This window comes from Brucella lupini (assembly GCF_002252535.1).
GTDB lineage: Bacteria > Pseudomonadota > Alphaproteobacteria > Rhizobiales > Rhizobiaceae > Brucella > Brucella anthropi.
Genome location: NZ_NNRN01000038.1, coordinates 170,338 through 228,008 on the forward strand (window position 1 = coordinate 170,338; position 57,671 = coordinate 228,008).

Sequence of the window (57,671 nt, forward strand, 5' to 3'; positions counted from 1 at the left end):
GCGATCTTGTGCTTTTCAACGATTTCGAAAACGAGCTTCGGCGCATTGCCGAGGACATCAAGCAGGCGATCTCCATATTTCTGACCGAGCACGCCGGGCAAATCATCCGGCATGACCCACATGCCCGCATTGACCAGACCCACATTGCGGCCCGAACCGCCATAGCCGATCTCGATACCTTCGAGAACGATGGCTCGCGTGCCTTTTTCGGCCAGATGCAGAGCGGTCGAAAGACCGGTGAAACCGCCACCCACAATCACGACATCCGCAGTCAGATCACCTTGCAGCGCGTTCGTCTTGGGAGCGGCAGGGGCGGTCTTTTCCCAAAGACCATGGGAGCGCGGATCGTTCAGCATAGAAAGCAACCATTTTAAATAGTGGAATACGGGCACCTTGCCCGACTGTTTCTATTTCACGCCGCGAAAGCCGGTTGGACAGCGTTATTTGCGCAACAATTCATTCCGGTTTGGAATGAACCAACGGCGAATAATCCGTATTCCCTACCTGCCCGGCGATCCACTGACAAAACACCTGCGTCAGCGGATTTTCCAGCTTTCCTTCCGGCACGACGAGATAATATTCATTCTCGGTTCGCATCGGCTTCTCGAAAAGCATGACCAGCTCACCGCTGAGCAATTCCTGTTCAATCAGATAAAGCGGCAGGAGCGCGAAACCCAGACCGGCCAACGCCGCGCCAATGACCATCGAGAACTGATCGAAGCGATGCCCCCGATAGGCCGACCGCCCCTCGACACCGCAGCTTTCAAACCATTGCGCCCACATTTTGGGCCGCGTCGCAAGATGCAGCAAGGGCTCATTCTCAAGCTCTTCCGGGGCGGACGGATGACGCGCTTTCAACAGGGCCGGGCTGGCAACCGGCACGATGACCTCGCTGCACAGGAAAGTGCAGGTGGCATGTGCCCAGACCGGCTGTCCATAATGGATGGCCAGATCGAACGGCTGTTCCTCGAAGTCGAAGACACCGGAGCGCGATGCAACATTGATGGCAATACCGGGATGCTTTTCGATGAAATCGGAAATGCGCGGCATCAGCCAGCGCGTGCCGAATGTCGGCAATGTAGCCACACTGAAAGAAGACGTTGATTGCGCCGAAGCCATGGCGCGCAACATCGTGTCCTCCGTCTGGTTCAGAAGACGCCGCACTTCCGGCAGAAATTTCCTGCCTGCATCGGAAAGCAGAATGCGCTGGCGGATGCGTTCAAACAACAGAACACCGAGCTGGCTTTCAAGATCCTTGATCTGACGGCTGACAGCGCTCTGGGTGAGATTGAGCTCATGCGCAGCCTGCGTGAAACTGCCGTGACGGGCGGCACACTCGAATGCCTGCAGCGTGGCGATGTCCGGGATCAGTCTTCTGCTCAGCTTCATTCCATTCTCGCATTAACATAGTTGCTTTCGTCGCAAGCATAACCGCAAAACGGTCTATATGATACATTTTCATCATAATCCATGCATGTTCCTCCCAAACAAGACATGCACCACCCGAAGATGCCCCACTCGACGGAAATTTTCGCCATGAAAGACCAGAAATTCGTTTCACCGGACGCCATTCGCTCGGCTTTTTCGGCAGCAATGTCCGCCATGTACAAGCAGGAAGTACCTGCTTATGGCACATTGATGGAACTCGTTGCCGATGTGAACGCCAAGGTGCTTGCTGATGACAGTCACCTGCATGAACGTCTGACGGAAACAGATTCGCTTGAACGCATCTCTGAAGAACGTCACGGCGCGATCCGCCTCGGCACTGCTGCTGAACTTTCCATGATGCGCCGTGTTTTCGCGGTCATGGGCATGTTCCCGGTCGGCTATTACGACCTCAGCGCCGCAGGCGTTCCGGTTCATTCGACCGCCTTCCGCCCGGTTGACGATGCGGCACTGAAGCACAACCCGTTCCGTGTCTTCACCTCGCTTCTGCGCCTCGACCTCATCGCCGATGAAAAGCTGCGCGCTGAATCGGAAGAAGTCTTGTTGAAGCGCAACATCTTCACTGCCGGAGCCATCGCTTTTGTCGAAAAGGCTGAAGCCGAAGGCGGCCTCAACGACGACGACGCGAAAGCCTTTGTTGCTGAAGTACTGGAAACCTTCCGCTGGCACGATCATGCCAATGTCAGCGCCAAGCTTTACCATCGCCTGCATGACGCGCATCGCCTGATCGCCGATGTCGTGTCGTTCAAGGGCCCACATATCAACCATCTGACGCCGCGCACGCTCGACATCGACGCCGTGCAGGTTCAGATGCCGGATCGCGGTATTAACCCGAAAGCCGTCGTCGAAGGCCCGCCAACCCGCAAGTGCCCGATCCTTCTGCGCCAGACCTCGTTCAAGGCGCTGGAAGAAGAAGTGTCCTTCGTCAATGCAGACGGCACCTGGACGCCGGGCTCGCACACTGCCCGTTTCGGTGAAATCGAACAGCGCGGCGTAGCGCTTACGCCGAAGGGTCGCGCGCTTTACGACAAGCTGCTCAACGACACCCGCGCCGTTGCCCGCCCTGCCCCAGACGGCTCGAATGCAGCTGAATATGTGAAGGCGCTGAGCGACACTTTTGCGGCTTTCCCGGACACATGGGCTGGCGTACGCGAAGAAGGCCTCGGCTACTTCGCCTATTCGGTCAAGGACGCTGCAAAGCTTGAAGCTTACAAGCCGGGCACCGATATTGAGGTTCTGATTGAAGCTGGCGCGGTTCAGTTCGACCCGATCATCTATGAAGACTTCCTGCCGGTGAGTGCTGCCGGTATATTCCAGTCCAATCTGGGCGACGACGAAACACAGGAATTTGTTGAAAGCCCGAACCAGAAGCGTTTCGAGGATGATCTGGGTGCGAAAGTGCTTAATGAGTTCGAGCACTATGCCCGCATCGAACGCGAATCCTTCGAAGCCGTTCAGGCAGGCCTAAAGGGCCTCGAAGCGGCAGAATAAACGCATAGCCCCGAAAAGTTGCAGACTTTTTGGACAGGACTATGCGCAAACAACTCATACAGAGAGGAAAGCCATGAACACCGCTGTTAGAAAAATCGACGTGAAGAAGGAAGCCGCCGATCTGCTTTCCAAACTCGGCGTCGATGCATCCGCTTATACCGGCGGCGACCTTGCCGGTTTCAGCCCTGTTTCGGGCGAACAGATTGCTGCGGTCAAGACCCACAGCAAGGAAGATGCTGTCAAGATCATCGACAAGGCCGATGAAGCCTTCCGCGCCTGGCGCAACGTTCCGGCACCGAAGCGCGGCGAACTGATCCGCCTTCTCGGTGAAGAACTGCGCGCTTCCAAGGAAGACCTCGGCCGTCTCGTTTCGCTCGAAGCTGGCAAGATTCCTTCGGAAGGTCTCGGCGAAGTACAGGAAATGATCGACATCTGCGATTTCGCAGTCGGTCTGTCGCGCCAGCTCTACGGCCTCACCATTGCAACCGAACGCGCTGGCCATCGCATGATGGAAACTTGGCATCCGCTCGGTGTTGTCGGCGTTATCTCTGCCTTCAACTTCCCAGTTGCTGTCTGGTCGTGGAATGCTGCCCTTGCAATCGTTTGCGGCAACTCGGTTGTCTGGAAGCCGTCTGAAAAGACCCTTCTGACCGCTCTTGCCTGCGATGCAATCTTCAAGCGCGCGCTGAAGCGTTTCGGCGATGCACCGGAAGGCCTCTCGCTGCTTCTGCTCGGCGACCGTGAAATCGGTGAAGTCCTCGTCGACAGCCCGAAGGTTCCAGTCGTTTCAGCAACCGGTTCGACCCGCATGGGCCGCGAAGTCGGTCCGCGTCTGGCCAAGCGTTTTGCTCGCGCAATTCTCGAACTCGGCGGCAACAATGCCGGTATCGTCTGCCCGTCGGCCGATCTCGACATGGCTCTGCGTGCGATTGCTTTCGGCGCAATGGGCACTGCCGGTCAGCGTTGCACCACGTTGCGTCGTCTCTTCGTACATGAAAGCGTTTACGACGCTCTCATTCCGCGTCTGCAGAAGGCTTATGCCAGCGTCACCGTTGGTTCGCCGCTCGAAACCAGCGCTCTGGTCGGTCCGCTGATCGACAAGGTTGCTTTCGACAACATGCAGAAGGCCCTCAAGGAAGCTGCTGCTCACGGCGGCAAGGTACAGGGCGGCGAACGCGTCGATGCTGGCCATGAAAACGCTTACTATGTGCGTCCGGCCATCGTCGAAATGCCGAAGCAGCAAGGTCCGGTTCTTGAAGAAACCTTCGCACCGATCCTTTACGTCATGAAGTATTCCGATTTCGACGACGTACTGGCAAGCCACAACGAAGTTGGCGCAGGTCTGTCCTCGTCGATCTTCACGCTCAACCTGCAGGAAGCAGAACGTTTCCTCTCGGCTGAGGGTTCGGATTGTGGCATTGCGAACGTCAATATCGGTACTTCGGGTGCTGAAATCGGCGGCGCATTCGGCGGCGAAAAGGAAACCGGTGGCGGTCGTGAGTCAGGTTCGGATGCGTGGAAAGGCTATATGCGCCGCGCAACCAACACCATCAACTACTCGAAGGCTCTGCCGCTCGCACAGGGCGTTTCCTTCGACATCGACTAATCGGTTTATTGTAGATCAAAAGAAAACCCCGCTCAAGCGGGGTTTTTTTATTGACGCAACATCAGCGATTTGCAGGCCGTCAGAACCGCAATATCACCCCATGCGTTCGGAGGCGAAAGAACCGGGGCTAGCCGGAAATACGACCGTGCGATTGCCGTTGAGGAACGAGCGGTGATGAATATGCGCGTGAACAGCGCGTGCCAGAACCTGCGCTTCGACATCACGTCCGATAGACACATAATCCGCCGCACTCTGTGCGTGCGTGATACGGGCGACATCCTGTTCGATGATCGGACCTTCATCAAGATCAGCGGTGACATAATGCGCCGTGGCTCCGATCAGTTTCACACCGCGCTCATAGGCCTGCTTGTAAGGGTTCGCGCCCTTGAAGGATGGCAGGAAGGAGTGGTGGATGTTGATGATCTTGCCCGACATCTTCTGGCAAAGCTGATCGGACAGAACCTGCATATAGCGCGCAAGAACCACCAGCTCGGTGCCTGTATCATCGACAATATCCAGAAGGCGCTGTTCAGCTTCCGGCTTGTTGGCCTTGGTCACGGCGATATGGTGGAACGGGATGTCGTGATTGACGACAACCTTCTGATAATCGAAATGGTTCGACACGACACCAACAATATCGATTGGCAGAGCGCCGATCTTCCAGCGATAGAGCAGATCGTTCAGGCAATGGCCGAAACGGGAAACCATCAGCAAGGTTTTTGTCCGTTGGGCGTTGTCGTGGAATTCAAATTCCATCTCGAACGGAGCTGCCACGGGCGCAAAGCCTTCACGCAGCACATCAAGCGCTACGCCTTCTTCGGAGATGAAGCTGACGCGCATGAAAAAACGACCGGTATCCAGATCATCGAACTGGGCGCTATCGATGATGTTGCAACCCTTGCCCGCAAGATAACCCGAGATTGCGGCAACAATGCCACGAGTGGACTTGCAGGTGACGGTCAGGACAAAATTATGCATCGGACTTCCTCAATTTTCGAAGGCGCAAGCCAAAGCGCGCGCCTTGAAACTAGTTCACGATGCGGCCTCCGCCATGCCAGAATGCGTAATGCACTGACCGGATTGCGCTATCAAGCGACTTTGGAAGAAAGATCGCTCTAATTTGATCAAAGATGCGGATTGCGGTCACGATACCGGGCGACAAGTTCCCGGTTCACCTCACCGGAGCCCGGCATGTTGGCGCTCAGATAAATGGGTGCGTCGCCCTTGCCCACCAGCTTCGCCGCCACATCGGCAAAAATGGCATTGAGGATCGTGACACCAAGCGCCGTCGAAACCGGACCGACCTTCAAAGAACTGCCTTCCACTTCCAGCACCGCATCGCCCGCTGGCGCATCATTATCCAGCACGACATCGGCCAGAGAAAGCAGTTGCGTGCGGCCCTTGGCGATGACGTTGGAATAGGTGACGGAAGTGACCGCGATAACGGCAGCCCCCTTCTCCCGTGCATAGCGCGCAGCCTCAATGGGAGCGGCATTCACACCGGAGTTCGACACGACGATCAGCACGTCACCTTCGCGAATGCCGTAGCGCTCGAGGATCGGCAGCACAGCTCCTTCGATCCGCTCGAAATGCGAGCTGGCAGCCGCTCCGTCCTGCAGCATGATTGCCCCGCAAAGGATCGGCACAGTGATTGCCAATCCGCCCGCGCGATAGTGCAGTTCTTCCGCCATCATGTGCGAATGGCCAGTACCGAACACATAGACGCGGCTGTCTGCCAGTGCGGCAGCAGTAATCAGCTCGGCGGCTTTGGCCATCGGCTCGGCAAGGCGATTACGCAGGCCGGTGAGCCGCGCAATGAGGTCATCAAAATAACGATCTGTAATTTCCGTCATCGACCTTACCCCGAAATCTGTTTTCCGCCAGAAAGCCATGTGGCTTTCGCAAACAGCCCATCGTCAAGATGGACGGCGTCCATCCGCATGCCGGGACGGAACGTTCCGCGATCGTTGAGATGCAGATAGCGCGCCGGATAATGGCTCGCCATGCGCAGTGCCTCGGCCAGCGTCAGCTCCAGTTCGGCCACGCCGAAACGCACCGCCGACGCCATATCGAGATCGGAACCAGCAATGGTGCCATCTGCCAGAACAAGCTTGGAGCAGATGCCGCCTGGCACACGGCGGACGGCACGCCCGTTGATCTCGAAGCTTTCGGAATCCGAACCGACCAGAGCCATGGCATCCGTCACGAAGAACAGGTGGGCATCTCCCCGTTTCGCCCGAAGAGCAAGCCGCAGCGCCATCGGATCGACATGATGGCCATCGGCAACGATACCGCACCAGATGTCGGGATGATCAAGTGCCGCACCAGCCAGCCCCGGTGCACGATGGCCAATCTGGCTCATGGCGTTGAAAAGATGGGTCACGCTTCGCGCACCGGCATCGAAACGCTTGAACGCCTCATCTGCCGTCGTGTCGCTATGGCCGATACTGACGACCACACCGCCGTCGCTCAAACGACGCACCTGATCAGGCGTGACCTGTTCGGCAGCAAGCGTGACCAGCAAGATGCCGATCTGCTTTGCCGTATGGATATAGAGCGCGATATCGGCATCGTTGACGGGGCGCATCAGTTCCGCCAGATGGGCGCCTTTGCGAGCCGGTGCCAGATGCGGTCCTTCCAGATGCAGACCGGCAACGCCCTTGTCGGCCTTGACTGCCTCAATCGCCGCTTCAATGGCCCGGTCGCGCACCGGCGTCGTGTCGGTGATCAGCGTCGGTAGAAGGCTCGTCGTTCCATATTTGCGATGCCCCTTGGCAATCGTGAACATGGTCTCGGGTGTCGGCTGGTCATTGAGCATACGCCCGCCGCCGCCATTGACCTGCGCATCGATGAATCCGGGTGCCAGAACGCCACCGTTCAGGCGCTCGACATCATAGGCTTCGCCTAGTGACGCTTCCGGCACGATGGCTTCGGTCTTGCCATCGCTGAACACCAGTGCGCTTTGGTCGTGAAAGCGCTCGCCGTCGAAAATGCGCGCGCCTGCTATTGCCGATTTTCTTGTCATACCGTCACCGTAACCTTGTTGAGATTGCGCGGCTTGTCTGGGTCAAAACCCTTGCGGCGCGTGACCGCTTCAATGACGCGGTAATAATTGATGAGGGAAACCAGCGGATCGAGATGCGCATTGCCTGTGCTAGCCGATGGCAGTCGGAAGCCCGGTGTTTCCGCATCGGATAGCGACACGATGCTCGCTCCAAACGAATGCAGCCGCTTCAGGGCCTGCATGTTGGTGTCGAACGCTTCATCGCGCGGCAGGAAGGAAATAATCGGGAAACCTTCTTCCACCAGACGCATCGGACCGTGCATCAGCTCTGCCAGAGAGAAGGCCTCCGCATGGATATTGGCGGTTTCCTTTGCCTTCAGCGCAGCCTCAAGCGCGATTGCAAAGGCCGTGCCGCGACCGCCGGTATAAAGCGAGCGGGCATTGAAAAGGAGATTTTCAACCGCTTCGCGACCGTCAGGCCGTGTTGCAGCAAGCGCCTCCGGCAGGCGCTGCAGTCCGGCCTGCAGGCTTGCGTCACCGCTGGCCGACGCGACCACACCCGACAATGCCGCGACTGCGGCAATGAACGACTTGGTGGCAGCAACACTCTTTTCTTCACCAGCATTGAGCGCGAGTACCACGTCGGCGGCATTACCCAGCGGGCTATCGACAACGTTCACGACGGCAATTGTGGTGGCACCACCTTTTTTGGCAGCGTCCTGCGCTGCAACAATGTCCGGGCTCGCGCCGGATTGCGACACGGTAAAGTGCAATCCGTTCTTGAGCTTCAGCTTGGAACCGTAGACCGACGCCACCGAAGGCCCGATGGAAGCCACCGGAATACCCATGGTGATTTCCATCAGATATTTGAAGAATGTCGCCGCATGATCGGACGAACCACGCGCGGCGGTGGTGATGACGGCAGGTTCGTTCTTCTGGAAAATGCGCGCGATTTCCGCAAAGGTGCCTGCCTCCTTCTCAAGCAGACCGGCGACGACGGCAGGCGACTGTTCGGTTTCCTGCAGCATCAGGGAGGAAGGGCTGTTCATGGTCATTCTCCAATTTTCAGTTCGGCGACGAAGTCATAGGCATCGGCGCGATAGTGCGAACGGGTATATTCGACGATCCGGTCGTCCTCGAGATGCGAGACACGCTCGATCAAAAGTGCTGGCGCACCCCTGTGCACACCAAGCAGGCGTGCCGTGCCGGGGTCGAGTGTAACCGCCGTCAGGCGCTGCAAGGCGCGCACCGGCTTGTGGCCACGCCTTGCCAATGCGCCATAAAGCGAGGTTTCTTCGACGCGATCCTGATCCAGATAATGGCGCGGGACCACAGCCCGCTCGAAGGCCATCGGCACACCATCGGCAAGGCGCAGACGATCCAGCCGCACCACCGTCGTATCAACGCCGATTCCCAGCCGGAAAGCCTCGTCGGGCGACGGCCTGTCAACCTTGTTGGTGACAACGCGTGCGCCCGGCTCCTTGCCACGCGACAGCATATCCTCGGAAAACGAAGTCAGGCGCCAGAGATGCTGGCTGATGCGGGCCGGGCGTTCGGCAACGAAGGTGCCGCTGCCGCGCCGCGCCTCGACCGCGCCCTGAGTCAGCAGTTCCTTATAAGCATTGCGAACAGTGATGCGGCCGACGCCAAGCTGCTCCGCCAGATCGCGCTCCGGCGGCAGTCCGACAGCGGGCGCAAGTTGCCCCTCCTCGATCAGTTCACCGAGAATACGCGCAAGGTTCCGGTAAAGCGGCCCCGTAAGCTGCGGATCGTGCAAACCGCGCTCCTCAATAGCCGTGATCAATGTGGTTCTATTCATACTTCATATAATAGAACCTATATAGAACCAATGGCAAGTGACAATCTCATGAAAAAAGCCCGGTCATGACCGGGCTTTTTGTTTAATGCGATTGCGGAGCGGGATGCGCCTCGGCCGGTGGCTCATCTACGCCATGCTCGGGCTCCTTGATCCGGAACCAGGCGACATAAAGTGCCGGCAGGAAGAGAAGCGTGATTGCCGTGCCCGCTATGATGCCGCCCATCATGGCATAGGCCATTGGTCCCCAAAACACTTCACGCGCAATCGGGATCAGTGCCAGACTTGCTGCCGCCGCCGTCAGCGCGATGGGTCGCATTCGGTGCTGACTGGCCTGCGTCACCGCATCCCACGGGTGCATGCCCTCGGTGATATGCTCTTCGACCTGCACGATCAGAATGACCGAGTTTCGGATAAGAATACCGACCAGTGCCAGCACACCAAGGATGGCCACGAAGCCGAGCGGTTTGCCGCTCGGTAACAAGGCAGCCACCACACCGATCAGTCCAAGCGGCGCCACGGCGACAACAAGGAACAAGCGCTGGAAGCTTTGAAGCTGGATCATCAGGATTGTCGCCATGACGAACAGCATCAGAGGCACCACGGCAGCAATCGGCCCCTGGCTCTTACCGCTCTCCTCCACCGTGCCAGCAATCTGGATCTGATAACCGGACGGCAACTTGTCGGCGAAAGTCTTGATGGCAGGTGCCAGATCCTTGACGATCGTATCCGGCATCGTCTTGTCGATAATGCCTGCAGCAACCGTGATCGTAGGAATACGCGAACGGCGATAGACAACCGGCTGTTCCAGCTCATATCGGAAATTGGCAATCGCGGCCAATGGCACCGACGTCCCGTTACCGGTTGCGATCTGAAGACTTTGCAGCGTATCGATCGAATCGCGTTCGTGTTTCTGTGCCCGCACAATAACGTCGATCAGATAGATCGAATCCCGCACCTGAGTGATGGTGATACCGCCGACAACGCCGTTCAGGGTCGTTGCAATATCCTTCGAGGAAATGCCGAGCTTTCTCGCCTTGTCCTGCATGACGTCGACGCGGATAACCCGACCCGGCTCGTTCCAGTTGTAGCTCACCACTCCAAGCCGCTTGTCGGAACTGAGGATGCCGGCAAAGTCCTGTGCGACACCGCGCAGTTTTTGGACATCCGGACCCGAGATGCGATATTGCACCGGACGGCCAACTGGCGGTCCAAGCTCCAGATACTTCACATAGACATCCGTCCCGACATAATCCTTGCGCAGAACCTCGTTGAATTTCTGCTTGAGCCTGTCACGCGCTTCGAGGTCCTTCGCGACAACGACCATCTGCCCGAAATAGGGATTTGCTGGCTGCACGTCGAAGGAGAGAATGAAACGGATAGCACCTTCCCCGACATACGTGCTCCAGTGATCCACATCGGGATTGTCCTTGAGCATCGTGGCTTCAAACTTCTCCATCTGGGCCTTGGTGTCGGTGATGGAACTGTTCTGAGGCAAGGTCCAGTCGAGCACCAGTTCCGGACGGTCGGATTCCGGGAAGAACTGCCGTTCGATAAAGCCCATGCCGAAAACCGAAACGAGGAAAAGTGCAATGGTCGTAATGATCGTGATCCACTTGTGCCGCATGGACGCAAGCAGGACCTGCGAAAATATCTGGAAAAGACGGCTGTGCTTTTCCTCATGCGCCTTCATTTTCTTCGGCAGGAAAGTGACACCCAGCAAAGGCGCAAACAGAACTGCCACGATCCAGGAAACAAGCAGCGAAACCGCAATCACTACGAACAATGTGAACGTGTACTCACCCGCCTGACTGTTGTTCAGTCCGATGGGGATGAACCCGGCAATCGTAACCAGCGTGCCTGTCAGCATCGGGAAAGCCGTATGCGAATAGACATAGGTCGCAGCCTTGTTGATGGGATCGCCGTGCTCAAGCCGGGCCACCATCATTTCCACCGCAATCATCGCGTCATCGACCAGGAGGCCTAGCGCGATGATGAGCGCACCGAGCGACACGCGTTGCAGGGAAATATCCATCAAAGACATCGCCAGGAAGGTGATTGCCAACACCAGCGGGATCGAAAGCGAAACGACAAAACCCGCTCGCACCCCAAGACTGACGAAGCTCACCGCCAGAACGATGATAACCGCTTCAAACAGAGCTTCGGTAAAGCCCGAAACAGCGTCCTTGACGACTTCCGGCTGATCGGCAACCTTGAAGACCTTGACACCGACCGGGAGTTCCGCCGTCACCTGGCTCATCATTTTGTCGAGTGCCGCGCCAAATTCGAGCAGGTTGCCGTTCGGCTTCATGCCAATGCCGAGGCCGATCGCATCGTGCCCGTTCACCCGGAAAATGGATGCGGGCGGGTCGACATAGCCGCGCGTAATCGTCGCGACGTCGGAAAGACGGAAGAAGCGATCATTAACGCGCAGGTTTACCGCACGCAGATCCGCTTCCGAATTGAACTGTCCGCTGACGCGCACGCTGATGCGCTCCGGCCCGGCTTCCACTACACCGGACGGCGTAATGGCATTCTGGTCCTGCAAGGCCTGCAGGATTGCCTGCTGATCCAGTCCAAGCGCTGCAATCTGGCGCGTCGAGAACTCCAGATAGATCGCTTCGTCCTGCGCGCCGATCAGCTCGACCTTGCCCGCATTGGGCAATGTCAGAATTTTCGTCCGCGTGCTTTCGGCATAGTCCCGCAACTGTCGCATGGAAAGACCATCCGACGTGAATGCATAGACGTTTCCGTAAACGTCACCGAACTGGTCATTAAAATACGGTCCGAGAACGCCCTGAGGCAGCGTATTCTGAATATCGTTCAGAAAATGACGCACTTCGGTCCATGACTTTTTGACCTGCTCGGCCCGCGTCGTGTCTTTCAGAAAGACGAACACGACCGACTTGCCCGCCGTGGTTATGCTGCGCGTATAATCGAGCGTATCCAGTTCTTCGAGCTTCTTTTCCAGCCGGTCCGTGACCTGATTGAGCGTTTCGTCGACGGAGGCGCCGGGCCAGTTGGCCTGTACAACCATCGTCTTGACGGTGAAGTCCGGATCCTCCTCACGACCAAGGTCAAGATAGGAAATCAGGCCCGCCACCAGAAAGACGAGCATGAAATACCAGACCAGAGACCGATGATTCAGAGCCCAGTCAGACAGATTAAATCCCTTCTTCACAGGCCCGTTCCTTTCTCGTCCAGGCGGACTTTCTGTCCTTCTTTCAACTCATGCACACCGGCAATCGCAACATAGCTTCCGACATCCACGCCACCGGCAACGAAACTGTTGCCGCGCCGTTCAGTCACCTGCACGTCATGAAGAGAGACCGTCTGTTTATGCGGATCGATAACCCAGATGCTTGTCTTGCCGTTTTCGTCGAGCAAAGCCTGTATCGGCATCGTCACAAGATTCTGTTCAGGCCCGGCTTTGGCTGCCCGGATCGTCGCGCCAAGGCGAAAGCCTTCCGGAGGGTTGTCGAGAGCAATACGCACACGGCGTGTGCGTGTCTGCGCATCAGCCTGCGGCGCCACCTCGCGTACTGTTCCCTGCCCTGTCACTTTCGGATCGGCCTGGAGCTGTACATTGAATGGCGTGCCCTGCTCAAAATATTGCGTCATGCTGTCAGGAATATCGAGCACCGCTTCGCGAATATCGGGACGCGCAACCGTCATAACCGTCTGGCCAGCGGCAACCACCTGCCCGACTTCGGCATTCGTTGCAGAAATGACGCCATCATAATCCGGACGCAGCACAGCGTAACTGCGCTGATCCTGCGCCTTTTTCAGCCCTGCCCTGGCTTTTTCCAACCCGGCCTCTGCGCTGTCACGCGCCTGTCTGGCGGCATCATAATCGGCTTGCGAAACGTTGTTGCCCTTAAGCAGGATGCTCTGGCGTTCTTCGCTCGCCGCAGCGTTGGCATATTGTGCTTCGGCGCTCGCCAGATCAGCCCTCGCAGACTGAACGGCAAGATCGAGGTTGGATGGATCAACCATCGCAACCATCTCGTCCTTTTTCACAATATCCCCCACCTGAACAGGCCGATTGATAATTCGCCCGAGCACACGGAATGCAAGATCAGTGGAATAGCGTGGCTCAATCGTGCCTGCAAAACCCGTCTGCGTTACGGGCTTGGGCTCGACCACCATATAAAGAACCGGACGGACAGGGTCCGTCTCAGCCGTGTTCTCTTCACCTTTTCCGCAAGCGGCAAGCGCAAGCGTGGCAGCGATAACAGCAATACTGCTCATGGTGCGGATTCTAGGAAACTGGATTGTCGCCTTCATTGCGCAACTTGTCCTTCCTGTTCCTGCACGACTTCGGTCGGTTCGCCGGAACGCAGCATTTGTGCGCCTTTTGTGACGATCAGCTCGCCTTCCTGCAGTCCGCCTTCCACGAGTAGCCGCCCCTTTTCGTATGAGAGCACCTTGATCGGAACCAGCGTTGCCACCTTGGAATCCTTCGAGAGCCTCCAGACGGCTGTACGCCCGGCATCCGAAGTCATTGCGCTCCATGGCAAAACGACCACCTTCACCGTGTCCATATGAACCGTGCCGGTCACTGTGGCCCCGAGTGCCATCTGAGGCGGGGTTTGCGCTATGCCGACCTTTAACCGTACGGTTCCAGTCTGCGCATCGACCACCGGCGAAATCTCACGAACCTTGCCTTCGGCACTTATCGACGCATCGGACAGCAGCGCAATCGTTACGTCCATTCCGATTTTGGCATGATTGACCAGTGTTTCCTGCACATCGAATACCGCGTCGCGTGGACCATCCTCGGCAATCGAGAACGCTGTCTGCGCAGCCTGCACGACCTGCCCGGCCTCGACATTGCGCGCCGTAATCACGCCTGAAACGGGTGCCTGCAATTCAGTGTAGGAGAGCTGATCGCGTGCATCGTTGAGCTGGCTTTCAGCGCTGGCAAGAGCGCTTTGCGTCGTTTGCAGGTTCTGGTTTGCCTGATCGTAGGTGCTGCGAGTGGTGAACCCTTGTGCCAGCAATGCCTTCTGTCGCGCAAAATTGGCCTGGGCCTGCACCAGCTGCGCCTGCGCGGCATCTTTCGACGCCTGTGCAACGCGCAGATTGGCCTGTTGCTCAACATTATCGATGCTGGCGAGAGGCTGCCCCTTTTCCACGTGCTGGCCGATCTCGACCAGACGCTGCACAACCTGACCGTTCAGACGAAACGAGACATTGACAAGCGACCGTGCCGCAATGGCGCCGGATAAGGTCAGTTTCGGTTGATAATCGCTGGCGACTGCCTTTACCGCTGCCACCGGCACGATGTCGAGCGAGTCGGCATGCGCCTGCAACATTGCGCCCGGCGCAAGCAGCCCCAGGCAAAAGAGCAGTATACGGGGTGCTTTGAAATGGGGAGCAAGCTGGCCCATAACGCGCCTCCACCCATTCTGCACGCTGTAAATGAATGGTTTTGCTGCCATTTACACGATTCTCACTGGTTTGGTTCTGTTGAGAATGCAACTAAAGCTTTGCAGAGAAAAGCGGCGTTGTAAAAGATGATGAATCATAGTTATCGCTATTAAAGTCTTTTCGAAAACACTTACTCAGGAGCAATCGGTAGGCATTGCCTTCGATCAGAGAATTTATAAGTAGAAATATATAGTTGTGTTGAATTTCAAGAATATAGGCGGCGGCTAACTCGTTGCCTCCTCGACAAGCCTTTTACCGGCAACATTCAATTCGTAACGTGTGCGTTGCGTGCGCGGATCGCGCTGTTTGATCCGCACATAACCATGGTCCTGCCCGAGCACTGAGATTTCCCGAAGCACAAGTGCATGAGCGATCCCCAGCGAACGCGCAAAAGTTCGGCTATCCGACGCGATATCCAGCGCCAGCGCGGCGATGATCCCGGCACCAAGCCCGGTCAAATTGCTGGACGCCGTCATCAAAGCGTCGACGAACGCCATATATTCCGCTTCGCCCTCATCCATCATGCAGCTGCCGATTTAAGGGGGCGGAACGAAACGATCACCGATTTCGATGTGGGCGTGTAGCTTTCATCACCAGAACTGGCGAGCGGCACCAGCACGTTCATTTCCGGATAGTAGCCCGCAATACAACCGCGCGGGATATCATAGGGCACGAAGCGGAAATCGCGCGCGATACGCTCCACGCCGTCATCGAATTCGCCAACAATATCAGCCCGGTCACCGGCCTCGACACCGATATCCGCCATGTCAGCTTCATTCATGAAGACGACCTGTCGTTCGCCATAGACACCGCGATAGCGGTCATCCATGCCATAAATGGTGGTGTTGTACTGGTCGTGGCTACGGAAGGTCTGCAGCACATAACGCCCCGGCGTGCCGCGTGCCTGCTGATGCTCGACAGCTTCCGGAAGGGCGCCGGTCCAGAATGTGGCCTTGCCCTTTGTCGTATTCCATTCCAGCTCACGGGCAGAATTGCGCAAATGGAAGCCACGCGGAACCCGTACACGAGCGTTGAAATCGTAGAAGTCCGGCAACACACGGGCGATATGGTTGCGGATAAGATCATAGTCGTCGGCAAGCTCCAGCCAGTTGACCGGCTGCGGCCCTAGCGTCGCCTGCGCCATACCCGCAATGATCGCCACTTCCGAACGAAGATGTGATGAAGCAGGCGCATTAATGCCGCCCGAACCGTGCACCATGCTCATGGAATCTTCGACTGTTACGATCTGGGCCACACCTCTGGAATTGAGGTCGATCTCGGTGCGGCCAAGGCAAGGCAGGATGAAAGATTCCTGCCCCGGCACCAGATGCGAATGGTTGAGCTTGGTTGCGACATGAACCGTCAGGCGCTGGCCGGAAAGCGCTTTTGAAATCAACGGACTATCCGGAGTGGCCCGGGCGAAATTGCCGCCGAGACCGATAAATGCCTGAGCCGACCCGTCGAGCATGGCACCGATGGCACCCAGAACGTTGTGCCCCGGCTCACGCGGAACATTGAAGCCAAATTCCTTTTCCAGCGCATCAAGAAATGCGACTGGAGGCCGTTCGTTGATGCCGACGGTGCGATCACCCTGCACATTGGAATGACCGCGCACCGGACAGAGACCCGCACCGGGCCTGCCAATATTGCCGCGCAGCAGCATGAAATTGGTGATTTCGCGGATCGTGATCACCGAATGACGATGCTGGGTGATTCCCATCGCCCAGGTGCAGATGACCCGATCCGATTCCATATAGATCTTTGCGGCGCGCTCAAGCGACTGTCGGAGAAGTCCCGACTGGTCTTCGATTTCTTCCCACGACGTGCTGTCCACCGCAGCGCGATAGGCTTCCAGTTCCGCTGTATGTGCGCTGAGAAATTCCCGGTCGAGGATTGATGGCTTGCCTGCGGCGAGTGCGGCATCATCCGCTGCGAAAATCGCCTTGGCCATACCGCGGAAAGCGGCAAGATCACCACCAAGACGCGGCTGGAAATAGTCGCTCGCTATGGCTTCGCTACCGCCATGCAGCATTTCAAGCTTGTTCTGCGGATCGGCAAAACGCTCCAGCCCGCGTTCGCGGATCGGATTGAAAACGACAATGCGCGCACCGCGCTCGGCAGCACGACGCAAATCACCCAGCATGCGGGGATGGTTGGTGCCCGGATTCTGACCGACCACGAAAATGGCATCAGCCATTTCGAAATCTTCCAGCAGGACGGTCCCCTTGCCGACGCCAACCGACTGTTTCAGCGCAACGCCGCTAGCCTCGTGGCACATGTTGGAGCAGTCGGGGAAATTATTGGTCCCATAAGCGCGTACGAACAACTGATACAGAAACGCAGCCTCGTTCGAGGCACGGCCCGACGTATAGAACTCAACCCGGTTTGGGCTGTCGAAACTCTTGAGAATGTCGCCGATAGTCCTGAACGCCTCATCCCATTCGATGGCTTCATACTGATCGGTCGAAGCATTGTACCGCATCGGATGGGTCAGGCGCCCGGTATTTTCCAGATCGTAATCCGTCCAGTTGCGCAGCTGCGAAACCGTATGCTCCCGAAAAAAGGCAGGCGTCGTGCGCCGGTCGGTCGCCTCCCAGGCGACAGCCTTCACACCGTTTTCGCAAAATTCAAAAGATGAGCCATGTTCCGGATCACCCCAGGCACAACCGGGGCAATCGAAACCGTCCGGCTGGTTCGCCTTGAGAAGCGTGCGCGCGCCGGAAAGAGGAGCGCCACTTGCAAGCAATTGCTTGCCGCAGCTTTTCAATGCACCCCATCCACCCGCTGCAGCGGATCGCTTGCCGATGAAACCGGTTTTGGTGGCCTTGCTCATCCGTTACCCTCTAACCCAGTTGCGGGACCGCCTTCTTCGAGTGGCAAAGATGCCTTGGGCGGGTGCCAATATCATAAGTGGAATTACACGGTCCTTCAATTAACCGCGAGGCAATTGTTATTCGATACTTGTTCGTACTTGATTTCGGCCGCGCGATCCGTCATGCGATTGGTCAAGAAAAATTACCACAAGGGGTGGGATAGATGCCCAACATCGTTGAAATCGCCGATCTGAAGCGGCTTGCCCAGCGCCGCGTCCCCAAGATGTTCTTTGATTACGCGGATTCTGGCGCATGGACTGAGTCGACCTATCGCTCAAATGAAGACGACTTCAAGAAGATCAAGCTGCGCCAGCGCATTCTCGTCGACATGACGAACCGTTCGCTGGAAACAACGATGATCGGCGAGAAAGTGTCCATGCCGGTGGCTCTTGCGCCGACCGGCCTGACGGGCATGCAGCACGCGGACGGTGAAATGCTGGCAGCACAGGCTGCCGAAGCCTTTGGCGTTCCCTTCACCCTTTCGACCATGAGCATCTGTTCCATCGAAGACGTCGCTTCGGTGACAAAGAAGCCGTTCTGGTTCCAGCTCTACGTGATGAAGGACCGCGATTTCGTGAAGAACCTGATCGGTCGCGCCAAGGCAGCTGGCTGCTCGGCATTGGTGCTGACACTCGATCTCCAGATTCTGGGTCAGCGCCACAAGGATATCCGCAACGGCCTTTCCGCTCCGCCGAAATTCACCCCGAAGCATATCTGGCAGATGGCAACCCGTCCCGGCTGGTGCCTCGGCATGATGGGCACGCAGCGCCGTACGTTCCGCAACATTGCCGGTCACGCCAAGAACGTTACCGACCTTTCTTCGCTCTCCTCGTGGACGGCTGAACAGTTCGATCCGCAGCTCAACTGGAACGACGTTGCCTGGATCAAGGAACAATGGGGCGGCAAGCTGATCCTTAAAGGCATTCTCGATGTGGAAGATGCCAAGATGGCAGCCAAATCAGGTGCCGACGCGATCATCGTGTCGAACCATGGCGGACGTCAGCTGGATGGCGCACCGTCCTCGATATCCATGCTGCAGCCGATCGTTGATGCCGTTGGCGACAAGATCGAAGTGCATGTCGATGGCGGCATCCGCTCCGGCCAGGATGTGCTCAAGGCCCGCGCCCTTGGCGCTCAGGGCGTGTATATCGGTCGCCCGTTCCTCTATGGCCTCGGCGCCATGGGCAAGGACGGCGTAACGCTGGCACTCGACATCATCCGCAAGGAACTGGATGTCACGATGGCGCTCTGCGGCAAGCGGGATATCAACGATATCGACAATTCGATCATCCATTCGATAAACTTCTGATAACGACAGGAGCCGGCCTCGCGTCGGCTCCTATACTTTAGAAATTGCTTGCATAATATCGCGTCACACGCGAGTACCGGCGACTGATGCACCGAAAGGTTACTTAAAAATAACCAAGTGTTAAACATATCTCTTTACCATATCCGGCAGTACGGCTTGTGAGCCGTTTTTCTGTTCGGATTTGGAGTGGGAACCGATGAAGTGCACTTCCGCCATTGCCATCGTGGCTATCAGTCTGATGGCGGGATCAGGAGCGGCGTTTGCCGCCGACATAATTGCAGACCCTGTTATTGAACCCATGCCGGAACCGGTTAATTCGTCCGGCTGGTATATTCGTGGCGATCTCGGTTACAATTTCAAATCCAGCACGGATGGCGACTGGAGCTTCTGGAACCAGTTCGATCCGCCCTATCGCGGCATTGACGACACGCTGCGCTACGATGATTTCGACCTCAAGGCAGGCGCAACTTATGGCGTGGGTGTTGGTTACCGCTTCACCGATATGTTCCGCGCCGATGCCACGCTCGACTTCTTCCGTGCAGGCATCAACGGTCGCACCGCCTGTCCGAGCTATGTGAAATCTGCCAAGGGCTTCAATCCGGTCGAGGACAACTGCAACTACGAGGATTCCTCGACAGCCAATATCTGGACGGCCATGGCAAACGCCTATGTCGACCTGCCGCGTGTAGGACCTGTGACGCCTTATCTCGGCGCGGGTCTTGGCGCCGCCTATGTGCAATATGACGACTGGAAAACCCACGAAGTCTGCGCAGGCTGCACCTATTCCAGCGAAAAGGACGGCCTCGACAGCTGGCGCTTCGCAATGGCTCTCATGGCCGGTGTCAGCTACGATCTGACTGAGCAGCTCAAACTTGATGTCGGTTACCGCTATATGCGCATCAATGGTGGCAAAGCCTACGGTTTTGACGCAGCCGATCGCAGCACCAACCCTTACGGCAATGCCGAAGGACCGGGCGCCACCGGAACGCAGGCCAAGGACAATGGCTTCAACATGCACACGATCCGCGCCGGTCTTCGCTACGAATTCCGTTAAAGAAAGTGATCTTTCGGATAGAAAGCCCGGTCAGTGCCGGGCTTTTTTCATTTCAGCCGCGTGAAGTCGGTGCTTTTGACAGAAGCACCGTGCGGATTGCGAAACTGGAATGGATGCGCGCGACACCGGGCAATCGCGACAGGATTTCCTTGTGAATGATCTCATAAGCCGCAGCGTTTTCGGCTTCGACGCGCAAAATGTAATCCGCATCGCCTGTCATGAGATAACATTCCTGAACTTCGGGGTGCCGCCGCACCGCTTCCTCGAAACGATTCAGAAACTCCTCTGTCTGCCGGTCAAGCGTAATGCGTACGATAGCGACGAGCCGCTCATCGCCGTCGGATGAACCGACGATGGCCGTATAACCACGGATAACGCCGCTTTCTTCCAATATCTGCACCCGCCGCAGACAGGCGGACTGCGAAAGCCCTACTTCGCTGGCGAGATGGCTGTTGGTCATGCGCCCATCACGGCGCAGGCAACGGATGATATTGCGGTCGATACTGTCGAGCGTTGGCATGAATAATCTTCAACCCTGGAGCTAAAATATGCGCAAGATGTGCGAAAATTCGCATAATATGCGACAAATAGCAAAAACATTCGAATAGTCTTCGACTAATATGCGAGCAAGCTTTGGGAGTGAGGAGTCACAAGGTTTCTCAACCAAAGCCTATATGCTTTGGGCGGCAGACGATCCATATCGACAATGACCTTCCAGGCGTTCTCGTAGCGTAGTGAGCAGTTTGGAAAGAACCGTGCAAATGGTTGAGATGTCGATGCAATTTTCACAGGATGAGCGCGATCTTGCCGCCGGTGGCGTATTGACCATCGACCTGTCGGCGCTGCGTCACAATTATTCGGCCATTGCCCGTCATATCGCACCCACCCGCGCTGCTGCCGTTGTGAAGGCAGATGCCTACGGGCTCGGCGCCAGTCGTGTTGCGCCAGCTTTTTACGATGCCGGTTGCCGTGACTTCTTCGTCGCCCATCTCGGTGAAGCCATTGCGCTGAAGCCGTTTCTCCAGCCCGACGCGACGCTCTACGTTTTGAACGGTCTTCAACCGGGAACCGAAGAAGCCTGCGCCCGCGAAGGCATTCTGCCAGTTCTCAACTCGCTGGAACAGATTGAAAACTGGGCGGCACTCGCCACCAGACAGGGCAAGAAGCTGCCCGCCCTGCTGCAACTCGATACCGGCATGTCGCGTCTCGGCCTGTCGCCGAAGGAATTTGAACGCTTTCTTGAGAACGCCACGCTTCTGGATGCCATCGACATCAAGTTTGTCATCAGCCACCTGGCCAGCGGTGACGAACCGGAAAATGCAGCAAATGCCCGTCAGCTTGCCAATATGACCGCCTTGCTTGCGCGCCTGCCAAAACTGCCGGTTGCTTTTGCCAATTCCGGCGGCAGCTTCCTCGACAAGACCTATCATTTCGACCTCGCTCGCCCCGGTGTCGCGCTTTATGGCGTTGGACCGAAAAGCGAGATCATTCCTGTCCTCACCCTTTCGGCACGCGTCATTCAGGTGCGCGAGATCAACAAGGGGGCGGCGGTTGGCTATGGCGGCGCCTATATCGCCGAAGGGCCGATGCGGGTTGCAACGATTGCTGTCGGATATGCCGATGGCTGGTTCCGTTCTCTCAGCAACAAGGGTGCGGCCTTCTTTGGCGATACGCGACTGCCGATCATCGGCCGTGTGTCGATGGACTCGATCACGCTCGACGTCAGCGCATTGCCGGAAGGCACGCTGAAACTCGGCAGTCTTGTGGAGCTGATCGGCCCGCACCAGCGCCTCGAAGACGTGGCGCGCGATTGCGACACTATTCCCTATGAAATTCTGACTGCGCTCGGCAACCGTTATGCACGTGTCTACGTGGAGAGCGGCGCGAGCGACATAAAAGTATAAGACAAGAGGCGAACATGCAGATCACCATTCTCGGCAGCGGCGTCATTGGCGTTACGACCGCCTACTACCTCGCCAAGCTCGGTCACGAGGTAACCGTTGTCGACCGCGAAGAAGGCCCCGCACTGGAAACGAGCTTTGCCAATGCCGGTCAGGTTTCGCCGGGCTATGCCTCGCCATGGGCCGCGCCCGGCATTCCGTTCAAGGCCGCGAAATGGCTGTTCCAGAAGCACGCGCCACTAGTTTTGCGTCCGACTTGCGATCCGGTTCAGTATAGCTGGCTCCTGCAGATGCTCGCGAACTGCACCGACAGCCGTTACAAGGTCAACAAGACCCGCATGGTGCGCGTAGCCGAATATGCGCGCGATTGCCTTGTCGATCTGCGCAAGGAAACCGGCATCGAATACGACCAGCGCATGCAGGGCACGCTCCAGCTTTTCCGCGAGCAGTATCAGCTCGACGGTATCGGCAAGGATATTGAGGTACTGCGTCAGGATGGCGTGCCGTTCGAAGTCCTCGACCGCGAAGGCTGCGCCAAGGTGGAGCCGGCACTTGCCCGCGTAAAGGACAAGTTCGTCGGCGGCCTGCGTCTTCCGCATGACGAAACCGGCGACTGCTTCAAGTTCACCAATGCGCTGGCAAAGATTGCCGAAGGACTCGGTGTAAAATTCCGCTTCGGCGTCAACATCAAGTCGTTACTGATGTCCGGCGGCAAGGTTTCCGGCGTCGAGACCTCCGAGGGGGTCCTGACCGCCGACCGTTATGTCGTCGCTCTTGGCAGCTATACGCCTGCGCTCGTCAAATCGCTTGGCCTTAACGCCCCGATCTATCCGGTGAAGGGCTATTCCATCACGGCACCGATTGTCGACGAGGATCGCGCTCCGGTTTCGACCGTTCTCGATGAGAGCTACAAGATTGCGATCACCCGTCTTGGCGACCGCATCCGCGTTGGCGGTATGGCGGAAGTCTCGGGCTTCACCACGGACCTGCCTGCCGCGCGGCGCGCAACGCTCGACCTGTCGGTAACAGACCTGTTCCCCGGCGGCGATCTGAAAGCGGCAACCTTCTGGTCCGGCCTGCGCCCGATGACACCGGATTCCACGCCGATCATCGGCGCAACGCGCTACGACAACGTGTTCATCAATGCCGGTCACGGAACGCTCGGCTGGACGATGTCGTGCGGTTCCGGCAAATTGCTCGCCGACCTTATTTCCGGCAACAAGCCGGATATCCGGGCCGACGATCTCGGTATTTCCCGCTACGAATAGACTATTTACACGAAATTGAATCGCCTTCCTCAAGGCGATTCAAAAACTCGGTGGCGTGCAGGCGCTGACGATTTCGCATGGCACCGGCCCGACGCAACGGAACCGGTGCGGCAGCTTGCTGGAAAAGTAATAGGCGTCACCCGGCCCCAGAATGCGGCGTTCACTGCCGACCGTCACTTCGATGCGGCCAGAAATGACGATGCCGCCTTCCTCGCCCTCGTGCATCAAAAGCACTTTTCCCGTATCGGAACCCGGCTCATAACGCTCCTTCAGCATCTGTAAAGAGCGTGAAAACAGATGATCTCCCACCTGCCGATAGGAAATTGGGCCCTTGCCGATTTCCACCAGTTCCTCGGCCTGATAGAATACCTTGTGCGGCGCATCCGGTTCGAGCGCGAAAAACTCGGCCATGCCGATGGGAATACCGTCGAGAATGCGCTTCAATGCACCGACGGACGGATTGGATTGATTGGCCTCGATGAGGGAGATGGTGGAGTTGGTCACACCTGCCCTTTTGGCCAGCTCACGCTGCGACAGATTCTGCCGCATGCGCACATAACGAAGCCTCCCGCCGATATCGATGCTCATCGAACTCTTCCCCATGTTTATGATGTTCGATATAGCACAAACTTGATAATTATCCCACATAAAAACAATAGCTTAATATCCTGAAGAAAAGGACTTGTTGCACCTCGCAAAGCGTGGCCTGCTGCTTACAAATAGGAGGTAATTATGCTCACCAAAACCAACACGCCAAGCCTTGAGAACTTCTGGATGCCGTTCACCGCGAACCGGCAGTTCAAGGCAGCGCCTCGCCTGCTCGCAAGTGCTTCGGGCATGTATTACACCGACACCGATGGCAATCAGGTTCTGGATGGCACGGCTGGTCTCTGGTGCTGCAATGCCGGTCATGGCCGCAAGCGCATCACCGAAGCTGTCGAGCGCCAGATTTCGACCATGGATTTCGCACCTACCTTCCAGATGGGCCATAATGTGGCTTTCGACTTTGCTGAAAAGCTCGCAGCCATCGCGCCGGGCGGACCGGATGCAAAACTTGACCGCGTATTCTTCACCAATTCCGGTTCGGAATCGGTCGATACCGCACTGAAGATCGCCATCGCCTATCAGCGCGCCATCGGCCAGGGCACCCGCACCATGGTTCTGGGTCGCGAAAAGGGCTATCACGGCGTTGGTTTCGGCGGCATTTCCGTCGGCGGCCTTGTCAATAACCGCCGCGTCTTCCCACAGATTCCTGCCGACCATCTGCGTCATACGCTCGATATCGAGAAGAACGCCTTCTCCAAGGGCCTGCCTGCAAACGGCATCGAACTTGCCGACGATCTGGAACGTCTCGTCCAGCTGCATGGCGCTGAAAAGATCGCTGCGGTTATCGTTGAACCGATGTCCGGTTCGGCTGGCGTCATCCTGCCACCGAAGGGCTATCTGGAACGCCTCCGCGCTACGGCAGACAAGTATGGCATCCTCCTGATCTTCGACGAAGTCATCACCGGTTTCGGCCGCCTCGGCACGCCGTTTGCCGTTGATTATTTCGGCGTCGTGCCCGACCTCGTGACAACCGCCAAGGGCCTGACCAATGGCGCCATCCCGATGGGCGCAGTCTTCGCTGCCCGCAAGGTCTATGATGGCCTCATGACCGGCCCCGAAAACGCCATCGAGCTGTTCCATGGCTACACCTATTCCGGCCATCCGGTTGCCGCTGCTGCCGGCCTTGCAACACTGGAAGTCTATGCCGAGGAAGGCTTGCTGACGCGCGGTGCGGAACTTGCCAATCATTGGCAGGAGGCACTCCATTCGCTCAAGGGCGTTTCGAACGTCATCGACATTCGCAACCTCGGTCTGGTTGGCGCCATCGAACTCTCGTCGCGCAAAGATGCACCGGGCGCCCGCGCCTACGATGTTTTCGTGGATTGCTTCAAGAAGGGCCTGCTCATCCGCGTAACCGGCGATGTGATCGCGCTTTCGCCACCGCTGATCGTGGAAAAGGAACAGATCAACACGATCGTGTCCGTCATCGGTGACGCCATCAAACGCGCAGCCTGACCTTCACCCAAGTCATGCTGCCTTTTAGAGCGCATCCCGAAAAGTGTGAAACGGTTTTCGGACAAGATGCGCTCTATTTTTAAACTACGCATCGATTTTTAGACCGATGCGCTCGCCGCCGCTGTTCCCCTGCGGCGGCTTTTTTTTGATAACAGCAATTCATTCGCCGCTATCGGGAAATATCAAACCGCGATACTATTCAGAACGTATATTGTCTTGTTTCGGGAACCTTTTGGCCTCGCATACATCCAATGAAACTCCACAGGAGTTTGACCCATGCGTGCAAAAACAGCGTTACCCGCCACCTCTCCAACATTTCAGGATGATCTTGTCCTCGCCCAGTGCGCAAAAATGCATGATCTGGAAGCGCTGCGCAAAATCATGCAGACCAACAATCAGCGGCTCTATCGTCTGGCCCGCGGCATCGTGCGCAACGACAGCGAAGCGGAAGATGTGGTTCAGGAGACCTATTTTCTGGCTTTCAGGAGTCTTGATCGCTTTCGCGGCCAATCCAGCCTGACCACGTGGCTATCCCGTATTGCAATTCACGAAGCCCTCGGTCGTCTGCGCAAAACCCGGAAGGTCGAGAAGCTTCTTGAGACCACACCCGACACAAACAATATCATCCCGTTTCCATCCGACATGAGCGTGAATGACCCCGAACGCAGTTTTGCCCAGCGCCAGATATTGCAACTGGTCGAACAGGCAACGGATAATCTGCCGGAAATTTTTCGCCTCGTATTCGTCGCACGGGTCATTGAAGGCTTGAGCGTGGATGAAACAGCCGAATTGTTGAATCTGCGCCCGCAAACCGTAAAGACACGTCTTCACCGCGCCCGATATTTGTTACGAAAACAGCTGGACGAGAAAATCGGCCCTGTATTGCTGGATGCCTTTCCCTTCGCAGGCAAACGCTGCGAGCGGATTATAACTGCCGTTTTGGCGCGGCTGGACGAACTGACTTAATGTCAGGAACCTTTTGAACTCTCCCGCATCCAATAGCTGTCACTAGAGCATTTCCAGCAAAAGTGCGAAGCGGTTTTGCGTAGGATAATGCGACGAAACAACTATCTGGAGCCCGTAAAAAGGTGCCGGACAAGGGAGAGTTCCATGTCTATTCGTTCAGTTGTATCCGTTGCTGCAATTTGCATTTGCGGCAGTCTGTCTCTGGCAATTGCCCATGACGGAAAATTACACGATCCGGCGATAGCCCATATTGCCTACACGGCAGGCGCCATCGATGTCGCGGCTGCCAAACAGGCTCTCGAAAAATCCAAAAACAAAACGGTGCTTGAGTTCGCACAGACCATGCTGCGTGATCATGAAGCGGTCAATCAGCAAGCGCTCGCTCTGGTCAAGAAACTGAACGTCACACCGGAGGATAACGACACAAGCAAAGCCTTGTCCAAAGCGGCGGCAGAAGAACTGACTAGGTTGAGCAAGCTCGATGGCGCAGCTTTCGACAAATCCTATGTCGACAACGAGGTTGCCTATCATAAGGAAGTGAACAAGGCGCTGAAAACCACACTTATCCCGTCCGCCAGCAACACTGAACTGAAGAGCCTGCTCGAAACCGGTCTCAAATTGTTCCAGAGCCATGAGCAACATGCCGAACACATCGCCATGTCTTTGAAATAGGACCGGTCCGATGAGATATGTTCAAGCTGTCACCATACTTGCCGGGTTGCTGATTATCAGTGTCCCGGCAGAGGCGAAAACGATTGAAATTACGGTCGAGAAACTTGCTTTTTCGCCGCAGAACATTGAGGCAAATGTGGGCGATGTGATCGAATGGAACAACAAGGACCCCATGCAGCACACCGCAACCGTAAAGGGAGAATGGGATATTCTGCTGCCACCCCGGAAGGTCACGAAACAGGTTCTGAAATCGCCAGAAGCGGTCAGTTTTTACTGCCGTTTTCACCCCGATATGATCGGAAAGCTAACAGTCAAACCATGACGAAAAGCGCGCCGATGCGTTTGCCGGGCCGTAATGTGCACGACCAGCCATTTATCCTCCCTGCGATGGCGTGAAATTCGCCACCAGCGCATGGCTGTCGCCGGGATAGGTAAAGCGTACATGTGTTACCGGCTGGTCAGCGTTCCACGTCTGGCGCTCGATCACCAGACAGGGCGCCCCCAGCGGAATACCGAGCATGCCAGCATTTTCCTGCGTGGCGGCAATCGCACGTATCGAGTGTTTTGCGCTACTCCACGGCACGCACGAAACCAGCCATGGTCCCGGTGAATTTTCAGCAAAGTCAGTCTGCGCAGCGGTCGGAACCGCATCCAGACTGATGATGCGCTCTTCCAAAGCGAAGACACGCTTGCCCGCATAGTGACGGCAGACGAGTTCAACCAGCGGCGTATGGCGCGGCATGTCGATATGCCTTGCATCGGCTGGTCCGCTCAATCGCTCGCGCCGGCTCGTCAGCTCGAACCTATAAGCGGCGCCGAGCGCTGCCACTTCATCGCGAATATCGTGGATTTCGAGGATTGCAGCCTGCGATTGCGGAAAGGAAACAAAACTGCCGGATCTCCGCTTGCGCTCAATCAGACCGGCTTTCGCCAGCTGCGTCAGCGCCTTGTTCACAGTCATGCGTGAACAGCCATATTGTTCCGTCAGCTCGTGTTCAAACGGGATGCGATGACCGGGCAGCCATTCTCCCGACAGGATGCGCGATTCAATATCGTCCAGAATACGCTGATGCAGCGAAAGCACCGGTGCGTCCTTTACGATCAAGTCTTCGCCAGCCATGCCATCTCCTGTCAGGCGAGTAATTCGCCGATCACTTTCTGGAAAGCACGCTCGGCCTCATCGCGCAAGCGGTGACGCCCGCCTTCCACCTGTTTAACGCCGCGCACCCATACATCGGACGGTCGTGCGCGACCGCCAAAAATCCAGCCATCGAGCACTGCGTCGCCTTTTGCATGTGGCAGACGCGCCGCATCAAGTGCGACGAAATCGGCCGAAGCCCCCGCTTCCAAGCCATCGCTTGCACGTCCCATGGCGATATTGCCGCCCGTCACCGCGCCATCGAACAATGCGCGGCCTGTCGAGCCTGCGTTCTCGGCCAGAACATTGCGCGCGCGGTGCAGGAGACGCTGCGAATATTCGTACTGGCGTAACTCATCGCTAATGCCGATCAGCACATTGGAATCCGAGCCGACGCCGAACTTGCCGCCTGCTTCGTGGAAGACCGTGGCATTGAAAGTGCCGTCACCAAGATTGGCCTCCGTCACAGGACAAAGACCAGCAATCGCACCAGCCTCAGCCATGCGCATGGTTTCCGCGTCGGTCATGTGGGTCGCGTGGATGAGGCACCAGCGCGACGACAATTCCTGATGGTCAAGCAGCCATTCAACAGGTCGCTGGCCCGACCATGCAATGCAGTCGTCCACTTCCTTGACCTGTTCGGCAATGTGAATATGCACAGGCGCATCCGGCAAAAGCTTTGCCGCAAATGTCAGCTCATCGGGGATGACAGCACGCAGACTGTGCGGGGCTACGCCAAGCACGGCACCATCGAAACCGGCAAGTGCCTTTTGGCAGCCTTCGATTAGGCGCGCAAAGTTTGCTTCATCATTGATGAAACGGCGCTGGCCTTCATTCGGAGCAGCACCGCCAAATGTCGAATGCGCATAAAAGACCGGCAGGAGCGTCAGGCCGATACCCGCTGCTCCGGCTGCGGAAACGGTGCGATCCGCCATCTCGGAAATATTGCCGTAAGGTGTGCCGTCGCGATCATGATGCAGATAATGAAACTCGCCGACGCGGGTAAATCCTGCCTCCAGCATGTCGACATAAAGCCGCAGCGCCACAGCTTCGGCCTGTTCCGGCGACATGGTGAGCGCAAACTTGTACATAATCTCGCGCCAGCTCCAGAAGCTGTCAGCAGAAGGTCCACGCCGCTCAGCCAGTCCTGCCATGCCATATTGGAACGCATGGCTGTGCAGATTTGGCATGCCTGAAACGATCACTGCATGGTGTTCGTCGCCCGACTGCGCACTGACGCCAGTTTCCACAGATGCGATTTTTCCATCGACAATGCCAAGACGCACATCATCCGCCCAACCTGTTTGCAGAAGCGCCTGACCGGCATGGATAAATTGCGTTTTTGTGGCTGCGGCAGACATTCGAACAAGCTCCTCATTTCGCCAAATTCACACGCCGATCTTTCAACAGATCGCAAATGGATGCATTTTTTCTCTTGGCGGCTCCGTTAATATGTATATACATTATTGAAAAACAGGGGAAGCGAGAAAACGCTCATGCCAGATAAAACAAGCTACATTTTCAGCAACGCCCGTATCGCCACCTTGGGTGAAAACACCGAGGGTCTGGGGCTCATCGACAATGCCGCGCTCGCTGTGAAAGACGGCAAGATCGCTTATGTCGGTCCGGAAAATACCCTGCCTGCTGAATATGCATCTTTCGAGAAAATCGACTGCGAGAACCGCCTGATCACGCCCGGTCTGGTCGACTGCCACACGCATCTTGTCCATGCCGGCAACCGCGCGCATGAGTTTGAATTGCGCCTGAATGGTGCCACTTACGAAGAAGTGGCACGTGCAGGCGGCGGCATTGTCTCCTCGGTCAAGAACCTGCGCGCTGCCAGCGAAGACGATCTGGTGCGCGAAACCCTGCCCCGTCTCGATGCGCTGATTGCCGAAGGCGTCACCACCGTTGAAGTCAAGTCGGGCTATGGCCTCGACCGTGACAGCGAAATCAAGTCGTTGAAAGCCGCCCGCCGTCTTGGCGAAGAGCGTGACGTGGCGGTCCGCACGACCTTCCTTGGCGCGCACGCCCTGCCGCCGGAAATGAACGGCGACAAGGCCGCCTATATCGACCGCGTCATCAACGACATGCTACCGGCTATCGCCGCTGAAAATCTGGCCGATGCGGTTGACGGTTTTTGCGAAGGCATCGCCTTCCTGCCGGATGAAATCACCCGCGTCTTCGATGCGGCCAAGGCGCATAATATTCCGGTCAAGCTTCATGCCGACCAGTTGTCCAATCTGCATGGTGCGGCTCTTGCAGCATCTTATGATGCGCTTTCAGCCGATCATCTGGAATATACGGATGCGGACGGCGCCGCTGCAATGGCCAAGGCCGGAACGGTAGCCGTGCTGCTGCCCGGCGCCTACTACTTCATCCGCGAAACACAAAAGCCGCCAGTCGAGCTTTTCCGTGCTGCGGGTACCAAGATGGCGCTGGCCACCGATAACAATCCCGGCACCTCGCCGCTGACCTCGCTTTTGCTCACCATGAATATGGGCGCAACGCTCTTCCGCATGACGGTCGATGAATGCATCGCAGGTGTAACCCGCGAAGCAGCGCGCGCACTCGGGCTTCTTGATCAGACCGGCACACTGGAAGTTGGCAAGGATGCCGACCTCGCGATCTGGGACGTCGAGCGCCCGGCAGAGCTCGTTTACCGCATCGGCTTCAACCCGCTCTGGAAGCGGGTGTTCAAAGGCCAAATCTGAATTTTTGTTTCAACGCGCATCTTATCCGAAAACCGCTTCACGTTTTTCGAGATGCGCTCTTTGGGAGTTTTCCATGACCCTCGTATTGAAGCCCGGCAGCGTGCCGCTTGAAACACTTGAAACAATCTATCGCGAGGGTCTCCCCGTCCGCATCGACCCTGCTTTTCACGCAGGCGTCGAAAAGGCTGCGGCGCGTATTGCGGAAATCGCGGCAGGGGATGAACCGGTTTATGGCATCAATACCGGCTTCGGAAAACTTGCCTCGATCCGTATTGCGGCAGGCGATGTCGCCACGCTCCAGCGCAATCTGATCCTGTCGCATTGCTGCGGCGTCGGCGAACCGCTTTCCGAAAATATCGTGCGCCTCATCATGGCGCTGAAGCTGATTTCACTCGGTCGTGGCGCTTCCGGCGTGCGGCTTGAAGTCATCACCCTCATCGAAAACATGCTGAAAAAAGGCGTGATCCCGATGATCCCGGAAAAGGGTTCCGTTGGCGCGTCTGGCGACCTTGCACCGCTGGCGCACATGACCGCGGCCATGATCGGTGAAGGCGAAGCCTTTTATAAGGGCGAGCGCCTGTCGGGTGCGAAGGCACTCGAAAAGGCCGGGCTGAAGCCGGTTGTGCTTGCCGCCAAGGAAGGGCTGGCGCTGATCAACGGCACACAGACCTCCACCGCTCTTGCACTGGCCGGTCTTTTCCGTGCGCATCGCGCCGCGCAGACAGCGCTGATCACCGGCGCATTGTCCACCGATGCCGCCATGGGATCTGATGCGCCATTCCATGAGGAAATCCATACATTGCGCGGCCATAAGGGCCAGATCGACGCTGGCCGGGCACTGCGCGCCCTACTCGAAGGTTCCGTCATCCGCCAGAGCCACCTCGAAGGCGACCAGCGTGTGCAGGACCCCTATTGCATTCGCTGCCAGCCGCAAGTCGATGGCGCTTGCCTCGACATTCTGCGTCAGGCAGCACGCACGCTGGAAATCGAAGCCAATGCGGTCACCGACAATCCGCTCGTTCTCTCGGACGGTCGCGCCGTGTCGGGCGGCAATTTCCATGCCGAACCTGTTGCCTTCGCCGCCGATCAGATTGCGCTGGCCGTCTGCGAAATCGGCGCGATCTCGCAGCGCCGCATCGCGCTTCTGGTTGACCCCGCCCTCTCCTTCGGTCTTCCGGCCTTCCTCGCCCGCAAGCCGGGCCTCAATTCCGGCCTGATGATCGCAGAAGTCACGTCTGCGGCACTCATGAGCGAAAACAAGCAGATGGCGCATCCGGCTTCGGTCGATTCCACCCCGACTTCGGCCAATCAGGAAGACCATGTGTCCATGGCCTGCCATGGTGCACGCCGTCTTCTTCAAATGACCGCCAACCTCAACGCCATCATCGGCATCGAAGCACTGACCGGTGCGCTCGGCGTCGAGCTGCGCGAGCCGCTGACCACCAGCCCGGAACTGGCCAAGGTCATCGCCGTGTTGCGCGGCAAGGTGCCGACGCTGGAGGACGACCGCTATATGGCCGACGATCTCAAGAATGCCGCCGATCTGGTGGCCGATGGTGCACTTGCCGGTGCGGTTTCGAGCGGCATCCTGCCCGCGCTGGAGGCGTGATCATGAGCCCGTTCGAAGTTCGTCAGGGAACCTCGCCCGTCATTCTGGGCCTTCCCCATACGGGCACGGATGTTCCTGACGACATCTGGTCACGGCTCAACGACAATGGCCGGATACTTGCCGATACCGACTGGCATATTCACCAGCTCTATGATGGCCTTATTGATGGCGCGACCACGGTGCGCGCCACCTTCCATCGCTATTGCATCGATGCCAATCGTGATCCGGCGGGTGTCAGCCTCTATCCGGGCCAGAACACCACGACGCTGATCCCGGAAACCGACTTTGACGGCATTGCCATCTGGAAAGACGGCGAAGCACCAAAGGAAGCCGATATTGCCGACCGCATCACGCGCTTCCATAGGCCCTATCACGACGCGCTTTTAGCCGAAATCGAGCGCGTGAAGGCGATCCATGGCGTCGCCATCCTTTATGACTGCCATTCGATCCGCTCGCATATTCCGTTCCTGTTCGAAGGCCAATTGCCGGATTTCAACATCGGCACGGACATGGGCAAGACCTGCGATCCGAAGATCGAAGCTGCCGCCGTTGAGGTTACGGGACGGGCCGAAGGCTACACGTCGATTCTCAATGGCCGCTTCAAGGGCGGCTGGACGACGCGCCATTACGGCAAGCCGGAAACTGGCGTTCACGCCATCCAGATGGAGCTTGCCCAATCCACGCATCTGACCACCGAAGCGGTTCCCTTCGCCTATGACGAGGCCAAGGCGGACGAGCTTCGCGTGCATCTCAAAACCCTTTTGCAGCGGCTGGAAACAATAGCCGCAGAACTGAAATCCTGAGGAGAACACCATGTCCAATCCACGCCACAACGAGCGCGAAGTACGTAGCCCTCGCGGAGACGAACTCAACGCCAAGAGCTGGCTGACCGAAGCGCCGCTTCGCATGCTGATGAACAACCTTGACCCCGATGTCGCCGAACGCCCGCATGAGCTGGTCGTCTATGGCGGCATTGGTCGCGCTGCGCGCACATGGGATGATTTCGACAAGATTGTCGCGACCCTCAAGACGCTCAATGAAGACGAAACCTTGCTGGTGCAGTCGGGCAAGCCGGTGGGCGTGTTCCGCACCCACAAGGATGCACCGCGCGTTCTCATCGCCAATTCCAACCTCGTGCCGCATTGGGCGACCTGGGATCACTTCAACGAACTGGATAAGAAGGGTCTTGCCATGTATGGCCAGATGACCGCCGGTTCGTGGATCTACATCGGCGCACAGGGCATCGTTCAGGGCACCTACGAAACCTTCGTGGAAGCCGGTCGCCAGCATTATGATGGCAACCTCAAGGGCAAATGGATTCTGACCGGCGGCTTGGGCGGCATGGGCGGCGCACAGCCTCTGGCAGCCGTCATGGCAGGCGCTTGCTGCCTTGCCGTCGAATGCGACGAAACCCGCGCCGATTTCCGTCTGCGCACCCGTTACGTCGATGAAAAGACCCATAGCCTCGACGAAGCGCTGGCCAAGATCGACGCATGGACGAAAGCTGGTGAAGCCAAGTCCATCGCGCTCATCGGCAATGCGGCTGAAATCTATCCGGAACTCGTCAAGCGCGGCGTGCGCCCCGACATCGTCACCGACCAGACCTCGGCACATGATCCGGTACATGGCTATCTGCCAATCGGCTGGACCGTCGCCGAATGGCGCGCCAAGCAGGAGAGCGATCCGAAGGGCGTTGCGAAAGCCGCCCGCGCTTCGATGAAGGTGCAGGTTCAGGCCATGCTCGACTTCTGGAATGCTGGCATTCCAACCGTCGACTACGGCAACAACATCCGCCAGATGGCACTTGAAGAAGGTCTGGAAAACGCCTTCGATTTCCCGGGCTTCGTGCCTGCCTATATCCGCCCACTGTTCTGCCGTGGTGTTGGCCCGTTCCGCTGGGCTGCCCTTTCCGGCGATCCGGAAGATATCGCCAAAACCGACGCCAAGGTGAAGGAGCTGCTGCCAGACAACAAGCACCTGCACAACTGGCTCGACATGGCAAAGGAACGCATCGCGTTTCAGGGCCTGCCAGCACGCATCTGCTGGGTCGGTCTCGGTGACCGTCATCGTCTCGGCCTCGCCTTCAACGAAATGGTCCGCAATGGCGAGCTGAAGGCACCAATTGTTATCGGTCGCGATCACCTCGATAGCGGCTCGGTGGCTTCGCCGAACCGCGAAACAGAAGCCATGAAGGACGGCTCGGACGCAGTCTCCGACTGGCCGCTCCTGAATGCTCTTCTCAACACCGCTTCGGGCGCAACATGGGTGTCGCTCCATCACGGCGGCGGCGTCGGCATGGGCTTCAGCCAGCATTCGGGCATGGTCATCTGCTGTGACGGCACCGAAGATGCCGATCAGCGCATCGGTCGCGTGTTGTGGAACGACCCGGCCACCGGCGTCATGCGCCATGCCGATGCGGGCTACGATATCGCGCTCGACTGGGCGAAGCAGCAGGGCCTGCGCCTTCCAGCCATCCTTGGCAACTAAGAAATCAATGAAAGGCGGTCCTTCCGGGGGCCGCCTTTTTCATAGCTGGATAATACGTAAATACTGGGGAATAACGATGACAGACGTAGCGCTTGGCCGTAATGAGCCCTCTCGTGGATCGGCGGCTTTGAAACTGGTCATATACAGCTTCATAGGCATATTTTTCTTTTTCGTGCCCGTCACCATTGGCGGTAAATCGACCATCCTGCTCGACCACGCAGCGACCGCGATTGCCACGCAGCTTCGCCCTGCCGCTCTCGTTTTCGTCTGCTTGCTTATCGCTTATGGAGCCTTTGCACCTTTCGTAACAGGCACGTGGAAAAAGAATGTAACCGAAAGAATTTTCTCGGTTCTGCGTCTGCTCGGCCTCATCGCGACTGCCATGTATCTTGCCAATATCGGTCCGGCTGCACTTTTCACGCCCGATATGCTGCCGTTCCTGTTCGACAAGCTCGTATTGTCGGTCGGCCTGATCGTGCCGATCGGTGCACTGGCACTGGCTTTCCTGATTGGCTATGGCCTGCTCGAATTTACCGGCGTCATCGTACAACCAGTCATGCGTCCGATCTGGCGCACGCCGGGATGGTCGGCCATCGATGCCGTGGCATCGTTCGTCGGCAGCTATTCGCTGGCACTTCTCATCACCGATCGCGTTTATAAGGAAGGCAAATACACCGCCCGCGAAGCGGCGATCGTCGCCACCGGCTTTTCCACGGTATCAGCCACCTTCATGATCATCGTCGCAAAGACGCTGGGCCTTATGGACGCGTGGAACCTCTATTTCTGGACCACTTTCTTCGTGACTTTCATTGTCTCCGCGATCACCGCACGCATCTGGCCATTGAGCCGCATGGATCATCCGGGCGACCGCGACACCCCATTGCCCGAAGGCAAAGGCCGTATTCAAACGGCAATCGACACCGGCATCCAGCAGGCACAAAATGCCCCCAAGCTTCTGCCGCTTCTCGGGGCGACGTTCCTTGATGGCCTGCGCATGGCAGCCATGATCCTGCCCAGCATCATGGCGGTCGGGCTTCTCGGCCTGCTCGCGTCCAAATATACGCCGATCTTCGACCTTCTCGGTCTGGCGCTCTATCCATTTACATGGCTTGCGCAACTGGCCGATCCGATGCTTGCCGCAAAATCCATGGCATCCGGCCTTGCAGAAATGTTCCTGCCAGCCATCCTCTTGAAGGACGCCGATGTCGTTCTGAAGTTCGTCGCCGCCGTTGTCTCGGTCAGCCAGGTTCTCTTCCTGTCGGCCTCAATCCCTTGCGTCCTTGCCACCTCGATCCCGCTCAAGTTCCGGGACCTGATCGTTATCTGGTATATCCGCACGGCACTCAGCATCCTGCTAACGGCACCAATTGCCTTCTGGGCAGCATCCAATGGATGGCTCGGTTGATGGTCGAAATTCTCAAGGCCGAAAATCATCGCCACATGCCATGGAAAAATGGCGGCGGCGTTACGGTCGAAATCGCCATCCATCCGGAAGGAGCGTCAGTCGATAATTTCGACTGGCGCATTTCCATGGCGACCGTCGCCAGCGATGGCCCGTTTTCCATCTTTCCCGGCATCGACCGCACATTGTCGGTGCTGGAAGGAGACGGCATCTTGCTCGATGTCGAAGGACAGCAGAGCACCCTCACCTGCGAAAGCGTACCGCTGTTCTTCGCTGCGGATGCTCAATCCAGCGCGCGGCTGATCGGATCGGCCATTACAGACCTCAATGTGATGACCCGGCGCGGACGGTTTGCCCATATGGTCCGGCGCCTGCCCGTCAACGGCACCACGCTCACCCAGGCCAATGGCAATCTGGTTCTTCTTTTCTGTGCCGAAGGTCAGATCGATCTGACACTCGCGGCGAAAACGACAAAACTTGAGCAGCATGATTGCGCGGTCGCCACAAACTGCGACGCCTTGCCTCTTGAACTAAAGGGGAAGGGAGCAGCTTACCTGATTTCGATTAGCCCAATCTGATCAGTAGTTTACGACTATTCCATCGAGAATGAAGTATTCAAAGAACCGCAACGAACTCTCTGGACAGACGATACGGTCCTGTTAATTTGACAGGAGTAAGAGACAAAAAAGTCTCACTATAAAAGGGGTACTACACATGAAGAAATCATTGCTTGCCGGGGCGGCACTAGCAGCTTTCACGTTAACGTCTGCGGCGCACGCTGAAACTGCCGTTTCCCTTGGCTTTTCCGGCTGGACCGGCTTTGCTCCGCTGACGCTTGCCAAGGAAGCCGGAATTTTCAAGAAGAATGGCCTCGACGTCACACTGACCAAAATCCCGCAGGCAAGCCGCCATCTGGCCCTCGCTTCCGGTGATATCCAGTGCGCGGCCACCACCGTTGAAACATGGATTGTCTGGAACGCGGCTGGCGTGAAGACCAAGCAGATATTCCAGATGGACAAGTCCTACGGTGCCGATGGTATTGCGGTGCGCGCCGATGTGAATTCCTTCGCCGATCTGAAGGGCAAGACGGTTGCCGCTTCTGCTCCGGGTACGTCACCCTATTTCCTTCTCGCCTTCATGCTCGCCAAAAACGGTATGACGACCAAGGACGTCAAGGTCGTCAATATGGAGCCGGGACCGGCTGCACAGGCTTTCGTGGCCGGCCAGAACGATGCCGCCATGACCTACGAGCCTTATCTTTCCACCGTGCGCGCAGCACACGACAAGGGCAAGATTCTTGCCACCACGCTCGATTATCCTGCGGTCATGGACACGGTCGGCTGCACGCCCGATTTCCTTGAAAAGAACCCCGAAGCCGCCAAAGCGCTTGCCGACAGCTACTTTGAAGCGCTGCAGATGATCGCTTCCGACAAGGCGAAATCCTATGAAATCATGGGCAAGGACGTGAAGCAGTCGGGCGAGGATTTCGGCAAGTCGGCAGACTATCTGCGCTGGCAGGACAAGGCAGCCAACCAGAAGTTCTTTGAAGGTGAATTCAAGGAGTTTTCAACCGAAGCCGCCGATCTTCTGCTGAAGGCGGGTGTGATCAAGTCGAAGCCCAATCTCGATGACATCGTGGATACAAGCTTCATCAAGTAACATCGCTTCATATGCAAGCCCGGACGACACGTCCGGGCTTCCTTATTTTCCGCCCGTCGAGTGCGGCGGATGCGCGACTAAACAGGAAAATATATGCAGCCCTTGCAGCCGATAGGCAGTCAGACCCGGATATTACTGGGCATTCTATTCTTCATTCTCTTCTTTGTGTTCTGGGGTATAGCCACTCTGGGCGGCTTCGTTTCTCCGACTTTTCTTGCCGATCCCATCACCATGGTGAAGGACGGCTGGGATCTTATCGCCAATCAAGGCTTTATGTCCGATATCGGAATGACTGTCTGGCGCGTGCTTGGCGGCTTCGTACTGGCAAGCGTCGTTGCCATTCCGCTCGGCATCGCCATGGGCGCATACAAGCCGATTGAAGCGCTGCTGGAGCCCTTCGTCTCTTTTGCGCGCTATCTTCCCGCTTCGGCGTTCGTTCCGCTGTTGATCCTCTGGTCAGGCATTGGTGAAACACAGAAGTTGCTCGTCATCTTCATCGGCGCGGTGTTCCAGATCATTCTCATGATCGCCGTGACGGTCTCCAATACGCGTCGCGATCTTGTCGAAGCAGCCTACACGCTCGGCGCGTCGAACAGCGGCATCATTCGCCGCGTGCTCATGCCTGCCAGCGCGCCAGACATTGCCGAAACATTGCGCCTCGTGCTCGGCTGGGCATGGACCTATGTGATCGTGGCCGAACTCATCGGCGCATCGTCCGGCATCGGCTACATGATCATCAACTCTCAGGCACTGATGGCCACGGGCCAGATCATCTTCGGCATCATCGTGATCGGCGTCATCGGCCTGATCTCGGACCTTGCCTTCAAATATTTCAACCGCTGGCTCTTTGCATGGAGGTTCGCATAATGGTTACCAAAAGCGACCAGGAACTTGTCATCAAGGGCGTGAGCCGTACCTTTCCGGGCGTCCATGGCGGCAAGCCGACACTGGCATTGCAGCCGACCGACCTCGTCATCCCGAAAAATGATTTCGTGACCGTTCTCGGCCCCTCGGGCTGCGGCAAGTCCACGCTTCTTCGCATCATCGCCGGTCTCGACAAGCCCACCACCGGCACCGTGATGCTGGAGGGCAACCCTGTCACCGGACCGGGTGCAGATCGCGGTATGGTGTTCCAGTCCTACACGCTGTTTCCGTGGCTCACCATCCGGCAGAATGTCGGCTTCGGGCTTCGCGAAAAAGGCGTGCCGGAAAAGCAGGCGCGTGAAATCGTGGACAGCTATATCGACAAGGTCGGACTACGCGGCTTTGAAGATCACTGGCCAAAGCAGCTTTCGGGCGGCATGCAACAGCGTACGGCGATTGCCCGCGCACTCGCCAACGACCCAAAGATTCTACTTCTCGACGAGCCGTTCGGCGCGCTCGACAACCAGACCCGCGGACTGATGCAGGAGCTGCTGCTCGGCATCTGGGAGCGGGAGCACAAGACAGTCATCTTCGTCACCCACGACATTGAAGAAGCCATATTCATGGCAACCCGCGTGGTTACGATGACGGCTCGTCCGGGCAAGATCAAATCGATCACGCCGGTCGATATCGAGCATCCACGCACCTACCACGTCAAGGCAAGCCCGGAATTCTCCGAACTACGTCTGAAGTTGACGGAAGAAATCCGCAGCGAAGCCATTGCGGCAGCAAAGCAGGCTGCCTGAAAATAGCTGTTTCCCATTGCAGCCGACTGACCTATGAAAAGACTGCGACTTGATCGCAGTCTTTTCGTTTCAGGACACATCCAATCATGGCCGTTTCAGCAGAAGAACTTGAAAACCGCATCGTCTATGTCAACGGCGAATATGTTTCCGCCCGCGATGCGCGCATTTCCATCTTTGACCGTGGCTTCCTGTTCGGCGACGGTATTTACGAAGTGACTGCCGTGCTCGAAGGCAAACTCATCGACAGCGAGCCGCATATGCGACGCCTGCGACGCTCGACCGGCGAGATCGGTATTCCGATGCCGATGAACGAAGACGAGATCGTTGCCATCGAGCGTGAGCTGATCCGCCGCAACAATCTGACTGAAGGTCTGGTCTATCTGCAGGTGACACGCGGCGACGGACGCGACCGTGATTTCGTGCCCGCGAAAGGTATGAAGCCTTCGGTTGTCCTGTTCACGCAGGAAGCCAATCTGCTCGACAAGCCTGCGCTGAAAACCGGTGCCCGCGTGCTTTCGCTGGATGATCTGCGCTGGAAGCGCCGCGACATCAAGACGGTCTGTCTGCTGCCGCAAGCGCTTGCCAAGGAAATCGCCAAGAACGCCGGTTGCGATGAAGCGTGGATGATTGAAGACGGCTATGTAACCGAAGGCGCATCGTCGACCGCCTATATCGTGACCGAAGATGATGTCGTCGTCACGCGCCCGAACAGCAACTCCATCCTGCCCGGCTGCACGCGGCTTTCGCTCCTGCAGCTGATCGCCGAGACCGGCATGAAGCTGGAAGAGCGCCTCTTCACCATTGATGAAGCCTATGCGGCAAAGGAAGCTTTCCTCACCAGCGCAGGCACATTCGTCACACCGATCACCGTCATCGACGAGAAGACCATCGGCACAGGGAAACCGGGCCCAGTTGCCCAGCGCCTGCGCGAAATCTATCTCGATCACGCGCGCCGAACGGCGATCTGAAAACTGAACTGCCGCACGCCAGTGAAGCGGCTAAGATTTTGGTTATGGCGAGCCGAAAATGGTGGAGTTTGAGAGCCGGAGCGCAGCGTACTAAAGGTACGTGAGCACCGGAAGCGCAAAACAACGCCATTTGCAGGCCGCCAGAGCCGAAATATCAGCGTTTCTGGTTATAGACGTCGATGCAGACAGCCCCCAGCAGCACGATCCCCTTGATGACCTGCTGATAGTCGATGCCGATGCCGAGGATCGACATGCCGTTGTTCATCACGCCCATGATGAGCGCGCCAATCACAGCACCCGTCACACGGCCCACACCGCCATAGGCGGAAGCACCACCGATGAAGCAGGCCGCGATCACGTCCAGCTCGAAGCCGATACCGGCCTTGGGCGTTGCCGTGTTAAGGCGCGCCGCAAAGACCAGGCCAGCAAGCGCCGCCAGCACACCCATATTGACGAAAGCCAGAAATGTCAGCCGTTCGGTCTTCACGCCCGAAAGCTTGGCCGCATGCCGGTTCCCACCCACCGCATAAATCTGCCGCCCGAGCACGGTTCGATTGGTGAGGAACGCATAGGCCGCAATCAGAACAGCCATGATAATGAGGACGTTCGGCAATCCGCGATGCATTGAAATCAGCAACGACAAATAGGCAATCGCCGAAAAGAACAGGATGTTCTTGATGACGAAAAGGCCAAAAGGCTCGGTTTCCACTTCATGCGCGATATGACGCTGACGCGATTTCACATTCTGCCAGATCATGAAACCGGCCAGTAGCACGCCGATGATGAGCGATGTCAGATAGACGCCACCCGTCGTGCCGATGATTTCCGGAATAAAGCCGGACGATAGTTTCTGGAACACGACCGGAAACGGCCCGACCGACTGGCCGCCTAGCACGGCAAGCATCAGCCCCTTGAAGACCAGCATGCCAGCCAGCGTGACGATAAAGGACGGAATATTGAAATAGGCGACCCAAAAGCCCTGCATTGCGCCGATAATGCCCCCGGCCAGCAGGCAGAGAATGGCTGCAATGGGAAACGGCACGCCCCATTTAACCATCATCACAGCCGCGAGCGCACCGATAAAGCCACAGACCGAGCCGACCGAAAGGTCGATGTGCCCGGTGACGATGATAAGCAGCATACCAAGCGCCATGATGACGATATAGCTGTTCTGCAGAACCAGATTGGTGAGGTTCAGCGGCTTCATCAGCACACCGCCAGTCACGATCTGGAAAAAGATCATGATCGCGACCAGCGAGATCAGCATGCCGGATTCGCGCAGATTGTTCTTGAGATAACGCCCCACGCTGCTCGCCGGAGCTTTCGATCCACTTCTTCCGATGATATTCTCGCTCATGGCCGTTTTCCCTTGTTCCGCATGATGGCGCGCATGATGTTTTCCTGCGTTGCTTCCTCGCCAGCGACTTCGCCGACGAAGGCACCTTCATGCATGACGACGATGCGGTCGCAGATGCCGATCAGCTCCGGCATTTCCGAAGAAATGACGACCACGCCCTTGCCGCTATCCGCCAGTGAATTGATGATTGTGTAGATGTCATATTTCGCGCCGACATCGATGCCGCGCGTCGGTTCATCGAGGATCAGCACGTCGGGTCCGGTGAAGAGCCATTTGGACAGCACCACCTTCTGCTGGTTACCGCCCGAAAGCGTGCCTGTCTCCTGATAGACATTGTGGCAGCGAATGCTCATCTGTTCGCGATAAGAATTCGCGATCTTCATTTCGCGAATATCGTCGATGATGCCTTTCGGGCTGACGCCGCGTAAATGCGCAAGAGAAATGTTGCGCGAAATATTTTCGCCTAAGACCAGGCCGAGCTTCTTGCGATCCTCGGTTACATAGGCAAGCCCCGCTTTGATGGCCCGCGCCACAGTGGAAATATCGGCATTGTTGCCGTTGATACGCGCCTCACCGCTGATATTCGTGCCCCATGAACGCCCGAACAGGCTCATGGCGAATTCTGTGCGTCCCGCCCCCATCAACCCGGCAATGCCGACGATTTCGCCTGCCCTCACCTTGAACGACACGTTCTTGACCGAGTGCCGCTCCGGATGCAGCGGGTGATGCACTGACCAGTTGTCGACTTCGAAAATCACCTCACCGATTTTCGGATCGCGCTTCGGGTAGCGGCTTTCCAGATCGCGGTCGACCATCTTGCGGATAATATCGTCTTCCTCGACCTCGCCCGCATTGCAGTCGAGCGTCGCCACTGCCTTGCCATCGCGCAGCACCGTGATCTTGTCGGCAACTTCGCGGATTTCATTGAGCTTGTGCGAAATGAGGATCGAGGTGATGCCTTGAGCACGAAACTCACGCAGAAGCGCCAGCAATGCCGCGCTGTCCGTCTCGTTGAGGCTTGCGGTCGGTTCGTCGAGGATCAGAAGCCGCACGCGCTTCGACAATGCCTTGGCAATTTCGACAAGCTGCTGCTTGCCGACACCAATATCGGTGACAAGCGTATCGGGCGATTCCGACAGGCCAACCTTCTGCAAAAGCTCGCGGGTACGCTTGTGCACCGTACTGCGGTCGATGACGCCATAGCTTGCCGGTGGATTGACGAGGAAAATGTTCTCGGCAATCGTCATGAGCGGTATGAGCGCCAGCTCCTGATGGATGATGACAATGCCAAGCGCTTCGGAATCGTTGATGTCGCGAAACTGCCGCTCTTCGCCGTCGAAGAAGATCGACCCCTCGTAGCTGCCATGCGGATACACACCCGACAGCACCTTCATCAAGGTCGACTTGCCTGCTCCATTCTCGCCGACAAAGGCATGAATCTCGCCCGGCATGACCGTGAAATTGACATCGCTCAGCGCTTTGACGACGCCGAAAGACTTGCTGATGCCGCGCATTTCCAGAAGCGGCTTGCCGGCGATTTCCGGCTTACCGTCAGACTGCTCGCGCAGGACAGGATTGGCTACATTCATCGCTCGCTCCCATTACAAATCTGCTCTGCCATTGCCCTCAACGAAAAGACAACGCTGTCAATCGTCGAGCCTACCCCAGCCGAAAGGCTGGGGATTTGGGGCAATGGCATGCAGAAAGGTTACGGGCATATCCTCCGATACGCCCAAAACCGCATTACTGAATCTGGTCTTCCTTGTAGTAACCGCTATCGACCAGAACCTGCTTCCAGTTCGACTTGTCGACGATCACCGGCTTGAGCAGATAGGACGGCACGACCTTGACGCCATTGTCATAGGTCTTGGTGTCGTTGACTTCCGGCTCCTTGCCGGTCATCAGCGCATCGACCATATCGACCGTGACCTTGGCGAGTTCGCGCGTATCCTTGAAGATGGTCGAGTTCTGTTCGCCAGCGAGGATCGACTTCACCGAAGGCACTTCCGCATCCTGACCGGAAACGACCGGCATTGGCATGTCGCCGCTGCCATAGCCTACACCCTTGAGGGACGACAGGATACCGATGGAGATGCCGTCATAAGGCGACAGGACTGCATCGAGCTTCTTGTCGGAATAATAGGCCGAAAGGATCGAGTCCATGCGGGCCTGAGCAGTTGCACCGTCCCAGCGCAGCGTTGCAACCTTGTCCATGCCGGTCTGGCCGCTGCCGATAACGACCTTGCCGCTATCGATATAAGGCTGCAGAACGGACATCGCGCCGTTGTAGAAGAAGTAGGCGTTGTTATCGTCCGGCGAACCGCCGAAAAGCTCGACATTGAACGGACCCGGCTTGTTCTTGAGGTCCAGCGCGGTTTCGATGGACTGGGCCTGCAGCACGCCGACCTGGAAATTGTCGAAGGTCGCATAGTAATCGACATTCGGCGTATCGCGGATCAGGCGATCATAGGCGATGACCTTGATACCCGCATCGTGGGCCTTGGCCAGAACATCGGAAAGCGTCGTGCCGTCGATGGATGCAACGACGAGAACCTTGGCGCCCTTGGTCACCATGTTCTCGATCTGCGCCAGCTGGTTAGGTACGTCGTCTTCAGCATACTGAAGATCGGTCTGGTAGCCGCGTTCTTTCAGCACCTTGACCATGTTGTCGCCATCGGCAATCCAGCGTGCCGAAGACTTCGTGGGCATGGCGACGGCGACAAGACCCTTGTCTTCCGCATGCGCCAGACCGCTAAAGGCAAGCGCGGCCATCGCGACTGCCAATGTTAGAGATTTCATGCCTGCCATTGTCTCACTCCCAAATTGGGACAGGCTTTTCCGCCTGTCGTTCTCCCAAAATTTCCGCCCCCGCCTTCCGGCCATGCGGAATTCCTCCGGAACAAGTTCTCAAAGGGCCGTCAGCCCGCGATCTTGTCCCATGCCGCAACCGCGCGCTCGGCGCGTTCGCGAACCTCAGCAACCGTCAGTCCGGCTTTGTAAAGACTGGAACCGAGTCCGAAGCAGCTCACTCCCGCTGCCCGATAGGTCGCAAAATCAGCCTCGGAAACACCGCCCACGGCGCCGACCGGAATATCCTTCGGCAAGACGGCGGATATCGCCTTGATACCGTCCGCGCCGAGTACGCTGGCCGGAAAGAATTTCAGCGCCGATGCGCCTGCACGGATCGCCGAAAAGGCTTCCGTCGGCGTGAAAACGCCGGGCATCGTCACCATGCCGTGCTGTCCCGCGCGGCGAATGACATCCGGCTCGACATTCGGGCTGACAAGAAGTCTGCCGCCAACATCGTTAAGACGGTCCACATCTTCGACGCTCAATACCGTCCCGGCCCCGATCAGCACGCCCGCAGGCGCAAGCTTCGCCGCCTTCTCAATCGAGACGAAAGGCTCCGGCGAATTGAGCGGAATTTCAATCGCCTCGAAACCCGTCTCGATCAGCGCTCCGACGATTGCTTCCGTTTCTTCCGGGCGAATGCCGCGCAGGATCGCGACCAGCGGATAGCGCAGCTTTGGCCATGCGATGCGGTCGCTCATTGCGCAGCTCCTTCGAAGGCGTGTTTTGCAGCCATGAACAGACCGTCTCGCACCAGCTCATCGGCTGCAACGCGCCTGACTGTCAGCCCGGCGATTTCAAGCGCGCTGGCATAGAGCGCGCCCATAGTGTCGTCTGAAAGGAGCAGCACTTCTTCGGGTTTGCCATAAAGCGTGCGCCCGCCTGCCACTTCCAGCCCGATCAACAAGCCCGACAAACGAGCCAGCTGGTCGGTCGGCTTGTGATCATGGACGAGCCAGCCTGCGCGAATGGAAAATAGCGCGTTGGAAATCAGTGCCGGGTTTTCGAGCGACGCCCTGACGCCCGCAGCGAAAGCCACACCATTCGGATCGACCGCAGCAGCACCTTCCAACGCCCCGGCCAGCACCGACATCTCCTTCAAAAGAGCGAACATTTCGCCGGTCATGAAGGTTCGGTAATCGGCAAGGCCGCCCTCAGCAATCCGCACCCATTTGGCATGGGTGCCGGGCATGACGACAACAGCATCATGCGTGCCGCCGTGCACAAGACCGAGCAGTTTTGTCTCCTCGCCACGCATAACATCGGGTGCCGTTTCGTCCCGACGCGCGACGCCCGGCAACATGATGACGTGACGGCGCGCGGGCACGCGCACCGCAGCCTTCACGATGCCATCCAACCCGGCGGGCAAGCTCATATAGGGCGCTTCGATCCAGCCGGTCCGCGAACCGGCCATGCCGCAGATCACCACCGGCAGATCGTCCGGCGCGCCGACAGAAGCAAGGTGCCGTTCGAGCGTTGGCTCGAAACCGGCTTCCTTTGCCTGCAGCAGACCGTCATCGCCACGGCTTTCGCCCAGCACATTGCCATCGACATCCAGCGTCCAGAGGCGAAACCGGGTGGTGCCCCAGTCCGCAACTGCCGCAAATGGCTTTTTATCGAGAGCCATCCGGGGAACCTTAGTGGTTATCTCGCGGCAGGCCACGCGTATGCGCGATATCCTGATACTTGACCGCGTTTTCGAGAACTGCACCGGTTTCCATCTGGCCGACAACGGCGCGCTGGATTTCCTGCCATGGTGTCTGGCTTTCCGGATATTTGTAGCCACCGGCAGCTTCCAGAGCCTTGCGACGCTCCGCCAGTTCTTCGTCAGAGATCAGAATGTCAGCGCTGCCGCGACCAAGATCGATACGCACGCGGTCACCGGTCCTCAGAATAGCCAGACCGCCGCCAGCAGCAGCTTCCGGGGAGGCATTGAGGATCGACGGCGAACCCGACGTGCCCGACTGGCGACCGTCGCCGATGCATGGCAGTGAGCTGATACCCTTTTTCAGAAGGTAATTCGGCGCGCGCATGTTGACGACTTCCGCCGCACCTGGATAACCGATGGGGCCAGCGCCACGCATGAACAGCACCGTATTCTCGTCGATTTCCAGTGCCGGATCGTCGATGCGGTGATGATAATCTTCCGGCCCATCGAATACGACCGCCTTACCCTCGAATGCATTCGGGTCCTTGTCGTCGGACAGGTAGCGATTGCGGAACTCGTCCGAAATCACGCTGAGCTTCATGATCGCCGACGAAAACAGATTGCCGCGCAGCACGCGGAATCCGGCATGCTTCTTCAGCGGCTGATCGTAGGTCTTGATGACATTGCCGTCTTCGATGGTCGCGTTCTTGCAATTCTCGCCGATGGTCTTGCCATTGACGGTCAGCGCATCTTCATTGATGAGGCCCTGCCCCATCAGCTGATTGACGACGGCTGGCACACCGCCCGCATGGTAGTAATCTTCACCAAGATATTCACCGGCAGGCTGCAGATTGACCAGAAGCGGAATTTCCTCACCATATTTCTGCCAGTCATCGACCGTCAGCTCCACGCCGACATGACGGGCCAGAGCGTTCAGATGGATCGGCGCATTGGTCGAACCGCCAATAGCGGAATTGACGCGGATGGCATTGACGAAGGCATCCTTGGTCAGAATGTCCGACGGCTTCAAATCCTCATGCACCATTTCAACGATGCGGCGTCCCGATAGATAAGAAATTTCCTGACGGTCGCGATAAGGCGCCGGAATGGCGGCGGAGCCCGGAAGCTGCATGCCGAGCGCTTCGGCGAGCGAATTCATCGTCGTGGCCGTGCCCATCGTATTGCAATAGCCCGTCGATGGAGCCGAGGAAGCAACGAGCTTGACGAAGCCCTGATAGTCGATTTCGCCCTTGGCAAGCAGCTCGCGCGCCTTCCAGACGATGGTGCCGGAACCTGTGCGTTCGCCACGGAACCAGCCATTGAGCATCGGACCCACCGACAGCGCAATCGCCGGAATATTGACGGTTGCAGCTGCCATCAGGCAGGCAGGCGTGGTCTTGTCACAACCGATTGTCAGCACGACGCCATCGAGCGGATAGCCGTAAAGCACTTCCACGAGGCCGAGATAGGCAAGGTTGCGGTCCAGACCAGCGGTCGGGCGCTTGCCGGTTTCCTGAATTGGATGAACCGGAAATTCAATGACAATGCCGCCCGCCTCGCGAACACCTTCGCGCACGCGCTTGGCCAGCTCCAGATGATGACGGTTGCAAGGTGAGAGGTCGGAGCCCGTCTGCGCGATGCCGATGATCGGACGACCGGACTGCAGCTCTTCCTGGCTCAGGCCATAATTCATGTAGCGCTCCAGATAGAGCGCCGTCATATCGACATTATCAGGATTGTCGAACCAGGCGCGCGAGCGGAGCTTTGGCGTTTTCGGAGAGACGGGCTTGTTCATTTCATTGTCCTGCGTGGGTGAGAGGCCGCGTTACGACAACCTCGATTCCTAATCTTCAAAAGCTTCGACGACATGCCGCTTTCCGAGCAGAAACGCATCGGCCACATGGGTCAGTGGAGCGAGATCAACATCCGAACGCCCCGCGCCGATCAATTGCACGAAACGCTTGTAAAGTCGTTGATATTCGCGGTCCGGCTCGGCCATTTTCTCCACGCCTGCGATGGTCAGGCGGCTACCGCCATGGCTGAGAAGCAGCGTTCCTTTATCGGTCTCAACACGAATATCCCATGTCTGCGGACCCGTCTGGCGCCAGTCGAGTTCGAACGAAACCGGTATGCCGCTTTCCGTCTGAAACTTGAGATCGGCTGCGATGGGTGCCGCACGGTTTTCGGGAAAATAAAGATCGGATTGCGTGAGAAAGAAGCGCTCCGGCAAAATATGCGTGACGATGGAAAGCGCATTAATGCCTGGGTCGAACACACCGAGACCACCCGGCTCCCAGATCCATTGCTGGCCGGGATGCCAGTGGCGCACATCCTCTTTCCACGACACGGCAACAGACTTGATTGCAGCGCCTTTCAGAAATTCGCGGGCAGGTTCAACGGCCGCGGCTTCGCGCGAATGCCATGTCGCATAAAGCGTAACGCCCTGCTTTTCAGCAAAACGCGTCAGCGCCTGCACTTCCGAAATGGTTGCACCCGGAGGCTTCTCCAGCATCACATGCTTGCGCGCCTTCAAGGCTGCGTAGGCCTGGCTAAAGCGCCCTTGCGGCGGTGTGCAAAGCGACACCGCGTCAATGGCAACGTCGCTGCCCAGCAGCTCATCGATGTCGTGAAAAGACGGCAGGCCGTCCAGCCCGGCATTGCGACTGGCAATGGCTTTCAGCTCAATGCCATCGACGGCTTCAATCGATGGCAGATGCTGGTCACGCGCGATCTTGCCCAGACCGACGATTGCAAGAGCGATATTCGAATCCGCCGCCATTTCAGAGCGCCTTCACGACAAGGTTTTCGGCTGCCGCCTGAGACAGCCTGTTGACCAGCGGATAACGGAACGGCTTGGCGGAAATCTCGAACTGGTCGCCAGCTTCCGTCTTAACGCCCTCCGAAAACGACAAGGTTGCGGTGCCGAAGAAATGGACATGAATATCGCCCGGACGGCGGAACAGCCCATATTTGAAATGATGGTGTTCCAGATTGGCAATCGTGTGCGACATGTTCGCTTCGCCCGAAAGGAACGGCTTTTCGAAGATCACCTGATCGCCGCGACGAATGCGCGAAACGCCCTCCACATGGTCAGGCAACGCCCCCACATATAGTTCCGGCCCCAACGCGGCCTGACGCAGCTTGGAATGGGCAAGCCAGAGATAGTTCTGCTTCTCGGTCACATGGTCGGAAAATTCATTGGCAAGGCAGAAGCCAAGCCGGAACGGCGTACCATCCGGGCCAATCAGGTAGATGCCTGCCAGCTCCGGCTCTTCGCCACCATCCTCGGCAAAGGAAGGCGAAACCAGTTCGCCGCCGGTTGCCACCAGCGCCGAACCGTCACCCTTGTAGAACCATTCCGGCTGCACGCCGGTTTCGCCCGGCTTCGGTTTGCCGCCTTCGACACCCATCAGGAACATGCGCATGGAGTCGGTCGGCTTTTCAGCAGACTGCGCGGCCTTATGCATCTTGTCGCGACCGTCGGCAGAGCCAAGATGTGTGAGGCCCGTGCCAGCAACGATCAGATGCGCCGGATCGGCATGGGTGATGGGCAGACCGACGCGACCAGCCGCCAGGGCAGCGTCTATATCGACGGCTTCGCCCTTGCCGCTGCGTACGACTTGTTCCTCAAGGCTGATACCCGCTGCAATGGCTGCCGAGGCTAGCTCATAGGTCGTTGCTACGCCCTTGACGACATGCGCCGCTCCCTCCTCACTGCAGGCAGCCACACGCATTTCTCCGCTTTCATCGCGGAACTGGACCAGACGCAACATTAAACCTCCCATTTTCCGCATACCCGTTGCGGAATTCACCCCGACCGCTTGAGAAACGCCATAAGACGCCAATTTACGGTTCGTGTTATTAATATGACTATTTTGCCGTAACCCGCTTTGTCAAGCAAGCAGACGCCCCCACCGGGGCAGTTCGCGAGCCCTGCCCCTCCCGCACGAATACAAGCCTTTGTTTTATATATATAAATAGCAATATTGCGCGTTTGTCGCACCGGCATTTTATTGGGAAACGTCGAAAGGCGCTTGCCATAAAGTAATATTATATGCTTCATAAATGCGAAGGCCGGGAGGGCCTTATTGGGAGGAACCATCATGAAACGCACATTGACGGCCCTGACGGCCGCATTTTCTTTTGCCCTGATTTCGAGCGCATCTGCTGCATCGCTGACGGTTGGCTTTTCGCAGATCGGTTCGGAATCGGGCTGGCGTGCTGCAGAAACGGCCCTGACCAAGCAGGAAGCCGAAAAACGCGGCTATACGCTCAAGTTCGCCGATGCACAGCAGAAGCAGGAAAACCAGATCAAGGCCGTTCGTGGCTTCATCGCTCAAGGGGTTGATGCAATCCTGATCGCACCCGTGGTCTCCACAGGTTGGGACGCCGTTCTGAAGGAAGCCAAGGAAGCCGAAATTCCGGTCGTCCTGCTCGACCGCCAGATCGATTCTCCGGAAGACCTTTATCTGACCGCCGTAACCTCCGATCAGGTTCATGAAGGCAAGGTGGCCGGTGACTGGCTGGTGAAGGATGTGGGCGACAAGCCGTGCAATGTGGTCGAGCTTCAGGGCACCACCGGTTCCTCGCCCGCCATCAACCGCAAGAAGGGTTTTGAAGACGCCATCAAGGGTCATGACAACATCAAGATTTCCCGCTCGCAGACGGGTGACTTCACCCGCACAAAGGGCAAGGAAGTCATGGAAAGCTTCATCAAGGCCGAAGGCGGCGGCAAGAATATCTGCGCCGTCTATGCCCATAATGACGACATGGCTGTCGGCGCCATTCAAGCAATCAAGGAAGCTGGTTTAAAGCCGGGTACGGAAATCAAGATCGTGTCGATCGACTCCGTACCGGATATCTTTCAGGCCATGGCGAACGGCGAAGCCAATGCGACCGTCGAGCTGACGCCGAACATGGCCGGCCCGGCCTTCGACGCGATTGAAGCCTTCAAGGACAAGGGCACCGTTCCACCGAAGTGGATCCAGACGGAATCGAAGCTCTACACGCAGGCTGACGATCCGAAGGCCGTCTACGAAGCCAAGAAGGGTCTCGGTTACTGATCCTCTCGTCCTCGGGCCGCGTTTGTCGCGGCCCGGAATAACCTTTGCAAAATGCAATGGAAGACTGCCATGGCTGCAAAAGACGCTCCATCGGCGGCCGCAATGCCGCTTCTTGAAGCCCGTTCGATCACCAAATCCTTTCTGGGCGTGACAGCGCTCGACCATGTCGATTTCACGCTCAACTGCGGGGAAATCCATGCATTGCTTGGCGAAAACGGCGCGGGTAAATCCACGCTTATCAAGATATTGACCGGCGCTTACCACGGCTTCGGCGGTTCGATCCTGCTTGAGGGCCAGCCGATTGCACCTACCTCCGTGGCAGAAGCGCAGACACTTGGCATCGGCACGGTCTATCAGGAGGTCAATCTTCTTGAAAATCTGACGGTAGCAGAGAACCTGTTCCTGGGACGCCAGCCGAAACGTTTCGGACTGGTTGACCGGGGCCGGATGGAAAAGGATGCGGCGAACCTTCTTTCCCGCTACGGCCTCACCATTGATGTCGGCGCGCCTCTGTCCGCCTATTCAGTCGCCATCCGCCAGATCATCGCGATTGCACGCGCCGTCGATCTCTCGGGCAAGGTGCTCGTCCTTGACGAGCCGACCGCCAGTCTCGATGCACGCGAAGTCGAGATGCTGTTCGGCGTGCTGCGCCAGTTGAAGGCAGAAGGCCTCGGCATCATCGTCATCACCCATTTTCTGGATCAGGTCTACGCCATCGCCGATTGCGCCACCGTATTGCGCAACGGACGGCTGGTCGGCAGCCGCAACCTGTCGGAACTGCCGCGCACCGATCTGATTTCCATGATGCTCGGCCACCAGTTGCAGGAAACTGTGCGCCGCCAGCTGACCGAGGAAGTAAGCCGCGATACGGTTGCCCCGATCCGCTTTGCAGGCTTCGGCAGACAAGGCAGCGTTGCGCCGTTCGATCTCTCGATCCAGCCGGGAGAAGCCGTTGGCATTGCCGGGTTGCTCGGTTCCGGCCGCACCGAAACCGCTCTTTTGATGTTCGGTGTCGATCAGACCGATAGCGGCACCTTGACCGTCGACGGCAAGGAAACGAGGCTCCCCTCGCCCGTTGCGGCCATTGCGGAACGCTTCGCCTTCTGCCCGGAAGAGCGCAAGACCGACGGCATCATTGGCGATTTCTCGATGGCGGAGAACATCGCGCTGGCGGTTCAGGCGAAGCGCGGCTGGTCCAGACCGATTTCATCGCGCGAGAAGACAGCACTTGCACAGCGTTACATCAAGGCGCTCGATATTCGCCCGCCTGATCCTGACAAGCCGATCAAGTTTCTGTCCGGCGGCAACCAGCAGAAAGCCATACTGGCACGCTGGCTTGCCACCGATCCCCGCCTGCTGATCCTCGATGAGCCGACGCGCGGCATCGATATCGGCGCCCATGCTGAAATCCTGAAGCTCATCGGCGAACTTTGTGCCGAAGGCATGTCACTGGTCATCATCTCTTCGGAATTCGAAGAGCTTGCCGCCGTCGCCAATCGCGTCATCGTCCTGTCCGACCGTCGCCATGTGGCGGAACTGAAGGGCGAGGAAATCACTGCCGACAATATCGTGCGTGCAATCGCAGAGACCGGAAGCGAAAAGGAAGCTGCAGCATGATTGCCCGCATGACCAGAAAACTCAAAAGACTGGCGCCGCAACTGGCCGCCCTTGTGCTCATTCTGGTGGCGAACACCATCATCGCGCCTGGCTTTCTCGACATCTCGTTCCAGAACGGTCGGCTCTATGGAAGCCTGATCGATATTCTGGTGCGCGCCGCACCCGTCGCCATTCTGGCTGTCGGCATGACACTGGTGATCGCAACGCGCGGCATTGATCTGTCGGTCGGTGCCGTCATGGCGATCAGCGGCGCTTTTGCCGCGTCGCTCATCGTTGCGGGCTATCCGCTCGCAATCGTCATTCCGACAGCGCTTGGCGTCGGCCTTCTGTGTGGCTTGTGGAACGGCTTTCTGGTTGCGGTCTTCGATATCCAGCCGATCATCGCGACGCTTATCCTGATGGTGGCAGGTCGCGGCATCGCACAGCTTATCACCGAAGGCGCGATCCTGACCTTCAACAATGACTCCTTTGCGGCGCTTGGCTCCGGCTCCTTCCTCGGTGTGCCCGTTCCAGTCCTGATATGGATTCTGGCCGGTCTCGTTGTGGGCCTCGCAGTGCGCTCCAGTGCACTTGGCTTCCTGATCGAGGCGACCGGCATCAACCGTCGCGCAGCGATGCTGGCGGGGGTCAAGGCACGCTTTCTCCTGTTCAGCGTCTATGCAGTTTCTGGCGTCGGCGCTGCCCTTGCGGGGCTGATCGCGGCGGCGGATATTCGCGGCGCAGATGCCAACAATGCCGGGCTGTGGCTTGAACTCGACGCGATTCTGGCGGTCGTCATCGGCGGCACCTCGCTTAATGGCGGGCGTTTCTCGATCATGGCTTCGCTGCTCGGCGCGCTCATCATCCAGTCGATCAACACAGGCATTCTGATGGCGGGCTTTCCGCCGGAATTCAACCTCATCATCAAGGCCGTCATCATCGTGATCGTGCTCACCTTCCAGTCGCCGGCCATTGTCCAGCTCATTACCTTCCTGCGCTCGGAACGCAAGGGCAATGGAGCCAATCCGGTCCGTCAAAGCCAGCAGGGAGCACGGCAATGAGAGCACTGCGCAATCTGCCCTTCCTGACGACGGTTGCAATCTTCCTGCTCGCCTATGCGATCTGCATCGTCCAGTTTCCGAACATGCTGTCGACACGGGTAATCGGCAATCTTCTGACCGACAACGCCTTCCTCGGCATAGCCGCCGTCGGCATGACATTCGTGATCCTTTCCGGCGGCATCGACCTGTCGGTCGGCTCGGTCATCGCCTTCACCAGCGTTTTCGTTGCCGTGATGATCGGGCAGCTCGGCGTGCATCCGCTCGTGGCATTCGGCCTCGTTCTTGTGATCGCCGCATTGTTCGGGGCGTGGATGGGCATGATGATCCATTTCTTGCGGATCCCGCCTTTCGTGGCCACACTTGCGGGCATGTTTCTGGCTCGCGGTGCGGCCTTCCTCATCTCGACGCAATCCGTGCCCATCGCGCATCCGTTTCTCGATACATTGCAGGGGCTTTATTTCCGCCTGCCGGGCGGCGGCAGGCTGACATTCATCGCCATGCTCATGCTCACGGTCTTCATCGTTGGCGGCATCATCGCGCATCGCACGCGCTTCGGCGCCAATATCTACGCGCTGGGCGGCAACCAGCAGTCGGCAGAACTGATGGGCGTTCCGATTGCCCGCACGACAATCGGCATCTATACGATGTCGGGTATCCTTTCCGGCCTCGCCGGGATCGTCTATACGCTTTATACTTCGTCCGGCTATTCGCTGGCGACGGTGGGGGTAGAACTGGACGCCATCGCTTCGGTGGTGATCGGCGGGACATTGCTGACAGGTGGCGCAGGCCTTGTGGCCGGAACATTCGTCGGCATTCTCATACAGGGGCTGATCCAGACATACATTGTTTTCGACGGAACGCTGTCTTCCTGGTGGACGAAAATAGCAATCGGTATATTGCTGTTCCTGTTCATTGCTCTGCAACGAGGACTTGCGTGGTTCTCGGATCTAAGGCGCATCCCGAAAAGTGGGAACCGGTTTTCGGGCAAGATGCGCATTGAAACAAATAGCTAGCCAGGCAACGAATGAAGGAGGCCTGAATTGGGATTGCTGGAAACGGCCATAACCGGACGCAAACGCCATAACAGCCACGCTGTCGTGGTGGGTGAACTGGGCCGCGGCATCGTCGCGGGAACCATTCCTGCAGGGTCCATCCTTCCGGGCGACCATGAATTGTCGCTACGCTTCGGCGTTTCCCGCACCGTTCTGCGCGAGGCGATGAAAACCCTTGCCGCCAAGCGCCTCATCGAACCCAAAGCCAAGGTCGGCACCCGTGTTCTGGGCCATGCGAGCTGGAATTTCTTCGATCCCGATGTGCTGACATGGCGCTTCGAGGCAGGCTTCGATGAAGTCTTCGTGGACCATCTGGCGGAAATGCGCATGGCACTGGAACCGGCAGCCGCAGCGGCCGCGGCTGAACGCGCCACCAGTGACGAGATTGTCGAGCTTTACGCGCTCGCCGCCAAGTTTGACGATCCGAACCACACGCCGGAGTCCATCGCCAAGGTTGATCTGGAATTCCATCTGGCCATTGCGCGCATGTCGGGCAATCCGTTCATGCGCTCGGTCAGCGGATTGATCGAAGCGGCGCTGGCAATCTCGTTCCAGCTTTCATCACCCGCCTCATCGCGAGAAGGCATTGCCGAATGCGCGGCCAATCACCTGCGCATTGCCCACGCCATTGCATCGCGTGATCCACAAAAAGCACGTCTGGCCATGGAAAGCGTTATCAAGCTCGGCGTCGATCGCATCCGCGATGTGATCTGAAGGTTACGATACCTTCAGATCAAACTGCGGCTCGCCGCGCAGCGTATTACTGACCGTGCAGATTTCCTCAGCCATTTCGGCGAGACGATGCTTTTCGTCGTCGGTGAGGTCACCGCCGAAATGGAAGGTGATGTTGAACCGTTCGATACGCGACGGTCCTTCATGCGCCTTGTCGCCCTTCACTTCCACCCGCACATCGGTCAGCTTTTCCTTCAGTTCGAGCTTGGTGGCAGCAATGCGCGCGCTGAGCGCCATGCAGGCAGCGACCGACGAATAGATGAGATCGAGCGGATTGAAGCCCGCCTGACTGACACTCGTAACGAGCTCGACCACGCCGCCGGTCGGCGTGGTGATGACAGGCAGCTTTCCCTGCTGCATTTCGGCGACGGCGCCCGTCTCGCGGGTTCTGACTTTCAATTCGCTCATTCCTGAATTCTCCTGTAGTCCACATGCCGTGCCAGCCAGCAACCGACGGTCATGCCTGTTATCTCGCCTTTGGCGTCACGATGGAAGACAAGTTTCCATTCGCCCGGCGACGGCGCGTCCATCGAGCGCTGCACCGGCAGCAGCCAGACATCCGGTCCCGCCTCATAGAGCGAATACATATCGCTCTTGCCAAGAAACCCTTCAAAGGCCCCATAGAAAGCACCGCCCTCATTGACGATCAAAAGATCGGCCTCAAGTTCGTCGCTGCGATAGTGCCCCGCAATATCCTGCTTCGCCGCGCCTTTCAGGCGCTGCATTGTCAGGCTCAGATTTTCGTCCTCGCGCGCCAGATGGATCGTGTCGCCATCGCGGCGGATCGCGGTCATCGAGGAACGCGCTTCGTTCTCGCCCACGACGTCCATCATTTCCGGGCCAGTGCCGAAACGTGCCTTCATGCGTCCGCGTCCGGCATCTTCAAGGCTCAGCACGAGGCCGGTTTCATGGTCGAGCCATGAGCCGAACCATACGGCATCGGCTGCAACGCGAACCTGTTCCGATGTCGGGACGCCAAGCGCAATGTTCATCAGCTTGAAGGCGACGTCGGAAGCTCCGCCTTCAAAATTGAACATAGCGATTGTCGAAAGGCGCTCATCGGCGCAATGCCAGCGCTGGCAGCGCCAGCCGCGCAAAGCCCCGCCATGGCCGGTCAGGCGCTTGCCGCCCGTTTCCTCGAATTTGAGGCCGAGGCCGTAGGGAGCAGCAGCACCGTCGCTGAAAGTCTGAAGACCGCTCAGGCGACGATAGATTCCGCTTTCGTCGTCGCGGGTCGCATCGATGAACTGCTCCCAGGCAATCATGTCGTCCAGCGACGCGCAGATACCGGCATCACCCATCCAGTGGATGCGATTGACGGCAGGCAGGAAGCCACGCACCGTGTCGCCCTCATAGCCGGTGCATTCGTCGAACAGCGCGGTATCGGGGATAAGTTCTGCCGTCTTCATGCCCGCAGGCTGAAAAATACGTTCCGACAGAAGTTCGATAAGCGACCGGCCTGTATGCTGCTCGATCAGATCAGCCAGAATGCGGAAATTGCCGTTGCAGTAGGAATAATGCGTGCCCGGTGCAAAATGCGTGGTCTTCAGGCGGCGCAGCAGGCTTTGTGCCTGTTCGGGCAGAAAGACGCCTTCCGGATCGGCCCCGCACAGAACCGTCAGCGCCCAGTAATCACGCAGGCCCGACTGGTTGTTGCAAAGATCGCGCACGCTGGGACGCTTTTCAGCAAACTTGTCGAGATAGGCGGCAAGCGCATCATCAAGAACTTCCGGCTCGCCGACACTGTCGAGCAGAACGGCGCAGG

General features: G+C 57.6%; 51 protein-coding genes (2 of these 51 only partly in view). 25 read left to right on the forward strand and 26 right to left on the reverse strand.

Annotated elements, in window-relative coordinates:
* Both CES86_RS07115 and CES86_RS07120 read right to left on the reverse strand, forming a co-directional pair.
* Positions 1-356, reverse strand: the beginning of a protein-coding gene (locus tag CES86_RS07115) for an NAD(P)/FAD-dependent oxidoreductase (protein ID WP_094514012.1). 928 nt of this gene lie to the left of the window's left edge; 356 of the gene's 1,284 nt are visible here — the first part of the coding sequence; it begins with the start codon at positions 354-356; its stop codon lies off the left edge, out of view.
* Positions 357-456: 100 nt separating this feature from the next.
* A complete protein-coding gene (locus CES86_RS07120; RefSeq protein ID WP_010659530.1) occupies positions 457-1,389 on the reverse strand; it encodes a LysR family transcriptional regulator in 933 nt (310 codons plus the stop codon).
* 147 nt (positions 1,390-1,536) lie between these two features.
* On the opposite strand from CES86_RS07120, the gene hglS reads away from it, so the two are divergent.
* Together hglS and amaB are read left to right on the forward strand one after the other, a co-directional pair.
* Complete coding sequence (gene hglS / locus CES86_RS07130; protein ID WP_094514014.1) at positions 1,537-2,937, forward strand: 2-oxoadipate dioxygenase/decarboxylase HglS; 1,401 nt, start codon at positions 1,537-1,539, stop codon at positions 2,935-2,937.
* A 73-nt stretch (positions 2,938-3,010) separates the two neighbouring features.
* A complete protein-coding gene (gene amaB / locus CES86_RS07135; RefSeq protein ID WP_029929222.1) occupies positions 3,011-4,543 on the forward strand; it encodes an L-piperidine-6-carboxylate dehydrogenase in 1,533 nt (510 codons plus the stop codon).
* A gap of 93 nt (positions 4,544-4,636) precedes the next feature.
* On the opposite strand, the gene purU is transcribed toward amaB, so the two are convergent.
* The 10 genes from purU to CES86_RS07185 all read right to left on the reverse strand — a co-directional run bounded on the left by purU (position 4,637) and on the right by CES86_RS07185 (position 17,629).
* On the reverse strand, positions 4,637-5,521 hold the full coding sequence (gene purU / locus CES86_RS07140; protein WP_010659527.1) for a formyltetrahydrofolate deformylase: 885 nt from the start codon (positions 5,519-5,521) through the stop codon (positions 4,637-4,639).
* Between the two features lie 146 nt (positions 5,522-5,667).
* Positions 5,668-6,396, reverse strand: coding sequence for an SIS domain-containing protein (locus tag CES86_RS07145; protein WP_010659526.1), 729 nt, complete (start codon positions 6,394-6,396; stop codon positions 5,668-5,670).
* A 5-nt stretch (positions 6,397-6,401) separates the two neighbouring features.
* Positions 6,402-7,568 (reverse strand): N-acetylglucosamine-6-phosphate deacetylase, encoded by a 1,167-nt coding sequence (gene nagA / locus CES86_RS07150; protein WP_010659525.1) that lies wholly within the window; start codon positions 7,566-7,568, stop codon positions 6,402-6,404.
* Positions 7,565-8,596 (reverse strand): SIS domain-containing protein, encoded by a 1,032-nt coding sequence (locus CES86_RS07155; RefSeq protein WP_010659524.1) that lies wholly within the window; start codon positions 8,594-8,596, stop codon positions 7,565-7,567. The genes nagA and CES86_RS07155 overlap by 4 nt, the downstream gene beginning before the upstream one ends.
* A gap of 2 nt (positions 8,597-8,598) precedes the next feature.
* Positions 8,599-9,366, reverse strand: a complete 768-nt coding sequence (locus tag CES86_RS07160) for a GntR family transcriptional regulator (RefSeq protein ID WP_010659523.1) — start codon at positions 9,364-9,366, stop codon at positions 8,599-8,601.
* Positions 9,367-9,448: 82 nt separating this feature from the next.
* Positions 9,449-12,544: an efflux RND transporter permease subunit gene (locus tag CES86_RS07165; protein ID WP_010659522.1), complete on the reverse strand. Its 3,096-nt coding sequence runs from the start codon at positions 12,542-12,544 to the stop codon at positions 9,449-9,451.
* On the reverse strand, positions 12,541-13,614 hold the full coding sequence (locus CES86_RS07170) for an efflux RND transporter periplasmic adaptor subunit (RefSeq protein WP_043062498.1): 1,074 nt from the start codon (positions 13,612-13,614) through the stop codon (positions 12,541-12,543). The genes CES86_RS07165 and CES86_RS07170 overlap by 4 nt, the downstream gene beginning before the upstream one ends.
* A 32-nt stretch (positions 13,615-13,646) precedes the next feature.
* Positions 13,647-14,681: an efflux RND transporter periplasmic adaptor subunit gene (locus tag CES86_RS07175; protein WP_373418740.1), complete on the reverse strand. Its 1,035-nt coding sequence runs from the start codon at positions 14,679-14,681 to the stop codon at positions 13,647-13,649.
* A 339-nt stretch (positions 14,682-15,020) separates the two neighbouring features.
* Positions 15,021-15,320: a hypothetical protein gene (locus CES86_RS07180; protein WP_010659519.1), complete on the reverse strand. Its 300-nt coding sequence runs from the start codon at positions 15,318-15,320 to the stop codon at positions 15,021-15,023.
* Entirely contained in the window at positions 15,317-17,629 is a 2,313-nt protein-coding gene (locus tag CES86_RS07185) for an FdhF/YdeP family oxidoreductase (protein WP_094514016.1), read from the reverse strand. The genes CES86_RS07180 and CES86_RS07185 overlap by 4 nt, the downstream gene beginning before the upstream one ends.
* A gap of 203 nt (positions 17,630-17,832) precedes the next feature.
* Here CES86_RS07185 and CES86_RS07190 point away from each other — a divergent pair, with 203 nt between their 5' ends.
* Positions 17,833-18,978 (forward strand): alpha-hydroxy acid oxidase, encoded by a 1,146-nt coding sequence (locus CES86_RS07190; RefSeq protein WP_010659517.1) that lies wholly within the window; start codon positions 17,833-17,835, stop codon positions 18,976-18,978.
* Between the two features lie 196 nt (positions 18,979-19,174).
* A complete protein-coding gene (locus CES86_RS07195) occupies positions 19,175-20,032 on the forward strand; it encodes an outer membrane protein (protein ID WP_010659516.1) in 858 nt (285 codons plus the stop codon).
* Positions 20,033-20,084: 52 nt separating this feature from the next.
* On the opposite strand, the gene CES86_RS07200 is transcribed toward CES86_RS07195, so the two are convergent.
* Entirely contained in the window at positions 20,085-20,552 is a 468-nt protein-coding gene (locus tag CES86_RS07200; protein WP_010659515.1) for an Lrp/AsnC family transcriptional regulator, read from the reverse strand.
* 241 nt (positions 20,553-20,793) lie between these two features.
* Here CES86_RS07200 and alr point away from each other — a divergent pair, with 241 nt between their 5' ends.
* Both alr and CES86_RS07210 read left to right on the forward strand, forming a co-directional pair.
* Entirely contained in the window at positions 20,794-21,936 is a 1,143-nt protein-coding gene (alr, locus tag CES86_RS07205; protein ID WP_094514017.1) for an alanine racemase, read from the forward strand.
* 14 nt (positions 21,937-21,950) lie between these two features.
* On the forward strand, positions 21,951-23,201 hold the full coding sequence (locus CES86_RS07210) for a D-amino acid dehydrogenase (RefSeq protein WP_010659513.1): 1,251 nt from the start codon (positions 21,951-21,953) through the stop codon (positions 23,199-23,201).
* A gap of 39 nt (positions 23,202-23,240) precedes the next feature.
* On the opposite strand, the gene CES86_RS07215 is transcribed toward CES86_RS07210, so the two are convergent.
* Positions 23,241-23,789, reverse strand: a complete 549-nt coding sequence (locus tag CES86_RS07215; protein WP_010659512.1) for a cupin domain-containing protein — start codon at positions 23,787-23,789, stop codon at positions 23,241-23,243.
* Between the two features lie 144 nt (positions 23,790-23,933).
* On the opposite strand from CES86_RS07215, the gene CES86_RS07220 reads away from it, so the two are divergent.
* From CES86_RS07220 to CES86_RS07235, 4 genes are all read left to right on the forward strand, one after another.
* Positions 23,934-25,262 (forward strand): aspartate aminotransferase family protein, encoded by a 1,329-nt coding sequence (locus CES86_RS07220; RefSeq protein WP_094514019.1) that lies wholly within the window; start codon positions 23,934-23,936, stop codon positions 25,260-25,262.
* A gap of 276 nt (positions 25,263-25,538) precedes the next feature.
* Complete coding sequence (locus CES86_RS07225) at positions 25,539-26,228, forward strand: RNA polymerase sigma factor (RefSeq protein ID WP_012091505.1); 690 nt, start codon at positions 25,539-25,541, stop codon at positions 26,226-26,228.
* Positions 26,229-26,372: 144 nt separating this feature from the next.
* On the forward strand, positions 26,373-26,900 hold the full coding sequence (locus tag CES86_RS07230; protein WP_094514021.1) for a DUF4142 domain-containing protein: 528 nt from the start codon (positions 26,373-26,375) through the stop codon (positions 26,898-26,900).
* A gap of 10 nt (positions 26,901-26,910) precedes the next feature.
* Positions 26,911-27,222, forward strand: a complete 312-nt coding sequence (locus CES86_RS07235; RefSeq protein WP_094514023.1) for a cupredoxin domain-containing protein — start codon at positions 26,911-26,913, stop codon at positions 27,220-27,222.
* Positions 27,223-27,273: 51 nt separating this feature from the next.
* On the opposite strand, the gene hutC is transcribed toward CES86_RS07235, so the two are convergent.
* Positions 27,274-28,020, reverse strand: a complete 747-nt coding sequence (gene hutC, locus CES86_RS07240; protein ID WP_010659507.1) for a histidine utilization repressor — start codon at positions 28,018-28,020, stop codon at positions 27,274-27,276.
* An 11-nt stretch (positions 28,021-28,031) separates the two neighbouring features.
* Positions 28,032-29,399: a formimidoylglutamate deiminase gene (locus CES86_RS07245; RefSeq protein ID WP_094514025.1), complete on the reverse strand. Its 1,368-nt coding sequence runs from the start codon at positions 29,397-29,399 to the stop codon at positions 28,032-28,034.
* Positions 29,400-29,534: 135 nt separating this feature from the next.
* On the opposite strand from CES86_RS07245, the gene hutI reads away from it, so the two are divergent.
* The 10 genes from hutI to CES86_RS07295 all read left to right on the forward strand — a co-directional run bounded on the left by hutI (position 29,535) and on the right by CES86_RS07295 (position 40,547).
* Complete coding sequence (gene hutI, locus CES86_RS07250; RefSeq protein ID WP_094514026.1) at positions 29,535-30,752, forward strand: imidazolonepropionase; 1,218 nt, start codon at positions 29,535-29,537, stop codon at positions 30,750-30,752.
* A 73-nt stretch (positions 30,753-30,825) separates the two neighbouring features.
* The gene (gene hutH, locus CES86_RS07255) at positions 30,826-32,361 is read left to right on the forward strand and encodes a histidine ammonia-lyase (protein WP_094514028.1); all 1,536 of its coding nucleotides are present in this window, start codon (positions 30,826-30,828) and stop codon (positions 32,359-32,361) included.
* 2 nt (positions 32,362-32,363) lie between these two features.
* Entirely contained in the window at positions 32,364-33,164 is an 801-nt protein-coding gene (hutG, locus tag CES86_RS07260) for an N-formylglutamate deformylase (RefSeq protein WP_094514029.1), read from the forward strand.
* A 10-nt stretch (positions 33,165-33,174) separates the two neighbouring features.
* Positions 33,175-34,848, forward strand: a complete 1,674-nt coding sequence (hutU, locus tag CES86_RS07265; RefSeq protein ID WP_094514031.1) for a urocanate hydratase — start codon at positions 33,175-33,177, stop codon at positions 34,846-34,848.
* A 76-nt stretch (positions 34,849-34,924) separates the two neighbouring features.
* Positions 34,925-36,253 (forward strand): YjiH family protein, encoded by a 1,329-nt coding sequence (locus tag CES86_RS07270; protein WP_010659501.1) that lies wholly within the window; start codon positions 34,925-34,927, stop codon positions 36,251-36,253.
* Entirely contained in the window at positions 36,250-36,828 is a 579-nt protein-coding gene (locus tag CES86_RS07275) for a HutD/Ves family protein (protein ID WP_094514105.1), read from the forward strand. The genes CES86_RS07270 and CES86_RS07275 overlap by 4 nt, the downstream gene beginning before the upstream one ends.
* Before the next feature lie 136 nt (positions 36,829-36,964).
* Complete coding sequence (locus CES86_RS07280; RefSeq protein ID WP_094514033.1) at positions 36,965-37,909, forward strand: ABC transporter substrate-binding protein; 945 nt, start codon at positions 36,965-36,967, stop codon at positions 37,907-37,909.
* A gap of 93 nt (positions 37,910-38,002) precedes the next feature.
* Entirely contained in the window at positions 38,003-38,776 is a 774-nt protein-coding gene (locus tag CES86_RS07285; protein WP_012091494.1) for an ABC transporter permease, read from the forward strand.
* Positions 38,776-39,579: an ABC transporter ATP-binding protein gene (locus tag CES86_RS07290; RefSeq protein WP_012091493.1), complete on the forward strand. Its 804-nt coding sequence runs from the start codon at positions 38,776-38,778 to the stop codon at positions 39,577-39,579. The genes CES86_RS07285 and CES86_RS07290 overlap by 1 nt, the downstream gene beginning before the upstream one ends.
* 86 nt (positions 39,580-39,665) lie before the next feature.
* Positions 39,666-40,547: a D-amino-acid transaminase gene (locus tag CES86_RS07295; protein ID WP_012091492.1), complete on the forward strand. Its 882-nt coding sequence runs from the start codon at positions 39,666-39,668 to the stop codon at positions 40,545-40,547.
* A gap of 154 nt (positions 40,548-40,701) precedes the next feature.
* On the opposite strand, the gene mmsB is transcribed toward CES86_RS07295, so the two are convergent.
* The 8 genes from mmsB to araD1 form a co-directional block, all read right to left on the reverse strand.
* Positions 40,702-41,904: a multiple monosaccharide ABC transporter permease gene (gene mmsB, locus CES86_RS07300; RefSeq protein WP_012091491.1), complete on the reverse strand. Its 1,203-nt coding sequence runs from the start codon at positions 41,902-41,904 to the stop codon at positions 40,702-40,704.
* Entirely contained in the window at positions 41,901-43,493 is a 1,593-nt protein-coding gene (gene mmsA / locus CES86_RS07305) for a multiple monosaccharide ABC transporter ATP-binding protein (RefSeq protein WP_012091490.1), read from the reverse strand. The genes mmsB and mmsA overlap by 4 nt, the downstream gene beginning before the upstream one ends.
* A 154-nt stretch (positions 43,494-43,647) precedes the next feature.
* The gene (gene chvE, locus CES86_RS07310; protein WP_010659493.1) at positions 43,648-44,712 is read right to left on the reverse strand and encodes a multiple monosaccharide ABC transporter substrate-binding protein; all 1,065 of its coding nucleotides are present in this window, start codon (positions 44,710-44,712) and stop codon (positions 43,648-43,650) included.
* A 110-nt stretch (positions 44,713-44,822) separates the two neighbouring features.
* Positions 44,823-45,455 (reverse strand): 2-dehydro-3-deoxy-6-phosphogalactonate aldolase, encoded by a 633-nt coding sequence (locus CES86_RS07315; protein ID WP_012091489.1) that lies wholly within the window; start codon positions 45,453-45,455, stop codon positions 44,823-44,825.
* Positions 45,452-46,381 carry a 2-dehydro-3-deoxygalactonokinase gene (locus CES86_RS07320; RefSeq protein WP_094514034.1) on the reverse strand — a complete coding sequence of 310 codons (930 nt, stop codon included), beginning with the start codon at positions 46,379-46,381 and terminating at the stop codon, positions 45,452-45,454. Before CES86_RS07320 ends, CES86_RS07315 begins: the two co-directional genes overlap by 4 nt.
* A 10-nt stretch (positions 46,382-46,391) precedes the next feature.
* Complete coding sequence (locus tag CES86_RS07325) at positions 46,392-48,197, reverse strand: IlvD/Edd family dehydratase (protein WP_012091487.1); 1,806 nt, start codon at positions 48,195-48,197, stop codon at positions 46,392-46,394.
* A gap of 48 nt (positions 48,198-48,245) precedes the next feature.
* The gene (locus CES86_RS07330) at positions 48,246-49,181 is read right to left on the reverse strand and encodes a Gfo/Idh/MocA family protein (protein ID WP_094514036.1); all 936 of its coding nucleotides are present in this window, start codon (positions 49,179-49,181) and stop codon (positions 48,246-48,248) included.
* A gap of 1 nt (position 49,182) precedes the next feature.
* Positions 49,183-50,175 carry an AraD1 family protein gene (gene araD1 / locus CES86_RS07335; protein WP_094514037.1) on the reverse strand — a complete coding sequence of 331 codons (993 nt, stop codon included), beginning with the start codon at positions 50,173-50,175 and terminating at the stop codon, positions 49,183-49,185.
* A gap of 330 nt (positions 50,176-50,505) precedes the next feature.
* Here araD1 and ytfQ point away from each other — a divergent pair, with 330 nt between their 5' ends.
* The 5 genes from ytfQ (at position 50,506) to CES86_RS07365 (ending at position 55,888) form a co-directional block, all read left to right on the forward strand.
* The gene (gene ytfQ, locus CES86_RS07345) at positions 50,506-51,465 is read left to right on the forward strand and encodes a galactofuranose ABC transporter, galactofuranose-binding protein YtfQ (protein ID WP_010659486.1); all 960 of its coding nucleotides are present in this window, start codon (positions 50,506-50,508) and stop codon (positions 51,463-51,465) included.
* A 69-nt stretch (positions 51,466-51,534) separates the two neighbouring features.
* The gene (locus tag CES86_RS07350; RefSeq protein ID WP_094514040.1) at positions 51,535-53,082 is read left to right on the forward strand and encodes a sugar ABC transporter ATP-binding protein; all 1,548 of its coding nucleotides are present in this window, start codon (positions 51,535-51,537) and stop codon (positions 53,080-53,082) included.
* Complete coding sequence (locus tag CES86_RS07355) at positions 53,079-54,122, forward strand: ABC transporter permease (RefSeq protein WP_094514041.1); 1,044 nt, start codon at positions 53,079-53,081, stop codon at positions 54,120-54,122. The genes CES86_RS07350 and CES86_RS07355 overlap by 4 nt, the downstream gene beginning before the upstream one ends.
* Positions 54,119-55,135, forward strand: coding sequence for a galactofuranose ABC transporter, permease protein YjfF (gene yjfF / locus CES86_RS07360; RefSeq protein ID WP_094514042.1), 1,017 nt, complete (start codon positions 54,119-54,121; stop codon positions 55,133-55,135). The genes CES86_RS07355 and yjfF overlap by 4 nt, the downstream gene beginning before the upstream one ends.
* A gap of 27 nt (positions 55,136-55,162) precedes the next feature.
* Complete coding sequence (locus CES86_RS07365; RefSeq protein WP_010659482.1) at positions 55,163-55,888, forward strand: FadR/GntR family transcriptional regulator; 726 nt, start codon at positions 55,163-55,165, stop codon at positions 55,886-55,888.
* Between the two features lie 3 nt (positions 55,889-55,891).
* On the opposite strand, the gene CES86_RS07370 is transcribed toward CES86_RS07365, so the two are convergent.
* Together CES86_RS07370 and CES86_RS07375 are read right to left on the reverse strand one after the other, a co-directional pair.
* Positions 55,892-56,314, reverse strand: a complete 423-nt coding sequence (locus CES86_RS07370; protein WP_094514043.1) for an OsmC family protein — start codon at positions 56,312-56,314, stop codon at positions 55,892-55,894.
* Positions 56,311-57,671: the 3' portion of a D-aminopeptidase gene (locus tag CES86_RS07375; protein ID WP_094514045.1), read on the reverse strand. The gene runs 202 nt beyond the window's last position; 1,361 of the gene's 1,563 nt are visible here — the last part of the coding sequence; the start codon falls outside the window, past its right edge; its stop codon occupies positions 56,311-56,313. The genes CES86_RS07370 and CES86_RS07375 overlap by 4 nt, the downstream gene beginning before the upstream one ends.

What these genes read in the sequence shown, in the direction of transcription:
- CES86_RS07120 (WP_010659530.1), bottom strand. Translation starts at nt 1,389, where the DNA reads ATGAAGCTGAGCAGAAGACTGATCCCGGACATCGCCACGCTGCAGGCA.
- hglS (WP_094514014.1), top strand. Translation starts at nt 1,537, where the DNA reads ATGAAAGACCAGAAATTCGTTTCACCGGACGCCATTCGCTCGGCTTTT.
- amaB (WP_029929222.1), top strand. Translation starts at nt 3,011, where the DNA reads ATGAACACCGCTGTTAGAAAAATCGACGTGAAGAAGGAAGCCGCCGAT.
- purU (WP_010659527.1), bottom strand. Translation starts at nt 5,521, where the DNA reads ATGCATAATTTTGTCCTGACCGTCACCTGCAAGTCCACTCGTGGCATT.
- CES86_RS07145 (WP_010659526.1), bottom strand. Translation starts at nt 6,396, where the DNA reads ATGACGGAAATTACAGATCGTTATTTTGATGACCTCATTGCGCGGCTC.
- nagA (WP_010659525.1), bottom strand. Translation starts at nt 7,568, where the DNA reads ATGACAAGAAAATCGGCAATAGCAGGCGCGCGCATTTTCGACGGCGAG.
- CES86_RS07155 (WP_010659524.1), bottom strand. Translation starts at nt 8,596, where the DNA reads ATGAACAGCCCTTCCTCCCTGATGCTGCAGGAAACCGAACAGTCGCCT.
- CES86_RS07160 (WP_010659523.1), bottom strand. Translation starts at nt 9,366, where the DNA reads ATGAATAGAACCACATTGATCACGGCTATTGAGGAGCGCGGTTTGCAC.
- CES86_RS07170 (WP_043062498.1), bottom strand. Translation starts at nt 13,614, where the DNA reads ATGAGCAGTATTGCTGTTATCGCTGCCACGCTTGCGCTTGCCGCTTGC.
- CES86_RS07175 (WP_373418740.1), bottom strand. Translation starts at nt 14,681, where the DNA reads ATGTTGCAGGCGCATGCCGACTCGCTCGACATCGTGCCGGTGGCAGCG.
- CES86_RS07180 (WP_010659519.1), bottom strand. Translation starts at nt 15,320, where the DNA reads ATGATGGATGAGGGCGAAGCGGAATATATGGCGTTCGTCGACGCTTTG.
- CES86_RS07185 (WP_094514016.1), bottom strand. Translation starts at nt 17,629, where the DNA reads ATGAGCAAGGCCACCAAAACCGGTTTCATCGGCAAGCGATCCGCTGCA.
- CES86_RS07190 (WP_010659517.1), top strand. Translation starts at nt 17,833, where the DNA reads ATGCCCAACATCGTTGAAATCGCCGATCTGAAGCGGCTTGCCCAGCGC.
- CES86_RS07195 (WP_010659516.1), top strand. Translation starts at nt 19,175, where the DNA reads ATGAAGTGCACTTCCGCCATTGCCATCGTGGCTATCAGTCTGATGGCG.
- CES86_RS07200 (WP_010659515.1), bottom strand. Translation starts at nt 20,552, where the DNA reads ATGCCAACGCTCGACAGTATCGACCGCAATATCATCCGTTGCCTGCGC.
- alr (WP_094514017.1), top strand. Translation starts at nt 20,794, where the DNA reads ATGGTTGAGATGTCGATGCAATTTTCACAGGATGAGCGCGATCTTGCC.
- CES86_RS07210 (WP_010659513.1), top strand. Translation starts at nt 21,951, where the DNA reads ATGCAGATCACCATTCTCGGCAGCGGCGTCATTGGCGTTACGACCGCC.
- CES86_RS07215 (WP_010659512.1), bottom strand. Translation starts at nt 23,789, where the DNA reads ATGAGCATCGATATCGGCGGGAGGCTTCGTTATGTGCGCATGCGGCAG.
- CES86_RS07220 (WP_094514019.1), top strand. Translation starts at nt 23,934, where the DNA reads ATGCTCACCAAAACCAACACGCCAAGCCTTGAGAACTTCTGGATGCCG.
- CES86_RS07225 (WP_012091505.1), top strand. Translation starts at nt 25,539, where the DNA reads ATGCGTGCAAAAACAGCGTTACCCGCCACCTCTCCAACATTTCAGGAT.
- CES86_RS07230 (WP_094514021.1), top strand. Translation starts at nt 26,373, where the DNA reads ATGTCTATTCGTTCAGTTGTATCCGTTGCTGCAATTTGCATTTGCGGC.
- CES86_RS07235 (WP_094514023.1), top strand. Translation starts at nt 26,911, where the DNA reads ATGAGATATGTTCAAGCTGTCACCATACTTGCCGGGTTGCTGATTATC.
- hutC (WP_010659507.1), bottom strand. Translation starts at nt 28,020, where the DNA reads ATGGCTGGCGAAGACTTGATCGTAAAGGACGCACCGGTGCTTTCGCTG.
- CES86_RS07245 (WP_094514025.1), bottom strand. Translation starts at nt 29,399, where the DNA reads ATGTCTGCCGCAGCCACAAAAACGCAATTTATCCATGCCGGTCAGGCG.
- hutI (WP_094514026.1), top strand. Translation starts at nt 29,535, where the DNA reads ATGCCAGATAAAACAAGCTACATTTTCAGCAACGCCCGTATCGCCACC.
- hutH (WP_094514028.1), top strand. Translation starts at nt 30,826, where the DNA reads ATGACCCTCGTATTGAAGCCCGGCAGCGTGCCGCTTGAAACACTTGAA.
- hutG (WP_094514029.1), top strand. Translation starts at nt 32,364, where the DNA reads ATGAGCCCGTTCGAAGTTCGTCAGGGAACCTCGCCCGTCATTCTGGGC.
- hutU (WP_094514031.1), top strand. Translation starts at nt 33,175, where the DNA reads ATGTCCAATCCACGCCACAACGAGCGCGAAGTACGTAGCCCTCGCGGA.
- CES86_RS07270 (WP_010659501.1), top strand. Translation starts at nt 34,925, where the DNA reads ATGACAGACGTAGCGCTTGGCCGTAATGAGCCCTCTCGTGGATCGGCG.
- CES86_RS07280 (WP_094514033.1), top strand. Translation starts at nt 36,965, where the DNA reads ATGAAGAAATCATTGCTTGCCGGGGCGGCACTAGCAGCTTTCACGTTA.
- CES86_RS07285 (WP_012091494.1), top strand. Translation starts at nt 38,003, where the DNA reads ATGCAGCCCTTGCAGCCGATAGGCAGTCAGACCCGGATATTACTGGGC.
- CES86_RS07290 (WP_012091493.1), top strand. Translation starts at nt 38,776, where the DNA reads ATGGTTACCAAAAGCGACCAGGAACTTGTCATCAAGGGCGTGAGCCGT.
- CES86_RS07295 (WP_012091492.1), top strand. Translation starts at nt 39,666, where the DNA reads ATGGCCGTTTCAGCAGAAGAACTTGAAAACCGCATCGTCTATGTCAAC.
- mmsB (WP_012091491.1), bottom strand. Translation starts at nt 41,904, where the DNA reads ATGAGCGAGAATATCATCGGAAGAAGTGGATCGAAAGCTCCGGCGAGC.
- mmsA (WP_012091490.1), bottom strand. Translation starts at nt 43,493, where the DNA reads ATGAATGTAGCCAATCCTGTCCTGCGCGAGCAGTCTGACGGTAAGCCG.
- chvE (WP_010659493.1), bottom strand. Translation starts at nt 44,712, where the DNA reads ATGGCAGGCATGAAATCTCTAACATTGGCAGTCGCGATGGCCGCGCTT.
- CES86_RS07315 (WP_012091489.1), bottom strand. Translation starts at nt 45,455, where the DNA reads ATGAGCGACCGCATCGCATGGCCAAAGCTGCGCTATCCGCTGGTCGCG.
- CES86_RS07320 (WP_094514034.1), bottom strand. Translation starts at nt 46,381, where the DNA reads ATGGCTCTCGATAAAAAGCCATTTGCGGCAGTTGCGGACTGGGGCACC.
- CES86_RS07325 (WP_012091487.1), bottom strand. Translation starts at nt 48,197, where the DNA reads ATGAACAAGCCCGTCTCTCCGAAAACGCCAAAGCTCCGCTCGCGCGCC.
- CES86_RS07330 (WP_094514036.1), bottom strand. Translation starts at nt 49,181, where the DNA reads ATGGCGGCGGATTCGAATATCGCTCTTGCAATCGTCGGTCTGGGCAAG.
- araD1 (WP_094514037.1), bottom strand. Translation starts at nt 50,175, where the DNA reads ATGTTGCGTCTGGTCCAGTTCCGCGATGAAAGCGGAGAAATGCGTGTG.
- ytfQ (WP_010659486.1), top strand. Translation starts at nt 50,506, where the DNA reads ATGAAACGCACATTGACGGCCCTGACGGCCGCATTTTCTTTTGCCCTG.
- CES86_RS07350 (WP_094514040.1), top strand. Translation starts at nt 51,535, where the DNA reads ATGGCTGCAAAAGACGCTCCATCGGCGGCCGCAATGCCGCTTCTTGAA.
- CES86_RS07355 (WP_094514041.1), top strand. Translation starts at nt 53,079, where the DNA reads ATGATTGCCCGCATGACCAGAAAACTCAAAAGACTGGCGCCGCAACTG.
- yjfF (WP_094514042.1), top strand. Translation starts at nt 54,119, where the DNA reads ATGAGAGCACTGCGCAATCTGCCCTTCCTGACGACGGTTGCAATCTTC.
- CES86_RS07370 (WP_094514043.1), bottom strand. Translation starts at nt 56,314, where the DNA reads ATGAGCGAATTGAAAGTCAGAACCCGCGAGACGGGCGCCGTCGCCGAA.